Origin of the sequence: Leptospira bourretii, from assembly GCF_004770145.1 — a bacterium.
Taxonomy (GTDB): domain Bacteria; phylum Spirochaetota; class Leptospiria; order Leptospirales; family Leptospiraceae; genus Leptospira_A; species Leptospira_A bourretii.
Map to the genome: position 1 here is coordinate 173015 of NZ_RQFW01000016.1, position 57671 is coordinate 230685.

Annotated in this window: 54 protein-coding genes and 1 tRNA gene (2 of these 55 running past the window's edge); 34 read left to right on the forward strand and 21 right to left on the reverse strand. The window is 38.6% G+C overall.

Features of this window, described 5'->3' with window-relative positions:
* The 4 genes in view from EHQ47_RS11105 to EHQ47_RS11120 are tightly spaced (at most 5 nt apart) and all read left to right on the forward strand, a layout consistent with a single transcriptional unit that may run on beyond the window.
* A protein-coding gene (locus EHQ47_RS11105; RefSeq protein ID WP_135748997.1) for a proton-conducting transporter transmembrane domain-containing protein crosses the window boundary here: on the forward strand, positions 1-783 show its 3' portion. The gene continues 435 nt to the left of window position 1, outside the view; only the last 783 of its 1218 coding nucleotides appear in the window; its start codon lies off the left edge, out of view; its stop codon occupies positions 781-783.
* Positions 771-2201, forward strand: a complete 1431-nt coding sequence (locus EHQ47_RS11110; protein ID WP_135777197.1) for a hydrogenase large subunit — start codon at positions 771-773, stop codon at positions 2199-2201. The genes EHQ47_RS11105 and EHQ47_RS11110 overlap by 13 nt, the downstream gene beginning before the upstream one ends.
* Positions 2198-3016, forward strand: coding sequence for an NADH-quinone oxidoreductase subunit B family protein (locus EHQ47_RS11115; protein ID WP_135777198.1), 819 nt, complete (start codon positions 2198-2200; stop codon positions 3014-3016). The genes EHQ47_RS11110 and EHQ47_RS11115 overlap by 4 nt, the downstream gene beginning before the upstream one ends.
* Before the next feature lie 5 nt (positions 3017-3021).
* Positions 3022-4254 carry an adenylate/guanylate cyclase domain-containing protein gene (locus EHQ47_RS11120; RefSeq protein WP_135748994.1) on the forward strand — a complete coding sequence of 411 codons (1233 nt, stop codon included), beginning with the start codon at positions 3022-3024 and terminating at the stop codon, positions 4252-4254.
* 32 nt (positions 4255-4286) lie between these two features.
* On the opposite strand, the gene EHQ47_RS11125 is transcribed toward EHQ47_RS11120, so the two are convergent.
* From EHQ47_RS11125 to EHQ47_RS11135, 3 genes are all read right to left on the reverse strand, one after another.
* On the reverse strand, positions 4287-5129 hold the full coding sequence (locus EHQ47_RS11125) for an HDOD domain-containing protein (protein WP_135748993.1): 843 nt from the start codon (positions 5127-5129) through the stop codon (positions 4287-4289).
* 62 nt (positions 5130-5191) lie between these two features.
* A complete protein-coding gene (locus EHQ47_RS11130; protein WP_208727433.1) occupies positions 5192-6313 on the reverse strand; it encodes a SpoIID/LytB domain-containing protein in 1122 nt (373 codons plus the stop codon).
* Positions 6314-6369: 56 nt separating this feature from the next.
* A complete protein-coding gene (locus EHQ47_RS11135; RefSeq protein WP_135777241.1) occupies positions 6370-7689 on the reverse strand; it encodes a class I SAM-dependent RNA methyltransferase in 1320 nt (439 codons plus the stop codon).
* Between the two features lie 46 nt (positions 7690-7735).
* Here EHQ47_RS11135 and EHQ47_RS11140 point away from each other — a divergent pair, with 46 nt between their 5' ends.
* Positions 7736-9790 (forward strand): adenylate/guanylate cyclase domain-containing protein, encoded by a 2055-nt coding sequence (locus tag EHQ47_RS11140; protein WP_135777199.1) that lies wholly within the window; start codon positions 7736-7738, stop codon positions 9788-9790.
* A gap of 8 nt (positions 9791-9798) precedes the next feature.
* Here EHQ47_RS11140 and EHQ47_RS11145 read toward each other — a convergent pair whose 3' ends face one another.
* Genes EHQ47_RS11145 through EHQ47_RS11155 form a run of 3 tightly spaced genes read right to left on the reverse strand, consistent with a single transcriptional unit; the run spans position 9799 to position 12283 of the window.
* Positions 9799-10515 (reverse strand): DNA alkylation repair protein, encoded by a 717-nt coding sequence (locus tag EHQ47_RS11145; protein WP_135748990.1) that lies wholly within the window; start codon positions 10513-10515, stop codon positions 9799-9801.
* Positions 10512-10796, reverse strand: coding sequence for an ATP-dependent Clp protease adaptor ClpS (locus tag EHQ47_RS11150; protein WP_135694920.1), 285 nt, complete (start codon positions 10794-10796; stop codon positions 10512-10514). The genes EHQ47_RS11145 and EHQ47_RS11150 overlap by 4 nt, the downstream gene beginning before the upstream one ends.
* Positions 10793-12283, reverse strand: a complete 1491-nt coding sequence (locus EHQ47_RS11155) for a deoxyribodipyrimidine photolyase (RefSeq protein WP_208727428.1) — start codon at positions 12281-12283, stop codon at positions 10793-10795. The genes EHQ47_RS11150 and EHQ47_RS11155 overlap by 4 nt, the downstream gene beginning before the upstream one ends.
* A gap of 295 nt (positions 12284-12578) precedes the next feature.
* On the opposite strand from EHQ47_RS11155, the gene EHQ47_RS11165 reads away from it, so the two are divergent.
* Both EHQ47_RS11165 and EHQ47_RS11170 read left to right on the forward strand, forming a co-directional pair.
* Positions 12579-13967 carry an ammonium transporter gene (locus EHQ47_RS11165; protein ID WP_135748988.1) on the forward strand — a complete coding sequence of 463 codons (1389 nt, stop codon included), beginning with the start codon at positions 12579-12581 and terminating at the stop codon, positions 13965-13967.
* Positions 13968-13987: 20 nt separating this feature from the next.
* Positions 13988-14332 (forward strand): P-II family nitrogen regulator, encoded by a 345-nt coding sequence (locus EHQ47_RS11170; RefSeq protein WP_004786287.1) that lies wholly within the window; start codon positions 13988-13990, stop codon positions 14330-14332.
* Between the two features lie 68 nt (positions 14333-14400).
* On the opposite strand, the gene EHQ47_RS11175 is transcribed toward EHQ47_RS11170, so the two are convergent.
* The 3 genes from EHQ47_RS11175 to EHQ47_RS11185 are packed head-to-tail and all read right to left on the reverse strand — an operon-like array spanning position 14401 to position 20804.
* Positions 14401-17706 (reverse strand): GH36-type glycosyl hydrolase domain-containing protein, encoded by a 3306-nt coding sequence (locus EHQ47_RS11175; RefSeq protein WP_244290322.1) that lies wholly within the window; start codon positions 17704-17706, stop codon positions 14401-14403.
* Positions 17703-19406, reverse strand: coding sequence for an ABC transporter ATP-binding protein/permease (locus EHQ47_RS11180; protein WP_135748987.1), 1704 nt, complete (start codon positions 19404-19406; stop codon positions 17703-17705). The genes EHQ47_RS11175 and EHQ47_RS11180 overlap by 4 nt, the downstream gene beginning before the upstream one ends.
* A 48-nt stretch (positions 19407-19454) precedes the next feature.
* Positions 19455-20804 (reverse strand): adenylate/guanylate cyclase domain-containing protein, encoded by a 1350-nt coding sequence (locus tag EHQ47_RS11185; RefSeq protein WP_135748986.1) that lies wholly within the window; start codon positions 20802-20804, stop codon positions 19455-19457.
* Positions 20805-20960: 156 nt separating this feature from the next.
* Between EHQ47_RS11185 and EHQ47_RS11190 the strand changes: the two genes are divergently transcribed.
* The 20 genes from EHQ47_RS11190 to EHQ47_RS11285 all read left to right on the forward strand — a co-directional run bounded on the left by EHQ47_RS11190 (position 20961) and on the right by EHQ47_RS11285 (position 38490).
* Entirely contained in the window at positions 20961-21851 is an 891-nt protein-coding gene (locus tag EHQ47_RS11190) for an alpha/beta fold hydrolase (protein WP_135777201.1), read from the forward strand.
* A complete protein-coding gene (locus EHQ47_RS11195) occupies positions 21836-22429 on the forward strand; it encodes a TetR/AcrR family transcriptional regulator (protein ID WP_135777202.1) in 594 nt (197 codons plus the stop codon). The genes EHQ47_RS11190 and EHQ47_RS11195 overlap by 16 nt, the downstream gene beginning before the upstream one ends.
* A 49-nt stretch (positions 22430-22478) precedes the next feature.
* Positions 22479-24392, forward strand: a complete 1914-nt coding sequence (thrS, locus tag EHQ47_RS11200) for a threonine--tRNA ligase (RefSeq protein WP_135748983.1) — start codon at positions 22479-22481, stop codon at positions 24390-24392.
* Between the two features lie 48 nt (positions 24393-24440).
* On the forward strand, positions 24441-25322 hold the full coding sequence (locus EHQ47_RS11205; RefSeq protein ID WP_135748982.1) for a hypothetical protein: 882 nt from the start codon (positions 24441-24443) through the stop codon (positions 25320-25322).
* A gap of 90 nt (positions 25323-25412) precedes the next feature.
* Entirely contained in the window at positions 25413-25976 is a 564-nt protein-coding gene (gene infC / locus EHQ47_RS11210) for a translation initiation factor IF-3 (protein WP_135574438.1), read from the forward strand.
* 8 nt (positions 25977-25984) lie between these two features.
* Positions 25985-26185, forward strand: a complete 201-nt coding sequence (gene rpmI, locus EHQ47_RS11215) for a 50S ribosomal protein L35 (protein WP_002988170.1) — start codon at positions 25985-25987, stop codon at positions 26183-26185.
* A gap of 3 nt (positions 26186-26188) precedes the next feature.
* On the forward strand, positions 26189-26542 hold the full coding sequence (rplT, locus tag EHQ47_RS11220) for a 50S ribosomal protein L20 (RefSeq protein WP_002975326.1): 354 nt from the start codon (positions 26189-26191) through the stop codon (positions 26540-26542).
* 57 nt (positions 26543-26599) lie between these two features.
* Positions 26600-27238: a hypothetical protein gene (locus EHQ47_RS11225; protein ID WP_135748981.1), complete on the forward strand. Its 639-nt coding sequence runs from the start codon at positions 26600-26602 to the stop codon at positions 27236-27238.
* Between the two features lie 5 nt (positions 27239-27243).
* The gene (locus EHQ47_RS11230; RefSeq protein WP_004785025.1) at positions 27244-27561 is read left to right on the forward strand and encodes a cell division protein ZapA; all 318 of its coding nucleotides are present in this window, start codon (positions 27244-27246) and stop codon (positions 27559-27561) included.
* A complete protein-coding gene (locus EHQ47_RS11235) occupies positions 27558-28142 on the forward strand; it encodes a 5-formyltetrahydrofolate cyclo-ligase (protein ID WP_135748980.1) in 585 nt (194 codons plus the stop codon). The genes EHQ47_RS11230 and EHQ47_RS11235 overlap by 4 nt, the downstream gene beginning before the upstream one ends.
* 36 nt (positions 28143-28178) lie before the next feature.
* The gene (locus EHQ47_RS11240) at positions 28179-28682 is read left to right on the forward strand and encodes a chemotaxis protein CheW (RefSeq protein ID WP_135694931.1); all 504 of its coding nucleotides are present in this window, start codon (positions 28179-28181) and stop codon (positions 28680-28682) included.
* A gap of 18 nt (positions 28683-28700) precedes the next feature.
* A complete protein-coding gene (locus EHQ47_RS11245) occupies positions 28701-31898 on the forward strand; it encodes a chemotaxis protein CheW (RefSeq protein ID WP_135777203.1) in 3198 nt (1065 codons plus the stop codon).
* Positions 31895-32962: a protein-glutamate methylesterase/protein-glutamine glutaminase gene (locus tag EHQ47_RS11250; protein WP_135694933.1), complete on the forward strand. Its 1068-nt coding sequence runs from the start codon at positions 31895-31897 to the stop codon at positions 32960-32962. Before EHQ47_RS11245 ends, EHQ47_RS11250 begins: the two co-directional genes overlap by 4 nt.
* 1 nt (position 32963) lies before the next feature.
* Positions 32964-33326 carry a response regulator gene (locus tag EHQ47_RS11255; protein WP_002975323.1) on the forward strand — a complete coding sequence of 121 codons (363 nt, stop codon included), beginning with the start codon at positions 32964-32966 and terminating at the stop codon, positions 33324-33326.
* 3 nt (positions 33327-33329) lie between these two features.
* The gene (locus EHQ47_RS11260; RefSeq protein ID WP_004784474.1) at positions 33330-34073 is read left to right on the forward strand and encodes a segregation and condensation protein A; all 744 of its coding nucleotides are present in this window, start codon (positions 33330-33332) and stop codon (positions 34071-34073) included.
* A 6-nt stretch (positions 34074-34079) separates the two neighbouring features.
* Positions 34080-34709 carry an SMC-Scp complex subunit ScpB gene (scpB, locus tag EHQ47_RS11265; RefSeq protein ID WP_135748978.1) on the forward strand — a complete coding sequence of 210 codons (630 nt, stop codon included), beginning with the start codon at positions 34080-34082 and terminating at the stop codon, positions 34707-34709.
* Entirely contained in the window at positions 34710-35801 is a 1092-nt protein-coding gene (gene pheA / locus EHQ47_RS11270; RefSeq protein WP_135777204.1) for a prephenate dehydratase, read from the forward strand. It begins immediately after the preceding gene.
* Positions 35798-36691 carry a prephenate dehydrogenase gene (locus EHQ47_RS11275; RefSeq protein WP_135777205.1) on the forward strand — a complete coding sequence of 298 codons (894 nt, stop codon included), beginning with the start codon at positions 35798-35800 and terminating at the stop codon, positions 36689-36691. The genes pheA and EHQ47_RS11275 overlap by 4 nt, the downstream gene beginning before the upstream one ends.
* On the forward strand, positions 36688-37845 hold the full coding sequence (locus EHQ47_RS11280; RefSeq protein WP_135777206.1) for a DUF1343 domain-containing protein: 1158 nt from the start codon (positions 36688-36690) through the stop codon (positions 37843-37845). The genes EHQ47_RS11275 and EHQ47_RS11280 overlap by 4 nt, the downstream gene beginning before the upstream one ends.
* A gap of 54 nt (positions 37846-37899) precedes the next feature.
* On the forward strand, positions 37900-38490 hold the full coding sequence (locus tag EHQ47_RS11285) for a LemA family protein (RefSeq protein ID WP_135748974.1): 591 nt from the start codon (positions 37900-37902) through the stop codon (positions 38488-38490).
* Between the two features lie 41 nt (positions 38491-38531).
* Here the strand turns inward: EHQ47_RS11285 and EHQ47_RS11290 are convergent, their stop codons facing one another.
* The 7 genes from EHQ47_RS11290 to EHQ47_RS11320 form a co-directional block, all read right to left on the reverse strand.
* Positions 38532-39962, reverse strand: coding sequence for an MBOAT family O-acyltransferase (locus tag EHQ47_RS11290; protein WP_135748973.1), 1431 nt, complete (start codon positions 39960-39962; stop codon positions 38532-38534).
* A gap of 1 nt (position 39963) precedes the next feature.
* A complete protein-coding gene (locus EHQ47_RS11295; protein ID WP_135777207.1) occupies positions 39964-41202 on the reverse strand; it encodes an LA_2490 family SGNH/GDSL-type esterase in 1239 nt (412 codons plus the stop codon).
* 42 nt (positions 41203-41244) lie between these two features.
* Positions 41245-42195, reverse strand: coding sequence for an LA_2486 family SGNH/GDSL-type esterase (locus EHQ47_RS11300; protein WP_208727434.1), 951 nt, complete (start codon positions 42193-42195; stop codon positions 41245-41247).
* Positions 42179-42859, reverse strand: coding sequence for a DUF6989 domain-containing protein (locus EHQ47_RS11305; protein WP_135748971.1), 681 nt, complete (start codon positions 42857-42859; stop codon positions 42179-42181). Before EHQ47_RS11305 ends, EHQ47_RS11300 begins: the two co-directional genes overlap by 17 nt.
* Positions 42860-42954: 95 nt before the next feature.
* Positions 42955-43031: transfer RNA gene (locus EHQ47_RS11310), tRNA-Val, on the reverse strand.
* Between the two features lie 14 nt (positions 43032-43045).
* Positions 43046-44329: a UvrD-helicase domain-containing protein gene (locus EHQ47_RS11315; RefSeq protein ID WP_135748970.1), complete on the reverse strand. Its 1284-nt coding sequence runs from the start codon at positions 44327-44329 to the stop codon at positions 43046-43048.
* Between the two features lie 46 nt (positions 44330-44375).
* A complete protein-coding gene (locus EHQ47_RS11320; RefSeq protein ID WP_004786595.1) occupies positions 44376-45035 on the reverse strand; it encodes a class I SAM-dependent methyltransferase in 660 nt (219 codons plus the stop codon).
* An 80-nt stretch (positions 45036-45115) separates the two neighbouring features.
* Between EHQ47_RS11320 and EHQ47_RS11325 the strand changes: the two genes are divergently transcribed.
* Positions 45116-46801 carry a tetratricopeptide repeat protein gene (locus tag EHQ47_RS11325; RefSeq protein WP_135750076.1) on the forward strand — a complete coding sequence of 562 codons (1686 nt, stop codon included), beginning with the start codon at positions 45116-45118 and terminating at the stop codon, positions 46799-46801.
* On the forward strand, positions 46798-47967 hold the full coding sequence (locus EHQ47_RS11330) for a tetratricopeptide repeat protein (protein WP_135746672.1): 1170 nt from the start codon (positions 46798-46800) through the stop codon (positions 47965-47967). The genes EHQ47_RS11325 and EHQ47_RS11330 overlap by 4 nt, the downstream gene beginning before the upstream one ends.
* Here the strand turns inward: EHQ47_RS11330 and EHQ47_RS11335 are convergent.
* Positions 47964-48938 carry an alkaline phosphatase family protein gene (locus EHQ47_RS11335; RefSeq protein ID WP_135746671.1) on the reverse strand — a complete coding sequence of 325 codons (975 nt, stop codon included), beginning with the start codon at positions 48936-48938 and terminating at the stop codon, positions 47964-47966. The genes EHQ47_RS11330 and EHQ47_RS11335 overlap by 4 nt on opposite strands.
* Before the next feature lie 50 nt (positions 48939-48988).
* Between EHQ47_RS11335 and EHQ47_RS11340 the strand changes: the two genes are divergently transcribed.
* The 4 genes from EHQ47_RS11340 to EHQ47_RS11355 are packed head-to-tail and all read left to right on the forward strand — an operon-like array spanning position 48989 to position 52917.
* Positions 48989-51760, forward strand: a complete 2772-nt coding sequence (locus tag EHQ47_RS11340; protein WP_135777208.1) for a hypothetical protein — start codon at positions 48989-48991, stop codon at positions 51758-51760.
* On the forward strand, positions 51732-52340 hold the full coding sequence (locus EHQ47_RS11345) for a tetratricopeptide repeat protein (RefSeq protein ID WP_004784637.1): 609 nt from the start codon (positions 51732-51734) through the stop codon (positions 52338-52340). The genes EHQ47_RS11340 and EHQ47_RS11345 overlap by 29 nt, the downstream gene beginning before the upstream one ends.
* Complete coding sequence (locus EHQ47_RS11350) at positions 52340-52531, forward strand: CopG family transcriptional regulator (protein ID WP_135694949.1); 192 nt, start codon at positions 52340-52342, stop codon at positions 52529-52531. The genes EHQ47_RS11345 and EHQ47_RS11350 overlap by 1 nt, the downstream gene beginning before the upstream one ends.
* Complete coding sequence (locus EHQ47_RS11355) at positions 52528-52917, forward strand: hypothetical protein (RefSeq protein WP_135777209.1); 390 nt, start codon at positions 52528-52530, stop codon at positions 52915-52917. The genes EHQ47_RS11350 and EHQ47_RS11355 overlap by 4 nt, the downstream gene beginning before the upstream one ends.
* On the opposite strand, the gene EHQ47_RS11360 is transcribed toward EHQ47_RS11355, so the two are convergent.
* From EHQ47_RS11360 to serC, 4 genes are all read right to left on the reverse strand, one after another.
* Complete coding sequence (locus tag EHQ47_RS11360) at positions 52879-54450, reverse strand: concanavalin A-like lectin/glucanase (RefSeq protein WP_135777210.1); 1572 nt, start codon at positions 54448-54450, stop codon at positions 52879-52881. The two genes, EHQ47_RS11355 and EHQ47_RS11360, sit on opposite strands and share 39 nt — an antisense overlap.
* An 89-nt stretch (positions 54451-54539) precedes the next feature.
* Complete coding sequence (rpiB, locus tag EHQ47_RS11365) at positions 54540-54977, reverse strand: ribose 5-phosphate isomerase B (RefSeq protein WP_002975248.1); 438 nt, start codon at positions 54975-54977, stop codon at positions 54540-54542.
* Positions 54974-55633 carry a hypothetical protein gene (locus EHQ47_RS11370; protein ID WP_135777211.1) on the reverse strand — a complete coding sequence of 220 codons (660 nt, stop codon included), beginning with the start codon at positions 55631-55633 and terminating at the stop codon, positions 54974-54976. Before EHQ47_RS11370 ends, rpiB begins: the two co-directional genes overlap by 4 nt.
* Positions 55626-56723 carry a 3-phosphoserine/phosphohydroxythreonine transaminase gene (gene serC / locus EHQ47_RS11375; RefSeq protein WP_135777212.1) on the reverse strand — a complete coding sequence of 366 codons (1098 nt, stop codon included), beginning with the start codon at positions 56721-56723 and terminating at the stop codon, positions 55626-55628. Before serC ends, EHQ47_RS11370 begins: the two co-directional genes overlap by 8 nt.
* Positions 56724-56847: 124 nt before the next feature.
* On the opposite strand from serC, the gene EHQ47_RS11380 reads away from it, so the two are divergent.
* Positions 56848-57671: the 5' end (the start) of a P83/100 family protein gene (locus tag EHQ47_RS11380; RefSeq protein ID WP_135777213.1), read on the forward strand. It continues 853 nt past the right edge of the window; 824 of the gene's 1677 nt are visible here — the first part of the coding sequence; its start codon is at positions 56848-56850; the stop codon falls past the right edge of the window.

The following is a 57671-nucleotide window of genomic DNA, read 5'->3' on the forward strand; positions in this document are numbered from 1 at the left end:
GGAAAGTTAGGACTTGTTCCAAATCATTTTTGGGTTGGAGATACTTATGCTGAGAGTCCAAGTCAAATTTCTTCATTGATTGCATCGTTTGTTCCGGTAAGTGTAGTTCTTGCTGTTCGACCTCTTATTCAATTGGAGCGTGAGATCAATCCGCATATGATCAATGCGGCCAATGGCTTTCTTTTTATTGGGATTTTAACAATTCTTTACTCTACGTTAATATTATTTTCTCGCGAGGACATTCGTAGAATTTCAGCAAAGGTTGCCTTGTTTCATACGGGTATGTTGACTTTGTTTTTATGGTTAGATGTATCTGATGATGTTTTCTATTTTCTGTTAACAACTACAGTGTTAGTGAAACTTCTGGTTTTTCTCTCTATGGGGATTTTACGAATGGATGCTGGGAAAAGAAATATTTCGCAGATATTGGAAAAATCTTCTTTGAGTCATAAAGCTTTATATATGTATTTACTAGCTTTACTCGTTGCTTTTGTTTTTCCACTATCACCCGTTTTTGTTTTGGATTTAAAAGTCATTGAAATAGCCATCAAACAAAAGATGTTTTTTTTGTTTTTGTTTCCTATTATGGGGGCTGTCTTTTTCTTTATTGCACTCAACAAAGTACTACCTTTGGTTCGATTGCCTAACCGGAATTTTGAATCAAGTGTATATGGAATACTCCAAACTAGATTAGTATTCTTTTGGTTTAGTTTTTTATTCACCGTAGTGATTGGAACATACGGTTTAACATACTTGATGGCAGAGCATATATGGAAAAGATAACAGGCCTTACTAATTTTAATGGTGTTTACCACCAATTTATCATTCGCGACCAAAAGTTGATTCGAGAAGAAGTAGGATCTAAAAAAAGTAATATCGATTTTTTACTAGATCCTCAGTATCCAGTTTGGCTTGTTCGACATACATTCGGCCAAGATATGGGTGCAGAAGATTATTCTGAGTTAAAAGAAGAAGACTATTTATCAGAGAATAGAGGTAAAAATCTTTCTTTACACCAAAAAACAGGTATCGTTAGAGATTTATCTTACCACGGACTCTCTGTTCCTTTTCATGAAGGAACATATTCTCATGCAGTGGGACCCATTCACGCAGGAATCATCGAACCTGGTCATTTTAGGTTTGTTGTGGAAGGTGAAGTCATTCGCCACTTAACCATCCGATTGGGTTTTCAACACCGTGCCATTCGTGAGAAAATTAACGGAAAATCTATGGCAGAGGTGATGCCCTTTTCCGAAACTATTTCTGGTGATACTAGCGTTGGTTATGCGAAAGCATTTGCGCAAATTTATGAAGAGATGTATGGAATCTCCGTTTCCAAAAGTGTATCTTTGTTTAGATCTTTTCTGATTGAACTGGAACGTATTGCAGTTCATATCGGAGACTTGGGTGGAATCTCTGAAGATATTGGATATTATCCTTTGTATGGAGTATGTGTGACGGATCGTGGGGCTGCTCTTGGTCTTATGGAAACTTGGACTGGAAATCGATTTGGAAAAGCGGCCATTCGGCCAGGTAAGGTTCGTGTCAATCGACGTATTACCGCAAAACAAGCAAAAGATGCTTTTTTTAATTTAAAGAAGGTATATTTTAAAAAAGTTCGTCCACAAATTTTGAGAGCTTTGTCTGTTTCTACGTTGAAAGAACGGATGCAGGGTTGTGGTTTTATTTCTGAATTGGATGTGCAAAAACATGGTTTTTTGGGAATGGTGGCGCGAATGGCGGGAGTAGGTGACGATTTAAGAATCAATGATCCTGATTATCCTGGTTGGACAGCCTTACCTTTACAGGAGGAACACCACCATTATAATGGAGATGTTTGGGCTCGAATGTACATTCGTTATTCGGAGATCGAACAATCGTTAGGTTGGATGGAGTCGCATTTGGATGAAATTGATTGGGAATCTTTATGGTCTGACAATGATTTTGCGAATTTAAACTCAATTGAAAAAAATGGGAAAGCCAAGGCAGGAATTTATACTGCCGCTGTTGAAGCCTGGCGTGGACCACTTCTTGTTTCTTTGGATATGGATTCTGAAGGTTTGATCAAAAACTCTTATATCCGGGATCCTTCCGTTCTCAATTGGCATGCCTTGGAGTTGGCAGTTCGAGGAGAACAGGTCGGTGATTTCCCATTAAACAACAAATCATTTAATCTTAGTTATGTTGGGTTTGATTTATGAATTTTCTATATGAACTAAAAAGTTTTATTTTCCCAAAGAATGTATTAAATTTTAATACAGCTTCTCCTGTCCATCCTGCAAGCAGAGGAATTCCTGTTCCTACTAAAAAGATGCAAGAGGGTTCTGGAAATTTATCTGAATCGGCAAAAGTGTGTCCGACAAAAGCAATCCGCATAGTATCAGATTCGGAAGTCCAATTTGACTATGGTAAATGTTTGCAATGTGGACTTTGTACAGAACGTTCGGAAGGAAAACTACGCGATTCAGGTTTTATTTATACGTTTGCCTTAAATCGTGAGGAATTGAAAGTCACTTACCTTTCCGGCCGAATGAAAAAAGTAAGTGACTTACCTTTTCCACTGACTGCAAATCAAAAACAATTTCAGAACTTAACCAAGAAACGAGGTTTCCTCTATCGTGAAGTGGCAGCAGCTGGAAACAATACGGTTGAGTCAGAGCTAAATGCTTCTTTCAATTCAGTTTTTGATTCGGAAAGAGAAGGGGTTCGTTGTGTGGCAAGTCCCAAACATGCCGATGCCATTGTGTTTTCTGGCCCAGTTGGTCAGAAAATGGCAGCACCTTTGGAAACTGCTTGGGAGGTAATGGCAGAACCTAAAGCACTCATCGCTTGCGGAACAGAAGCAGTGAGCGGTGGTTTGTACCCAATGGGTAAGTTACCGAAAGAACCGGATCTCTATATTTCAGGAGATCCCCCTAGACCAGACGTCATTTTGCAAGGTTTTCGTCTTTTAATGGGAAGATTTTCCTTCCAGTTTCAAGAGGCGCTTCACAAAATTTTAGAGAATGAAAAATAAGGTGCGTGGATTTAGAAAAAGAAGAAATCGTTCGTGTCCTGGTCCTAGAACCTCAAAAGAAATCGTATGATACCATCTCCCAACTGCTCAGTGAGTGGTTTGGAGATTACATCGAGTTAACTTGGCGATCCGTTTTCGAAAATGGGGCTCAGGAAATCAAAAAAGCTCAGTATGATCTATTAATTACTGAAATCCAATTCCCTGAATTAGAAGATTCACCCGAATCAATATTAGAAATGATTATGGATTTAGCCGGTCCATCTGAACTTCCCGTTGTTGTGTTTACCAAAGCAGAGGGAAAACAACTCCCAATCCAAGCCTTTCAATTAGGAATTAATGAATACTTCGGCAAACGACGGTTAAAGAAGAATATTTTAGAACATAGATTCCGCAATTTGTTTAGAGAAATATATCGCAAAAAAGTTGTCTCGATTCAAATGGATGATAGTTTAAAAAGATTTCAAAATCTTTATGGGATGAACCAAACAGAGATTCAAGATTTGAATACGATGGTCAAAAAATTTAAGAAGGAACTGGAAAAAGAATACGAAGAGAAATTAAATTTAGAAACCGAAAAAAAGAAAATGCAAAATGTTTTCGGTATGTATGTAGATCCCGTTATTGTTGAAAGTTTGATGAACAATACACTCTCTCTTGATCAAAAAGGAAAAGAACAGGAAGTTTCTGTATTGTTTTCGGATATTCGTGGTTATACGACACTTTCGGAAAAAATGAAACCTGAGCAGGTCATTTCTTTTTTAAATGAATACTTTACTGCTATGACAGAAGTGATCCTTGGTTACGGCGGAATGATCGATAAATATATTGGAGATTCTATCATGTGTTTGTTTGGTGCTCCAGTGTTTCAAGAAGACCATAGACAAAATGCTTTAGATTGTGCTGTGGAAATGGTGCAAGTGTTTGAACTATGGCAGCCCAAATGGGAACAAATTTATGGTTTTGTTCCACAGATTGGAATCGGCCTTGCATCAGGTAAGGCAATTGTTGGAAACGTTGGTTCTTTTCAAAAACTCTCGTATACTGCGGTTGGAGATACAGTCAACATGGCAAGTCGATTGGAATCAATTGCGAAACCAATGGAAGTTTATGTTTCTGAGGGGTTGTATAATTTTTTACCAGAGGAATATGCCAATAAATATAAATACGAAGAATTAGAGCCTGTAAAAATTAAAGGAAAGGAAGGTTTACACCGAATCCTCAGTGTAAAACCTATTTAACTTAATACAAAGATTAGAAAACTTTATCGAATCTAAAGAGTACTACAGAACTGGTATAATTCGTTTGATTTTAGTTTTTGATCTTTTGTAGTTAAAAATTCTTTTTTATCTTCAATCTCTAAACCAAGAGTTAATTTGTAATCTTCGAATTTTTCTTCCATACCAGGTTCTTGTTTTCCGTGTCCTGTGGCTTTTGCAATCACACCTGCAAATCCAATGATTTGACCAAGAACTGTTTGTTCTGCAACTGGTTTAGATAAATCTTCTATTGATGAAATAATAATATTTGGCATTTTCCATACTTTGGCTGCAGCACTTCCTATTTCATAAGAATCTACACCAAAAGTTTTTTTCTCTAAGGAAATTAAACTTACATCTGAAGTTTGGAATTCAGTGAGAACTTCCACATATTTTTTTCGGTCAATGGCATTGAGTACGATTCGTCCGAGATCTTGCATAAGACCACATGTGATGGCAAGTTCCGCTTCTTTTTTTAATTTTTTTTCTTCACAAAGAATTTGTGCGAAGATTCCTTTTGCAACGGAATGATCCCAAACTTCGTCTCGGAATTTTTTATAATTTCCTTGGCTAAAAAGCGAGTCGGTCATTGACATCGCCACCATACTGCGTACTGTTTTGAATCCCAAACGAGTGATGACCTGTTTCATATTCGCAACGGGGTTGCCTCTGGAGAAAAAAGGTGAGTTCGCCAGTTTCAAAAGTCTTGCTACAAGCACTTGGTCAGACTGGACTTTTTTCTCCAACTCCCCAAAGGAAAGTTCATTGTCATCATCTAGGGAAAGTACGGAAAGTAAGACTGGCGGTACAATCGTCAGGTCTTTGATTTGGGAAAGATATTCTTCAACAGTTGCCATTCGGTTAGGGACCTAAAGTCAGATTCTAGAATCATTGGACTAAGGAAACTAAAAACTCCCAACTATCTAGCAACTATTCTTGCGAATTCGATTCCTTTGAAATAATGTTGTAGGATTTCCCTGTGGTTGAATTGACTTTTTGCCATAGCAAAACTTCCCCATTGGGACATTCCCACGCCATGACCGGAACCAAGGCCTTTTACGAAATAATCTCCAGAGTCCTCCTTGCGGATCCCAAATCGTGTGGACTTCAATTTAGTGGCACCTAGTTTTTTTCGAAACTCAATTGCTTTGATTTTTTTGGATCCGGAAGTTCCAATAATTTCCATTTCATTCACACGGGAAGAGGGGAAACGGCTTGTCACGAGGATGTCTTGGATTTCTCCAACACCTAAGTCTCGTAAGTTGGTATTGATAAAGTCAGTTTTCCATTTTTCTTCCCAAGAGTATTGTTCTCCATCTTTGTCATATTCAGAAGGAACAGGTTTTAAGTATTCGACAGGACTTCCCCAAACATTGACGGGATCTTCTGTATACCCACCAGCATTCGAATGGAAAAAACTTTGGATGGGTTGTCCTTTGTGAATTAAAATTAATCCTTCTGTTTCAAAAACTGCCTCAGTTGTATTTCTATGTTCTTTATTTTTCCCTTTGTACACTTGTGTATTGGTAGAAGTATCTACATCAAACTCTTGTTTTTTTCGGTTCAACATTTCTCTTACAACATAAGTCCTTGCACAAACCGCTTGTGCTTTCAGGGCTTCTTTGGGCCAAGAGGCACTCACTTCAGAAGGAACAACAGACAAAAGATACAATTCGATCGGCACTAAATTAATAATAAAAACTTTTCCTTCGATTGGTTTGAGTAAAATAGAACCTCTGTAACTGACTCCTTTGTATTCAATCCATTCTGAATTACTTTGGATTGAGATTGGTGCTTTGATCGCAGTCGGATTCAATGATAAAAAGTCATAAGCCTTTTTTATTGTTAGGTCATTGGCATCGCGAACAATGATTTCACCTGAAGATTTGAATACTTCTTCGTCTGTCGCATAACCGAGAAAAACGCGAACTGGTTTGGATTTAAAATTTGGTTCTTCAGGTGACCAATTGGTAACCATTACACTCGCACAACCGATTTGCCCTATAATGGCCAGACAAAGAATGATCATCGATTTTTGAATCTTCATAGTACCCTCCCTTCTAGTTTCGGAAAAATTCTAAAATTGGTGAAGGGAATTTATTTGGGTTTTCTTTGAAAGAAAAGCACTGATTCTGTATGAGGAGTGTGCGGGTAGGGGTCTATGATAATTCCATCCACAAAATCATATTGGGGAAGAAAAATGGACACATCTTCTTTTTGTGAATAAGGATTACAAGAGACATAGAAGACATACTCCGGTCCAAAATCTCGTATCCACTGGTTTACTAATTTTCCGGCACCCGCTCTAGGTGGATCTAAAATCAAAGTTGCGTTATCCCTTTCTTTTAATGGTTCAATTGACATAAACAAATTTGCAATTTGAAAAGAATGAGATTTGTTCGGATATGTTCTTTGGAAGGTTTGGGAAGCAATTTCAATTGAAGACTCGGTGAGTTCATAACCATCTATATGTTCGAATGAGTCACCGTATAACAGAGAAAAGAAGCCATTTCCACAGAATAAATCGATTAAATTTTTTCCAGTTTTTGGTAAACGTTCTTTAATAAACGAAAGGATCGGTAAAAAACCTTTGGGATTGGGTTGGAAAAAAGAATCAAAAGGGATTTCAAATGATTTGCCAAGGACAGATTCAATAAAGGTTGATTTTCCACGTAAAATTTCTGGACGACCAAAGGCTGAAACTTCTGATTTCGGTCGGTTATAACAAAAAAGCAAAGATTCTTGTGTTAGGGAATTCAAACAAAGTTTACGAAAATTTTCCATAGAAGGATGTGATTCATAACCATCAGTAAAGGTAAAAATCAAAATTCCATCATTTGTGTTTTGGGCTTTTCTGATCGTGAGATATTTTAATCCACCTTCTTCTGATCTTCGGTCCCAAATGATTTCTGGCATTTGATTGAGTACAGATTGTACGTCTTTTAGGGCCTGGTTTGCCCAGTTGGATTGGATGGAACAAGATGTAATTGGCACAACTTTTCGAAAGTTTCCACGTTGCCTTTGTCCGATGATGGGACCAGGGAATACAGAAAAATCCATTCTGGATCTGTATTCATAAATTTGTTCAGAAGGAATGGATTGGATTGAAATACCTAAGTCTTTTTGGAATCCATCAATGATGGGTGAAAATTTTAAGTTTAATTGTTCTTTGTAGTCGATATGTTGGCCCGTACATCCTCCGCACTCTCCAAACACATTACATTTCACTAAATTCCAGTCGTGATTTCGGATGGTTTCATTGATCCTCAAAGATCTTTGTCTTGGTCTTCGTTTGACATACTCTACAATTAATTCATCTCCAGGGTAGGTAAAAAACACATTCACCTTTTTTCCGTTAGGTGCAGTGACGATCCCCGAAAAATCGGAATCCAAACTTTCCACAATAACTTTGTCCAATGTTTTATACTTGCCAGTTCCTTTTGATTTTAATATGATTTCCGACATGGTTTTTTCGAAAAGACTCTTTTATTTCCTGCCTAGTATCCTATTTTTTACGGGATTTCTCTCAAACACCACGGCCCAAGTCCTTCTGACCAACCAAATTTTGGACCTTAGGTCAGAGACTTCTTTTGGTCAAACAGTTCACAAGTGGAGTTTTAAACCGGGAGACTCTCCTCTCGTTTCAGGAGAAAAAGAAGATGATTTATATTTAGATGAAGAAAATGGACAGACTAAAGCATTACGTTTTGCTCATGCCCAACCTCTTTTGGAAGAATCTGTGCGAAATGGTTGGATCTCTGGGTTTCAAATCCAAACAGCCTGGGATAAAGTAAGAGACGGAGATGGAGAATTGTATTTCCCTGACTTTGCTCAATTCCAAAGTACTTACCAAGGATATGCTTGGTATCGAACAGAAATTCAGATTTCAGAAGAGGACATTCGGTCAAAATTTAAATCCAGAAATTTAACAGTTCGTTTGGGTCAAATCAGCCAAGCAGATGCAGTGTATTGGAATGGAAAGTTTATCGGAGGAACTGGCCTCCACTTAGATACAGAAGTTGGAACAGCATTAGAAGATAAGTCCCTTTACACCGATAAAATTCGGTTTTACCAGATTCCCATAGACCAACTCAAAACAGATGAACCCAATGTTCTTGCAGTTCGTGTGTATGCAAAATATCCTTTAAGCCCTGGTTTATCACATGATAAGTTTTATATTTCATCTGTAAAATATGCGGAAAGAGCAGAGTATTGGAACGATTTCAAAAAGATATTTGTGATCGTATTGACCATGTTACTTGGAAGTTTTTATTTATACTGGCAGTTTTTGTTCAGAAACGAAGACGACGCTACTATTTATTTTGCGTTAGGTTCTATTTTTATGGCATTGAATACTTTGTTCCAAAGCCAAATTATTTATTCGATTGTGGGCGATGGATTTTGGATCAAAAAAATAGAATATTTTGCTTGGATAGGACTTGTACATTTACTGTTTAACTTTATCGTTCGGTTTGCCCACGTAAGATTCGGTTGGATTGCTGTCACCAATCGCTACATTGATATCGCTGGAGTTCTGTCAATGGTAGTGGCTCTATTTTCTCCGAATTTGTTTTTTCTTTCGGAGTTTTTTATCTATTGGAGTTTTGTGACTATATTACTTGGTGTTTCCTTGTTTTATATCATTTTCCTTGGAAGAAAAGTCCCTTCTATGGGGACAGTTTCACTCGGATTTTTAGCCTTCATCACTCTAATACTCAATGATATCTTTGTTGAAATGCAATGGGAATGGTATCCTAGTCATACGTATTTAAAGGATTATGCTTTTGCAGCTTTTTCTGTGTCGGTTGCTCTTTCGATTGTAAAGAACATGATTGATTCTAGAAGACTAGTTGAAAAACAAAGAGAAGAAAAAGATAGGCTCTCTCGGTATTTTTCGCCTGCGGTCATGGAAACCATCGTTGCCGATAATATCAAGTTAGGTGGCGAGGAGAGAGACATTGCTACTTTGTTTTCTGATATCGTAGGTTTTACCACTTTTGCAGAAAAAAATCCTCCCGGTGTAGTTTTACAAAATTTAAACACAATCTTTGAATCCTTGTCTGATTTGATATTTCATTATTCAGCCACTTTGGATAAGTTCATTGGAGATGCTATTATGGCATTTTGGGGTGCGCCTAAACAAACAGAATTAGATGCATACCATGCAATTGCTTGTGCTGTTGATATGCAAAAAAAAATGGAAGAAATCAATCGTGACTTAGGGCTTCCTCCTGGAACTTTCCGGTTGCGGATTGGGGTCAATTATGGAGAGGCTATTGTAGGGAATATTGGTTCTGTGAAAAGAATGGATTACACTGTTATTGGTGACGCAGTGAATACTGCTGCCAGATTAGAAAGCCATGGGATTCCAGGAAAGGTGGCAGTTTCTGAAGCCGCTTATTTGGCTGCTGGTGGGAGTGAATACATTGAATATGAAGATATCAAAGAACTCTCCCTCAAAGGAAAGTCGGAGCCGGTCAAAGTGTACTTTGTGACAAAAGTAAAACCCAGAACATAAATCAAAAATTACTTAATGGATAACCAGAATTTTCTTTCAGATTCTGGAAATTTTTCGATTGCATAACGTAGCATCGTTCTTGGCATCTTTGCTGCGTTAGATTGTAAAAAACGGTTTAGGATTTTTTTGTCTCTGTTCCCAACCTCACGTAACATCCATCCGGTGGCTTTGTGGATCAGATCATGTTTGTGTGTTAAATAAGATTCACAATATCGTAACGTATCGTTAAAGTCATTTTTTCGAATAAAGTAAAATGTGCTTAAAATTGAAATTCGATTTTTCCATAGATCCTTAGAGGTATGGAGTTTATTTAGGACATCTCTTTGCCTTTGAAATAAGAAGGCACCGAGGATTTTGTCGGCACTTGAATCGACTAGATCCCAATTGTTGATTGAACTTATATGTTTGAGATAAAAATCAAAAATCTCTTTTTGTTTTTTTTCAGTGATATCCTTGGACTCAAATTTCAGAACTAAAATAAATAGAGTTGTTAATCTTACTTCGTGAAATGGGGAAGTGATGAGTGATTTGAGAGCAGGGATATCGATTTCTTTATAATATTTTTTTGCTACCTTTCTTTGGATGGGAACAGTGACTCCTAAAAACTTGTCACCTTCACCATATTCGCCTGGTCCAGTTTTAAAGAACTTAGGAAAAAATTCTGCCTTTTCTTTGTTTCCTTCTTTTTTTAGATCAGATAGAATCTGCTCTTGTATTTGCTTCATACACCTAAAATCACAGTTAAATTGGCACTTGTCATATTCTCTGCAACGGTTTCACATTCTTCCATACTACCTTGAAAACAAACTGCTTTCCCATTGGTATGTGCTTCCATGGCAATTTTTTTTGCTTCCTTTTTTGTTTTGAAACAAAGTTTCATCAAACAATCTTCTACATATGAAAATTCATGGATGGAGTCGTTAAAAAGAATGACAAAGTAAAAGTAAATAGAATCAAAATTGGTTTTTGTTTCTTCAAATGTAGTCGGTAGGTTCTCTTCTGTCATGGAAAAAGTGAGTCGGAGTTCCCGCTCAGTTCACCAATATACTCCAAATAGGATTTCATTTTAAACTTCTTTTTTGTGGAATCGGAAGACATAAACCGAACATTTCCAAATACATTTCGTTCAGGAAACCATGGTCTATCAAATAATCCAAAACACCATAAAATCCCTGTATAAGAATTTGGATTTCTTCCATCGTATGCATATTTGTTATTCAAATGTTCTAAAATTTGAAAAGCTTCTTCGTAGGATTTGGTCCATTCGATTACCTTTTTCCCCCATAACATGCGCATATAGTTATGCATCCTTCCTGTTTTGACAAGTTCTGTTTGGGCTGCATTCCAAAGTTCATCGTGTGTTTTGGCAAATTCAAATTGTTCTAGGGAATAAAGATAGTCTCTCGTATCTGATTTGTGTTTTTTGAAATTAGTTTTAACCCAATCCGGCAGATGATCTAAATTTATATTTTGAGGTTTGGATTTCCAAAAAAATAAATATCCAATATCTCTCCAAGTAATGAGTTCATCTAAGAAATGATTGGCGGAAGTTGATTCAGAATAAAAATGTTCCCGATCTCCCGGTTTTTTGTGACTCATGCGTTCTGGATTCCATTTTCCTTTTGAGGAAGTATCTAAGACAGCATAGAAGATTTCTTCGATTCCAATATGTCCAAAATGTAGGTAAGGAGAAAGGCCACTTGTGGCAGTTAAGTCAGGGGGATTTGGATTGGATCTACCTGTCTCATATTCTGTTATTTTTTTTGAAATAAATGTTTTTAAAATCTTAAGTGCTTCATTACGACCACCTTTCACATCTTTGGCGGGGATTACATTGTCTTTAAAACCAAAGGCATCCAAAAATGGTTTCAATTCTTTTGGTAATCCAAATCCATTCGGTGGTTTTGAATTTTGGTGAAGGCCTTTTAAATCTTCTTTTTTCCAATTTGGTTTTGCCCTTTCTGGAATTCCTTTTAAAAATTCTTTATGAATCCAAATGCGTAGAATCCTTGCAGCACTGGCTTCTTTTTCAAATCGAGAGAATGGAATGAGTGAATTACTATCCACAGCAAAAAGAGCGCAGTTGATTTTTCCGGCCAATTTATTCGTTTGTTCGGGAATGATGAAACAAGGGAAGTCATCAGTAACAATTGCCGCAGCATTTTTGGATAATTCTTTTAAAATACCACGGGCGGGATTTGTTTTAGATTCAACAAAAGGCCAATAATTGATGCCTAACTCGTCTGCTCTTGTTTGGTTATCATACATCCCTTCCATAATGAATTTATGGATCCTCTCGGAAGACCATGGATAGTCGGAACGTAATCCTTCATACACAATCAGTTCTTTGTTTTGTTCCTCTGCGAGACGGACAGCAAAAGAAAACGCATGGTTCGAATCAAACCGGCGGTAGGCCTGCATCCAATAGAGGATGTACTTTCCATGGTTCTGAATGGGGTTGGCATTACAGAGACGGATTCGTTCCTGATTCACCTTTATTAGAGGGGGAAAAAGGTAATTCGGTTACTTTTTTTCCTAAGTGGACTAAAGCCAAAGTCGAGTAGATTTGTATAATAAAAATACGATATGTTTTATATTTAATCACATTGTCTTTTGTTTGGGATTCCTCCCATATCAGATTCTTGCGAATTGTCTTAAGAATTTAGACAAAATGGAGGGTTTTTAGGCATGAATTGTTTTTTTTCCGGTCTCTGGTCCCTGGAATTCAATTTGGGTACCAATCTTGCACTGTTACTAAGCAAATAACATGGAAAGGAAACATGGTAATATGAAACAGTATTTCAAATCAATCGCCTTCCTGCTCCTGGTTGTTCCGATGTTCCTTTTTGCAGATGAAGCTGCAACCGTCGCGAACCCGGCGCAAGAAACCGCAAACGCAATCCAAACTTTGACAGTTGGTTTAGACACCTTATGGGTGCTAGTCGCTGGTATGTTGGTATTCTTTATGAATGCCGGTTTTGCTCTCGTTGAATCGGGTTTTGCTCAATCAAAAAACACCGTAAACATTCTCGCAAAAAACTTTATCGTTTTTGCAGCTGCAACGTTCTCTTATTGGGCAATTGGTTGGGGTTTGATGTTTGGTGACGGATCTCCCTTTATGGCAACGGAAGGTCTTTTTTTCTTAGGTGGAGCTGATAATTCTCCCGCCATTGGTGATGCTTACCAAGGTGTGTATTCCTCTATGAATTGGACTGGTGTTCCTCTTCTTGCAAAGTTTTTCTTTCAGTTGGTTTTTGCAGCAACGGCAGCAACCATTGTTTCTGGAGCAGTAGCAGAACGAATTAAATTTCATTCTTTTCTTATCTTCTCTTTTATCCTTGTAGCAGTTATGTATCCATTCACAGGTCACTGGGTATGGGGTGGTGGATGGATTTCCGCACTCGGTTTCCATGACTTTGCTGGTTCTACCGTAGTACACTCCGTAGGTGGTTGGGCAGCTCTTGCTGGTGCCATCGTTCTTGGGGCAAGAAAAGGAAAATTTTTGCCAGATGGTAGAATTAAACCAATCCTTGGTCATAACATGACATCTGCAGCACTTGGAACTCTTATCCTTTGGCTCGGTTGGTTTGGATTTAACCCTGGTTCTACTATGGGAGTAGGTGACGGAAGTGTAATGTCACATGTTATTGTGACTACTAACATTTCCGCAGCACTCGGTGCACTTGCCTCCACTGTGACTGCTTGGATCATTTTGAAAAAACCTGACCTTGGTATGATTCTTAACGGAACTCTTGCTGGTCTTGTGGGAATCACTGCTCCCTGTGCGATCGTAAGTCCTACATCTGCCGCTATCATTGGAGCGGTGTCCGGGATTTTAGTAGTATTGTCTGTTCTTTTCTTCGACAAAATCAAAATTGATGACCCTGTTGGTGCAACATCTGTTCACTTAGTTTGTGGTATCTGGGGAACACTAGCTGTAGCAATTTTCGGATACGAAGGCGCGCCTGCTGGAGTAGAAGTTCCTTCTATCTTAACACAAATTTACGGAATCTTAGCAATCGGTGGATTCACTTTTGTTGTCTCTTTCGTATTGTGGTATGTGTTGAAACTCGCTGGTGGAATCCGAGTGGGTGAAGAAGAAGAACTCAGTGGTTTGGATCTTGGGGAACATGGAGCGGAAGCTTACCCTGATTTCAATATCCGAGCACGTGGTTAAGGGAATAGGAGTATAACATTATGAAAATGATCATTGCAATCATCCAACCACATAAGTTGGAAGAAGTTAAAGCAGAATTAACTAAAAACGAAATCTATCGTCTAACAGTGTCTGACGTTCAAGGTTACGGACAACAAAAAGGGAAAACAGAAGTTTTTCGTGGTCACGAATATACTGTAAACTTACTTAGAAAAGTTCGTTTAGAAATCGCGGTTAATGATGAATTCGTAAAACCAACTGTTGATGCAATTTTGAAAGCAGCAAAAAGTGGGGATGGAAAAATCGGTGACGGAAAGATTTTTATCTCTCCTCTCGAAGAAGTCATTCGAATCAGAACTGGCGAAAAAGGAAAAAGCGCCATTTAAAAACTTCCTTTCCTCAAAGGAAAAATCGGAAAACGTGTGGGGAAAAATCCCTACACGTTTTTTCTTTTTTATCGTAGTGTCAAAATCAAATGATTGTGATCATTTTTTAAATTTAATTCAAAATCTCGGAACTTTACTCGAATGCCACCTCTGCGGTAGTGGTTTTCTTTTCTCTGGAATGGGACGGGTTTTCCATTCATTTCGACTGATTCCATACTCGCATTTTCTGATTCTACATGGTAAATGATTTTTAAATCTTTTTCTAAAAATCGAACATCCCATTCAAACCCATCTAAACCTTTTGGAAGGATAGGATCTATTTCTAGGGCGTCGAAAAAAACACGAATCCCAAACAAACATTCATATACTAGTTTGATATAAATTCCTGGACCGCTAGAATAAACACGCCATCCGCCTTCCAAAGGGATTTTGCCCGCTAACAAATCTTTATACTTTTCTTTTGCTTCATACCGATCAAAAAACAAACCATCGGAGCTCGAATAATAACAGTTTGATTGTCTATGGTTACTTGTTGGAACTTTCTTTTGGATTCCAATGGGGTTCACTAAGTTTAAGTTGTAAAAAAAATCTTCGGACTTACCCATATACGCCAATGCTTCACAATAACGTAAATGGGCGTGAGTGTACATAAGTCCAATTTCCCTTCCAAAGTAACTGGCTGTTTCTGCTCTTTTGAATTCAAGGTTAATTCCATCTGAATAAAGAATGGGTGCATCGAATAAACGAACTCCATCTGGACCAGTTAGGAATTTTTTAATGAGTGTTAAATGAAACTCTGCCTCTTTGGAATCCAACACTTCCGCTAATATTCCATAAATCATGGGAAGGATACTATATCGGATTCCGGTTTTTGTATCACTCGGGTGTAAAAAAAATTTTTGGGAATTTATATCATCAAAGTATCGTAAACCGGTAAGGGTTTCCTCCGCCATACAATGTTCTTTGATATTTTGTTTGATGGTCTCTAGTTCTTTTTGGTAAAATTCCACTTTATGTTTATCATCGGTTTGCTTGTAAATTCGGACCAGTGCCTGATAGGTAAGCGATTGTAATTCGGCAGTCCAAGTGCTGACTGCATGAGTTCGGAATTTTTCTTTCACTGGTTGTAAGGAATCATTCCAATCCCCATTTCCATAGATAGGAAGGTTTGTGTTTGCCACCAAACGTTTATTTATGAGAGAAATCGTTTTCTCTACCGCATCCAAAATCTTTTTGGGTTCTTTTCTATGAATTCCATTGGTTTTAAGATCAAGGAAGGAAAGATCACCCGTTCGTTCTAAGTAGGTTGAGAGAGCAAGAATGGGCCAATAGACAATGTCTCCATGTGAATCGCTAGCTCGAATCGTTTTGTCACGAGGATAGAGCATAAACCATTGCGGCCAATCACCATCCTCATTTTGTTCTTCAAATACAGTAAGAAGTAGTGTTCTACAAGATTCGAAATCACCCGTGGTAAGTAAATATTCAAAAGCACCTTGGCATACATCTCTCGTTCCCCATCCTCCTCCCGAATACTGTTCGAGTCCTCTTGGATTTAAATAGTGAATGTGTGCATTTTGTTCGAACCAAGGAAGGATTTCTTTGATTTGGTGGAAAACTTCTAATTCCTGGTTTTTAATTTTTCCGATTGGAAGATTCTTTGTATGGGAAAAAACATATGTTAGGTTATCTTTTTTGTTTTTTGGTGTGAGAGAAGGCGTCAAATTTCCTTGGATCGAAAACTGAAGGTTTGATTTTACTTGTATCTGTGCTGTGAGATAGGATTGACCTCTAGATTTCCCATCCAAAAATAAAAGTGAATCATCGGAAACTTTCCATTGACTGAGGTCTTCTCCACAGATTCGGAATCCTTTTCCTTCCAATCTTTGGAATAGGGGAGAATTTGGATTTGGTTGTATATAGATATTGGTTTTATTTTTTGTGATCACAGGCGGGAGTTCTAAAGTTCCGTTATCTCCATCAAGGGCAATGTGAAACGATAAAAGAATCTGTTTCACCTGTGTAGTGTTTGTTGCCATTTGAATTAAAAATTGATGCTCGTTTGTGGCCTCTACCTGGATACGTAAAACTTCTTTTCCTAATAAGTAGATCCACTCCATCTGGCTAGGTTCCATTATCACGAAGGAAGGTGAGTCCAAAAGGGCAAACCCAGAATCCTCTTCTATAAAAATACGAAATCCATAAGAATGGAAAAAGTTTAGATAACTATGGTTACGTGATAGGTATTGGTTGATGCTCGTATGACCTTCTGTAAGTTGGGATAAAAAAATCCCATTAAAATAGCAAGTTCCTGTGAGCGAAGATTCCTCGGGAACTTTGGGAATCCCTGTCCTTAGAATTTGCCCATGAGGTCTGAGACAAAGGGCCTCTTTTTCTTTTGAGACTACATGGGTGGATTTATCTGTAAAAAAAGAAAGAATCTTGCCCGAGGTAGAAAATTCCACTTCTCTCCATTCGTTTGGAAATAGGGCTTTTAAATCAGATTCTGTGGCAGTTTCACCTTTGATTCGTTTTGCGGTAGAAAAAAGACTTTGCGAACTTTGGAAATTTTCAGTTCCCCAATTTGGACTCTCGTTCCAGCCCATTCGAATCTTTTGAATTAGGGTTTGAACTTCAGGAAAGGATATTAGGGTTTTTAGGTCAGCGAATAGGTAACCATAAAAACATGTTTCTTCTGACTCTCCAGGAAGTAATCGGGTTTTTTGTCTTTCAAGACCAATGATCGAATGTTCACCTTGTCTTCGTTTTGCGGGAAGTTTTTTTCTTAAGCCATCTGGATATAAGTCCAATCCATCAGTAACAAAAGATGAAATGGGACTAGTGCTAAACAAAAAAGTGGCTGGGTTTTTTCCTGCTACGGGTTCGTTTTGCCTAGAAAGAATGCCATAACCATATTCCTTTGTGTCGATCGGTTCATGGTGGATGTAATGGCAAACAAAGAATTCGTTTAATCTAGATGCACCATAATCGCAAATTCCTATATCTTGTACATAAACCAAATCATAGTCCAATGTTTCCTTATTATTGTTTGTAATTTGTATTTTGTATCGCCAAACAGGGAGATTTGGATGGAGTTCCAAAGACAAGTTGTAATCCATTCCATGAATTTTTCCTTGGGAAAGATAAAAAGAATCAATAATTTGAAATTGGGAATTTGTATTGGATCCAAGGAGGGGATATAAAACCAATCCGTCATTTGTATGGATTCGTAAAAAAATATTATTTATGTTCGGCTCCATTTCATTTCCAAGATAAAGATTCACAAACAAATCTTCAAAACGAATGGAATGTATATTACCGTTGGATAAAAATTGAAAATTTAGTTCTGATTGGTTTTTGATGGATTGTTTCAATGTTTTTCTGCTCTTGTGGTTGAACTTAAGGTCCATTTCCCAAAATGAGAAATGTCCAGGTGATGGTCATATTCCAAAACGGTTTCTTCATCCTTTGCAATTACAACAGTTGTCACTCCCAGTTTGTGAAAGAGTTTCAAAATTTTTGAAATTTCAAATTTCCCAAGGCTTGATCCTGGACGATCCAAAATCAAAAACTTTGGTTGGGCAAAAAGAACACGGATGACTGCAATTTTATACTTTTCAGCTAACGATAGTTCCTCGTTCCATTCCTTTAAGGTTCTTAGACCACCGAAACGACGCACCAAAGTTTCAAGTCCCATTTTTTTAAGTTCAACAAGAATTTCCGAATCGGATACGTCGAGGTTTCTGTATGCAGGAACAATCACATTGCGGAGTCTACCAGGTGGCAAATATGGTTGTTCTGGTAAAAAAAGAATTTCTTCTAAATTTGGTTTTTTGATTTTACCTTCACTGTGATTACTGATCCCAGCAATGGATCTGAATAAACTCAGTTTCACTGTTTCATCTGGGGAAGTCAAAAGCCAACGTTCTCTTCTTTGGATCTTTAAGTCTAAACTATCTACCAATAGTTTGGTTCGGTCATTGGAATATAAGGTAAAGTGTTCAAAATTAATTTCATCAGAACTATAGTTTGTTTCTCGTTTTTGTTTTTCATCGGCTTCTGAGTATAACATTGCTGTTTCCAGTGAATTCAATCGTTTGACCACAGCAGAAAAAGCAGAGATGGATTGGAATTGTGTCACAATCAAAGAAAAAGCATTGAGTAAAGTAGTAAATGCAAGGGCCGCTTGGGTGATGACTCCAAATTCAATTTCTCCTCTCATATAACTGGGAGCGATGATGAGCATGGGTATGATTTGAATGAAGTAGTTATAATTGTTTGTAAAAAAACTAAGTCGCAAATTTACCGAAATGAGTTTACGAAAATTATTCACTAATTTGCGAAGTCTTGATTTTAATCGAACGGACATCCTTGCTTCTCTATGAGTGACTGCAATGGACTCTGCATGTTGGCGGATATGCAAAAGATCGGCCCTATAACTTGCTTCCATATCCAATTGATCGTAGTTAAGACGAATGAGCGATTTTCCTAGAAAGATGGTGGATATCGTTCCAGAAAAAGCATACCCAACTGCTACCAAAAACAAAATAGGGTTAATGCTCCAAAGAACTCCAGAAAAGGAAATTGCAGAGAACACTCCACCGATAAAAAGTAAGGTGAAAGAAATCGTTGTGGTGGTGAATGCTTTGACATCATCGGTAATCCTTTGGTCCGGGTTTTCAATGCCAGGGCCGCCAATGATTTTTTGGAATGTTCTTTCTGTTAAATAATTCTCAGTGAATTTCCAGGTAAGTTGTTCTCGCCACAAGATACCAAGTCTTTCCTCTGCATATCGATTGATGGAACCGATTCCTGAAGATATAATAAAAACAATCGCATAAAGAATAGCATTTGTATAAAAGGCAGTTACGTTTTTTTGTTCAATGGACGATATAAAATCACGACCCACATAACTGTTGATCACATTGAAAACATTGAATGAAATGACAAGGATTAAGAGGGTGATTGCATAGCGGATAGCAGCTGGGCCTTGTTTGGAATTGATGAGCTGCCGTATTTTATCTGTTAATCGAGTCCAGTTTTGAGAGTTTTTTCTTTTTTTATCTAAAGGCATTACTTAGATCATATAAAACAGAATCTTTTGGTAAATGCAAGGAGGTTTTTACGATTCAATTGTTTCGATGGTGAGATCCATTGTGACTTGATTCCAGATTGATTCTAAATCGGCATTCCATTCTGAAGGAAGATTTTCGCGAATGGAAGAAATAAGGATTGGTACTAGTTTCGGAAATTCTTTTTTAGAGATACCAATGGACTCATAAATGTTTGTTAGTTTGGATATTTCTTTTTTTAAAGAATTTCGATTTCCTAATTTTTCAATAATCGACTCAATTACCGATAAAAACTCAGAAGAATGAACAGGGAATTCTTCTGAGTTTAAATGAAGATGTAAGTTTTCTTCGACAAAACTTTTTAGTTTTTCTGTATAGGCTTCTATCCAATGTGGATTGTGTTCTAAAACATGATCAAATGATTTTTGGATGCGGAGGATCGAATCCGAAACTTTAAAACCAATCACCGAATAGGCTGCCATTTTTTCTGACTTACCTCGAAGTTTTGTGATGATCTTTTTATTCACAGAAAGAGAAGGGCCGATTAAATGATAAATTTCATCGGAGACTAAAAAGTTTGTATTTGTTTTTTTGTTTAGTGCTTCCAAACGACTTGCCACATTCACAGTATCCCCAAGCACTGTTTGGCTTTTGTACTCGGAGTGGCCGATGTCTCCGTAAATGACATTTCCTGCATGGAGTCCAATGCGAATGTCAAAGGTAAAATTAAACCTATCTTTCATTTCTAAATTGAATTTTTTCAATTGATCAAACATACGAAGGCAAGCACGGATTGCGGAATGAATGGTTTCTTGTTTTGCTTTTTTGAAACTTTCTTCGTTTTTTATAGCCTCTTCTTTGTTTCCAATCTGGAAAAAAGCTAAAATTCCATCTCCAATGAATTTATCAATTTCTCCTCCATTGTTGAGGATTGGTTCACTCATTTCCTGAAAGAAACGGTTTAGAACAAAAACAACATCATAAGGCAAACTAGATTCGGTAAAAGCTGTAAATCCTTTGATATCAAGAAAAAGAATCACCGCATAACATTCTTCTCCTGTTTTGGAAGATTTGGATTCGCTTGTAACCGTTTTTAAATCTTTATTATCTTTTATGATCCTACGCAGCGTAACATCTCCAAACACTTCCGTTTGGCAGGCAAGCCTGATCTCAGAGGGCCAACCTTTTCTATCTGCGAGAGTTTGTTCTCTATCGTTTCGAGAACTAAGATACTGAAGTCCATCTGTCACAAAAACACGGCAAGTTGTACATTTGGCATTTCCTCCGCAAAGATGGTAGAGGGGATATTCATGTTTTAGGGCAGTTTCCAGGATAGTGGCTCCCGGTTTGTTTGTTTTTAGGGGAAAATTCTCTTTGTCTTCGAAGGTAACAATGGACATGGATCACCAATCTTTTTCGGGTTATTGAATCATCTTGCGGTCAAAAAGGAAGGGCAAGTCGGAAAACACTTCGATTTTAGAAAAAAAAATCTATATTTTGAGTCATCTTGATAAAAACTAATTGCATTAGTTAAATAAACTAATAGTATTAGTTTTATGAAAACTAACTACCACAAAATGATTTTATTTTTCCCATTTTTTTTCCCTTACTTTCTTTGGGGAAAAGATCTAACACCGGAGCTTACGACAAAAACTTTTTATTTTCAGACAAATGAAGGCCAAGTTGCTTACACAAAAGAAGGTAAGGGCAAACTCAATATAATTTTACTTCCAGGGATTGGGGACAGGAAGGAAAGTTATATCGACCTTGCGAAGATTCTTGCCAAAGAGAATTCTGTGTATCGTTTTGATTTACGAGGACTTGGAGAATCGGATTCCAGTTTTTCTTCCTATGGACCTAAAGAAACAGCAGAAGATATTTTGGCATTTATCCGGGAGAAGGATTTACGAGATGTCTATATCATTGCAAATTCGATGACCGCAGCATCGGCTGTGTACATTCGTTCGAAAGAAAAAACTAGGGTTTTGGGTTTGGCTCTTTCTGGCCCTTTCGTTCGAGATAAAGAACCAATCTCTTTCGGAATGAAGGCCCTCATCCATCTTGCCTTCCGCGGACCTTGGGGACCTAGTGCCTGGGTTTCTTTTTACGAAACTTTATTTCCAGTCCATCCTCCCCAAGATCTGAAAGAAAGATCTGAAACATTAAAAATGAATCTAAAAGAAGAAGGTCGTATGGCAGCTGTTAGATCCATGTTACTTGCCCCCAAAACGGAATGTGAGGAAAACTTACCACAGGCATCAGGCAATGTCCTTGTGGTGATGGGTTCAAAAGATCCCGATTTTGATTTCCCCAAAGAAGAAGCCGAATGGATCGCCAATACTTTGGATGGATCAGTCAAAATTTATGAAGACGTTGGTCATTATCCTTTTGTGGAAGAACCTTCTCGATTTGCATCCGATGTAAAACTGTTATGGCAAAAAAAATAAAACACAAACCAGGTAGACCCAAAAAAGGCCAAACACAAATCACAAGAGAATTTGTTTTGGATTCAGCCTGGAACTTGGTGATGGACCAGGGACTTTCGGAATTTCGTCTGGTAGGACTTGCCGAAAATTTAGGAATCCGTACGCCCTCACTTTACAACCACATCCGCGATTTAGAAGATCTGCGTAGGGAAATGAAAAGAAGATCCTTGCAAATATTAGGTGATAGGCTTTCCCTGAAGTCCAAAACTTCGGGCGGTGGATCCGAACGAATTTCCGAATTTTTAAATACTTACAGAGGTTTTGCGAAGACTCACCCCCATGTTTACCCCTTAACCATTGAATCGACAGAGTCCGACCCAGAATTAAAACCCTTGGGCGACCGGATTTTGGAAATTTGTATGGAAGTCTTTCGGTTCCAATCCTTGGATGAAACCGCAGTCCATAGGATTCGAATTTTACGTTCTCTCTTACACGGGTTTATTGTTTTAGAAGAAGCCGGTGGGTTTGGCCGGAAAGAATCCATCGAGGATAGTTTTAAGAAAATAACAGAATCATTGGAATCTGGTAGACTCTGGTAAAACTTTACTTTTCGGGAGAATGTGTCTGCGAAAACCTGGGTAAAGAATTATGGCAGCACTTACAATCACACTACCAGATGGAAGTTCCAAGGAACTAGAATCGGGTAAATCCTTTTCTGATTTCATCCAAGCCCAACTGCCTTTCTTGAAAGAGAAAGCTTTAGCCGTTGTTTTGTCCGATGGTCGCACAGTTGACCTTTCCTATATCCCTACGACGAACACTACAGTAAAGTTTCTCACCTTTGATGACACAGAAGGAAAAGAAGTTTTCCACCATTCTTCTGCCCACTTACTCGGTATGGCTGTCCAAAGGCTTTGGCCAGAGGCTCGCCTGACTGTTGGTCCAGTGATTGAAAATGGTCCTGGATTTTTCTTTTATGATATTGATTTTGGAACCATCATTTTAACCCCTGAGGACCTTCCAAAAATCGAAGCAGAAATGGCAAAGATAGTCAAAGAAGATCTCGTTGTCAAACGTTGGGAACTTTCCAAAGAAGAAGCCATTGAAAAATTTAAAAAAGAAAACGAACCTTATAAAGTAGAACTCATCCAAGGATTCGATTCCGCATCTGTTTCGTTATACGGACAAGGGGAATGGTATGACCTTTGTCGGGGACCTCACGTGGCCCGTACTGGTCAACTCAAAGCTTTCAAACTCACTGCCATTTCTGGTGCGTATTGGAAAGGGGACTCCAAAAACAAACAGCTCACTCGTATTTATGGTGTGTCTTTTCCCACCAAAAAACAGTTAGACGAATATATCTTCCTCATCGAAGAAGCTAAAAAAAGAGACCATAGAAAACTGGGAAAAGAATTGGATCTTTTTAGTTTCCAAGACGAAGCTCCTGGATTTCCTTTTTGGCATCCAAAGGGAACTGTTCTTTGGAACACTCTTGCTTCTTACATTCGGGAAGAATGTTTTAGACGTGGGTACCAAGAGATTAAAACTCCTGCGATTTTAAATTCCTCTCTTTGGAAAAAGTCAGGCCACTGGGATAATTTTAAAGAGAACATGTATTTCACAGACATCGATGAAAGTGAATTTGCAGTAAAACCCATGAACTGTCCTGGGTGTTGTTTGATTTACAAATACCATATGCACTCGTACAGAGAACTTCCTCTTCGGTTTATGGAACTTGGGAATGTACATCGCCATGAAATGTCGGGAGTTCTTCATGGACTTTTTCGTGTAAGGGCCTTCACACAAGACGATGCGCATATCTATGCACCACTCGAAAAAGTAGAATCAGAAGTCGAAGACATCATTGACTTTACATTTGATGTGTATAAAAAATTTGGATTTACTGAATTCAAAACTTTTATTGCGACAAGGCCAGAAAAGTCACAAGGAAGTGATGAAGATTGGAATCTCGCCACACAAGCATTACACGATGCATTGAAGAAAAAAGGAATCGAATACGGAATCAAAGAAGGTGACGGCGCTTTTTACGGTCCTAAAATCGAATTCAATATTAAAGATTCACTTGGAAGGTTATGGCAATGCGGAACCGTACAAATTGACTTTTCTATGCCGAGTCGTTTTGAACTCGACTTCACTGCATCGGATGGAAAAAAACATGCACCAGTGATGATCCACAGAGCCATCTACGGATCTTTGGAAAGGTTCATTGGAATCCTCATCGAACACTTCGAAGGGAAATTCCCACTTTGGTTAAATCCGACACAACTTCGTGTCTTAACTGTGGCAGAAGTACACAATGATTATGCAAAAGAAGTATATCAAGATTTGGTAATGCAAGGTTTCCGTGTCGAGATCGACCTTCGTAATGAAAAGATTGGAAGTAAAATTAGGGATTCCATCCTAAAACGAAGCAGTTACACTTTGATTTTAGGTGATAAAGAAAAAGAATCAGGTTCTATCTCCTTCCGAAAGATGGGAGAAGAGAAAACAGAAACAGTTTCTCGAGATGGATTTTTATCTTTATTGAAGGGTGATCTTTAAATAAAGAAATTTCTTGACTAACACTTGGGGGGATCTACACTCCCTCCAGTGCCACAAAAGCTAATCATCACCAAACAAATCGACCCGGTCATTTACGATTTGGATCTTCCCATCCATCCACCGTATGATGCCCGTGATGCGTTCGATGCCATACCCATGCAGCTCCTTCCCTTTGCGGATGGCCTAACTGTGGGTTGGAAGGTGAGTCCTATGCAGTTTGTCGATGGGCTTGGTCGTGATTTAAAGTTAGATTGTCCAAGCATTGTCATCACCGGGGGACAAAACCTAGGGGATACTCCTGTAGTGCTCTATGTTGTTGCGGCTTTTTACGATAAAGAAAATCGCCTGCTTTCCTGCCAGACAAGCGAACATATTGTCCAACCTTGGGAAAGTTACGATATCCCAGGACTTTGGAGTCGATTTCCATTTCCCATCACCGAAATTGCCAGAGCCTCTGTGGGGATTACCTCCTACGGTTGGGAAGAATCCAGGCCAGAAGAAACCCAGATCCTTTCCAAAAAGAAACCAAAACCCGAAACCAAATACGAATGGAAACGGGATGGGGGAGTGGTTGGATCTTATAGTTTCCAAAAATGGAACCCAGGTGCTGGGGATCTCCTTCTTGCCACAGAACCTCTCTCGAAAGAAAACCGTGTCCGGATCCGTTTGGAGCGCCGAAAAAGCGAAGGGCTTAGTTACTTGGCTCTCGTCCAGTCCCAGTCACCAAAACATTCTGTCAAAACCCACGATCATTTGATCCAATATGCCATTTATACGGAAGAAGGCCGACTTTGCCATGGCGGGTCTTGTATGGGAATGGGAAATCACGGGGATTTGGTCTCTCTGGTTCCCATTTTGCCAGAGTTATTAGAGTCTCCCTCCTTGTATTTAGAACTGGTAGTCTGGGAAGGTCCTTCCGGCACGCTTTAACTCCTTTCCGGACGCAATTCCCAAAGAAATGTACTTGCGTGCCTCGTTTTTCATCCGAAATTGGAAATTGAAAGAAATTTCGGAGACTGAATGCAGAAACGGCCCAACCCTAGAGGGAACCCAAACCAAGATAAATTCGCCCACATCAGAATTAACGAACAAATTACCAATGTAGCATCGATCCGACTCGTCTCTGACGAAGGGTCTGACATCGTTACTCTGGAAGAAGCTCTGAAAAGAGCTAAGGAAGCTAACCTTGATTTGGTGGAAGTCTCGGGAGACCAAGATGTTCACGTCTGTAAGTTGATCGATTTTGGAAAATACAAATTCGAACTTCTTAAAAAAACGAAAGAAGCGAAAAAGAAACAACACGTTGTCACGGTGAAAGAAATTAAAATCCGCCCGCGGATTGATAACCATGACTTCGAGATTAAGAAGCGTCATGCTTTAGAATTCTTGCAAAAGGGTGATAAAGTAAAAGTGACTCTTCGATTCCGAGGCAGAGAGATGGTTCACTCTGAAATTGGAATGAATATTGTTAACCGGTTTGTCGAGGACCTAAAAGAGCATGCCTCTCCCGAAAAAATGCCGGTACACGACGGAAAGACGATAGTGGTCGTGATGAACCCAATTAGTGAGAAACCTAAAGGATAAAAACAACTATGTATAAGCTGAAGACAAATAGGGCAGCAGCCAAACGTTTTAAGTTTACCAAGTCTGGTAAAATTAAACGCGGTTGTGCGTTCCGACGACATATCTTAGAGAAAAAATCTCCTAAGATGAAACACCAAAGCCGTGGAATGCACCTCATCCACGAAACCGATTATAACCGTGTAGAAAAACTTCTACCTTACGGAGGTTAAACGATGCCACGCGCAGTCAACGGAACCATCCATAAGAATCGTAGAAAAAAAGTTCTCGCTAAAGCAAAAGGTTTTAGAGGCGGACGTTCTAAACTTTTCAGAACAGCAAAATCTGCTGTGATGAAAGCTGGTCAATGGGCATACCGTGACCGTAGAAAGAAAAAGTCCGAATTCCGTAAACTTTGGATTACGAGAATCAATGCTGCAGTAAGAGAAAATGGAATGTCTTATTCAAAATTCATCCATGCACTCAAAACACACGGAATCAACTTAGATCGTAAAACTTTGGCTGACCTTGCTTACAACCACAAAGAAGTATTCAACGCCATCGTAGAAAAAACCAAAGTCGCTAAGTAAATTAGTGCTTGATTGGAATAGAATGGCTCGGCTATTCTATTCCATCGGATTGTTATCATGTTAAAAATCGAAACCATTGAAGAGCTAGAAAGTAAAGTTGTTAAGGCTTTGGAGTTAATCCAAGACCTGAGAACGGAAAATGCACGCCTGGAGACGGAAAACGAATCCCTCCGTGCGGAAAACGACCAAATGAAGCTCGCAATGGAGGAGAAGGAACGTGAACTAAAAACACTTCGTTCCCAACTCCAAGAAGCAAATGATGAGTTAAACCAACTCCGCGAAAGGGAAGGACTTTTGGAATCCAAAGTCCACCAACTCCTTGGTCGTTTGGACGGACTTCCTACCACAGGAAGTTCGGCTCCCAAATCACAACCAAACACAGATTCTAGTCCTGTAGAACCGGTGGTTGCAGCAGGATCTGCGGCAATTCCTAGTCTCGTGACAGACGAAGATGATGAAATCATTTTACTTGATGAAGACGAATCAGAATTCCAAACAGAAGATGTTTTGGAAAAACCCCCTGCTTCTGCGTCCTTTGAAAAAGAAGAACTCGTTGTCGAATCAGAGGAAGAAGTTCCTACCGTAGAAATCGATGAAGATGATGACATCATCATTGACGACGATGACGAAGCGATCAGTGTGTTTGATGCTGACGACGACGATGATTTTTTAATTATCGAAGACGATCCTAAATAAATTTTATGGCAGAGTCTGCCCCAAAGTCACAGAAAATCACCAAACAGATCTTTGGTGAAACTTATACCATTGTAGGTGAGGCTTCCTCGGGGTATATATCTGAGGTGGCTGATTACGTAGAATCTCGTTTGAATGATTTGTCGAAGGCTCTTCCTGCGGCATCCAAAACAAAATTAGCAGTGCTTTGTGCTCTCAATTTAGCAGATGAACTATTTCAAATGAGAGATGTCTCCGCAAAGGCAAAAGAAAATCCCGAACTAGAAGAACGAACAAAGAAGATCATTTCTCTATTAGAAGAGGGGATCATTGGGGATCATTTTTGAATCCAATTTCTAAAGAAGATGCTAGGAACATTCTAAAAAAAAACCTTCCGAACCTTCCGGAACGGGAAGACCATGAAGCGGCCATCTTAAAACGATTGTACCCGCTTTTGCAAGGTAAATCAAAAATCATCACATATGCACCAGACCTTCGGTACGAAGTGGACGTACTTCCAATCATCGAGTCCTGTCCTCTCCCGAGGCCCACAGGGTTTATCGAAGCCAGACATTCTGCCAAATGGTTCTTTCCTCGGATGGATGCAGAAAAAAAACTACGGTTCCTTCGTCCCTATTCCTTTGAAAAGAATGCAATGGGACTTTTTGAGCCTATTGGAGATGAGGAGATCTCCGTAGAGGATGCCGATTTGATTCTTGTGCCAGCCCTTGGATTCAATGAAAAAGGATACCGGTTGGGACGAGGAGGTGGGTATTATGATCGCATTTTAAATTCAGAATCTCTCCAAAAGAAAACAGTAGGACTTAGTTTTTCTAAACTTTTTCCCGTCCCATTTGTTGCAGAGAATCACGATTTAAAAATAGGAAAAATGATTACGGAAACTCAGATTCATTCGTTTTTAGATTGAATCCGTGAAGGATTCTGACACGATTCCAGGTAGCATATGGACCAAGAAACATTACTCACATCCCTGGCGGAAAAAACCAAAATGGAACAAGAGTCCGATCTGGGAGACTTGGAACAGTTCCTTACGTTTACCATTGATAAAGAATTTTTCGGAATTCGTTTACTCTTGGTACATGAAATTTTAAAACCAGTTTTAATCACTCGGATTCCCAATGTAGATGATTACATTTTAGGTGTGATCAACCTCCGCGGAGAGATCATTCCCATTGTGGATTTGAAAAAAAGATTCCATGGCGCCGATTCTGAAATTTTTCCAATTTCAAGAATCATCGTCATCATGTTAGATGAAAAAAGAATCGGTGTCCTCGTTGATGAGGTCAAACAAGTTGTCAAAATCCAAAAAGATTTTATCAGTTATACAACGGATGACTTGTCGTTAAACTATAGTAAGATGGTTGAGTCGGTATCTAGATACGAAGACCATTTGATTTTGAATTTGGATTTGGAACAAATTGTTGATTTTGTTTCATCCGCAAAGTAACGAGAAAGGGATACGACATTGGCTGGAATTTTAGGCGAATACACAGAAGTTTTCCTGGAAGAATCTGAGGACCAAATTGAGGAATTAAATTCCAATTTGGTAAAACTCGAAAAAGACCATGAAAACCCAGAAATCATCAATGACATCTTTCGTGCGGCACACTCTTTAAAAAGTTCTTCTGCCTTTGTCGGTTTATACAATTTATCCGACTTAGCCCATACGATGGAAAACCTTCTCCAAAAAATTCGAGAAGGTAGTTTAGAAATCAACGTTAAACTTGTTAATTTACTTTTTGAATGTTTTGATTTGATCAAACAAGTCATCGAAGGTGTTGCTAACGGTGTAAAGGTGGAAACACCTTTTACAGACATGATTAAAAAACTTCAGGACTATGAAGCCTCACCAACTCAATCTGGTTCCGGTACTACCAAATCCAGTGAGACCAAAACATCGAAAGAAAGTGCTTTATCATCGATCACCTTAAATGAGGAAGAAATTTCTGAAATCCGTCAGTCCCTAAAAGAGGACAATGATTTAACTGCATTTTCTGTTCAGTTAAAATTAAAAGACGAAACACCAATGCAAAATTTGAGACTTCTTTTGATTTTGCAATCGGTGAAACAATCAGGTGTCATCATTAAATGTAATCCGTCAGAAGATGCATTGGACAATGGCCAAGGAAGTTTTGCACTTTCCTTTGTCACTGTCACCAGACTGAACAGGCAGGAATTACATGTTCAGTGTAACATCGATATGGTGGATACACTTTCTGTGGAAGAAATTAAACTTCCCGAAACAGAAATGGAAGCTCTTGAAAAAAAGACGGACGCCTCTAATATTTCATCCACAAACACAATGTCCACACATTCTGATTCAGAAGAAAAACAGGTAACAAAAGGATCTGCTAACTTTGAAAAGGCGGTCACAGATTCTAAAGTTGTGATGAGAACCATTAAGGTATCTTCTGACAAACTAGACCAGCTCATGAATAACGTGGGGGAACTTGTTATTACCAATTCTGGATTCCAAAAAATCTATGATGATTTAGTGGCGCAATTCGGTGAAGATTCATTATTCAATGAACTCAAAGGGAAAATAGACCAAATCAACCGAATTTCCAAAGACCTACAAACCGGAATTATGAATATCCGAATGGTTCCGATTGGATCTGTATTCAACAGGTTCACAAGACTCATTCGCGATCTTTCTTTGGAAACAGGAAAACAAGTAAACCTTGTACTTCGTGGCGAAAACACAGAACTCGATAAAAAAGTAATCGATGCCATTGGAGAACCACTCATCCACCTCATTCGTAATTCAGTCGATCACGGAATTGAGTCTCCTTCTGAAAGACGAGCGGCCGGCAAACCCGAAGAAGGAACTGTGGAGCTAAATGCCTACCAAGGTGGATCCAATATCCTTGTCGAAATCCGGGATGATGGAAAAGGATTAAACAAAGATAAGATTCTAAAAAAAGCCATCGAACGTGGACTTGTAAACGATACCGATGCACAGAATCTTTCTGAGTCCGATATCTTTCAGTTTATCTTTGCGCCTGGTTTTTCTACGGCTGATAAAATCTCTGATATTTCTGGTCGTGGTGTGGGGATGAACGTAGTCAATAAACTCATTGAAGAGTTTAAAGGTAAAATTCTCATCCATTCCGAAGAAGGGAAGGGATCTTCCTTCACCTTATCTTTCCCACAAGCACTTGCCATCATTCCATCTATCCTTGTGATTATGGAAGAAGAAGTCTATGCTTTCCCCCTTTCCGAAGTTTCCGAAACCATCAAGGTCAACTTGGACCAAATCACTACTTTGGAAGGTCACGAAATCATCAACTTACGAGGGGAAGTTCTCCCCATCTATCGTTTGAATCGTATCCTTGGCCTTGCTGATAAACAAGATATGGTGGAAGTTCCTGTAGTCATCGTGAATTACAAAACCAGAAAACTTGGTTTTATGGTCGATGATTTGATTGGAAAACATGAAACAGTCATCAAGTCTCTCGGTAAAAACTTCAAAGACATCCAAGGTCTAACAGGTGCCACCATTATGGGAGATGGAACCATTATCCTTGTTTTGGACATCCCTGGTCTTGTGGAAATTGCCGCAGATAAAGTGGACTGGTCTGACAAGTTGGTTGCTGGTGAGATGATGAAGAGGGCCTCTACCATTCGTTCTTTGGAGATGTCTGATTCTGAGTTTATGTTCAAATCCAATCACCCAACAAACCGCTATAATGCGAAGTTGATTGAATTACGTGCCAAAGACAAATCACGAGTTAAAAAAGATAAACATAAAATAGAAAAACACGTGATTGTGCCGAAAGAAGAAGTGTTTGCGGAAGAACCTGTTACCAATCTGAAAATCACGACTGAGGTGATCAAAACAGAAACAGAAGTGAATGGAGATTCTGGTGAATCTTCTAAATCGGCAACAGCAACACTTGTGATCGATCACAAAACGGACGAAATCCATCGTTTGGCTGATGTTGCAAAAATAGAAAATGTTAAGTTAACCGAAAGAGAACAAGCCGCAGAAATCATCAAAGGATTTGTGGAACAAAAAGAAGAACGTTTGAACCAAGTGGCTGCTTTGAACTCCGAAGCGATTAATGAGATCATGTCTTCCAAAGATATCAAAAAGCTGGAAAATATTGTGAATACTGGTATGATGAATGCCGGCGTCGTACTCTCTCAGTTAGTTGGTAAAGAAGTAGAACTTTTTATTCCGGAAATCAAACTGACCGATAGAGAAGGGTTGGCGAAAGAATTCCGATATTCTATGGATCAGTTTTTTGGAATGAAAATTCGTATGACAGGGGATCTCAACGGAAACCTTCTTATGATGTTTTCTGAAGAAAATGGATCGGAGATTGCAAAAGAGTTGCTTGGGTCAGAAGATGCCAAGTATGCCGAGGGTAGCCTTCATAAACTATCTGAGGATATGGTTTCTGTTTTATCAGAAATCTCCAATATCGTTTGTTCCAGCGTCATGAACTCTCTTTCGAATAAACTGAAAAAAGAAATTTTACCTTCAGTTCCAGAGATGATCACCGGAAGTTTTATGGATGTGATCGACATCGTAAAACCGGAACGAACAAAATTTTTGTCCATGCATACGGAATTTAATCACCAAGGTAGCAACCTAATCGGTGTTTTGGTATTCTTACCAGATTTTGATGAGCTGGTAGATTTGATTCATAAATCATGAATAAAAAACCAACCGTTGCCATCATTGACGACTCACTCCTCGTGAGGAATATCCTGAGTGATGCTCTCACCAAAAAGGATGAAGTGCAGGTAATTGCCACAGGCAAAACCGGGATGGACTGCATTGATTTGGCAGGGAAGCTAAAACCTGATTTTATCGTCTTGGACATTGAAATGCCGATCATGGATGGGCTTACGGCATTGGCCGAAATTAAAAAATTAAAACTGCCAAGTCATGTGATTATGCTTTCGGTGCTGACCCAACATGGGGCAGATGCCACATTTAAGGCATTGGAACTGGGAGCCGTTGATTTCATTCCAAAGCCTTCTAGTGGAAATCAGTTTTCTCCAGAGGATATTGCTGCGGTATTGTCCGCAAAAATCAAAGGGTTTTCTGATTCAAAGCAGCCGAGCATCGAAGTTCTCCTAAGGCCTGAGAGAACCGAACGCCAATTAAATAAAAGTTTTCAAAAACCGATCAAAGTAGACGCTATCGGAATTGGGACCTCCACGGGAGGACCAAAAGCATTGCAAACTGTCTTTGCTGGGATTCCGGAAGATTTTGCAAAACCAATCTTTGTGGTGCAACATATGCCAGCGGGGTTTACCAAGGCATTTGCAGATAGATTGAATTCCTTGTCGAAGATACAAGTGAAAGAAGCAGAGCAGGGTGACTTAGTTCAGTCTGGAACTGCTTACATTGCTCCTGGTGATTATCAAATGACTGTGATCACAAAAGGAAAGGATCATTTTATTGAACTGCACCACACAGGTCAGGTCAATGGGCATAGACCTTCGATTGAAGTATTGTTTGATAGTTTGGTGGAAGCTTACGGTGGGGACCATCTTTTATCCATGATCATGACTGGTATGGGAAAAGACGGATCACAAGCCATCACCAACATTCACGCCAAAGGTGGTATCACTCTGGCGCAGAATGAAGCAACATCCGTAGTGTACGGAATGAACCGTGTTGCGGTAGAACTGGGTGGGATTGATTTTGTTCTTCCAGTGGATGAATTGGTACCAAAGATGATTGAATTATTAAAGTCGAGAGGGAATTAACATGGCAAGAATTTTGGTTGTAGATGATGCAAAATTCATGAGAACGCTCGTAAAAGATGCGTTAGTTGGTGCGGGTCACGAGATCGTAGGTGAAGCTGAGAACGGTAATATTGCGGTAGAACAATACAAAAACCTCAAACCGGACTTAGTAACTATGGACATTACCATGCGTGAAAAAGACGGAATCGAAGCAACAAAGGAAATCATTAAATTTGATGCATCCGCTAAAATCATTATGGTAACGGCCCTTGGTCAGGAAGATTTACTGGCAAAAGCAATCAAGATGGGTGTGAAGGATTTTGTTGTGAAACCTTTCCCTCCTGAAAGATTGCAACAAGCTGCAGCAAAAGCACTAGGTTTATAAATCGTGTCCCAAACCCCGGAGTTTATCGTCCGGTGGCAAAACCAGGACGGAGGACTGACAGAAGGACCTTTAACGGTTTTATGGTCTCTGATTGATAGTTATAAGGTTGATATTTTTGAAGTCTCCCTTTCGCGTATCACATCCGATTTCATTCAATTTTTGAGAACCAGTCAGTCCTTATCGATTGAACTCACTTCTGAGTTCGCCGTCATGGCATCTCATTTGGTGTATCTAAAATCCAAAGCCTTATTGCCGGATCCTGGTTTTGAGGAAGAGGATTATGACCCGCCTCTACCCAAAGAACTCGTAGATAAATTACTCGAACACAAAAAGTTTCAAATGGCTGGGCAACGTCTGGCGGAACTGGACAGGTTGACCGCCGGAATGTTTACCCGGGAAACCAATCAGGTTTTGGATGAAACCGAAGTATGGTTGGATGTAAGCCTTGTGGATTTGATTTCTGCTTTCAATTCGATTTTGGAGCAAGAGAGTTCCAATGAAATTGAGGACCTAGTCCCCATCTATGAAGGGGTAAGCCAATACTCCGTAGAGGACAAAATGGCCTATTTACAGGGCCTTTTAGAAAAAACCGGGGAAATCCACTTTATGGATTTGTTTGAAACAGAAAAACCGGAAAAAAAAGAAATCGTCGCTGCCTTCCTTGCTGTATTAGAAGTTGTTAAAATCCGAGTTTGCAAAGTCCTCCAACATGCAGTTTTCGGAGAAATCAAAATAGTCAAGGTTTAGATTCATTTGGAAGAAAGAGCTTATACTAAGGGCCTTCTTGAGGCGCTTCTTTTTTTATCTTCAGATCCAATCAAATTGTCTGCACTTGCCAAGTCTGCTGGGATCGAAAAAACAGAAGCCCGGGAACTCCTCGACGAACTGATCTTAGACTACCAAGAAAAAGAAGGTGGTTTTTTACTGAGAGAAATCGCCGGTGGATACCAATTCATCACCAACCAAAAATATAGCGAAATCTTAGCGCATATCTTTAAAGATAAAAAAAGAGAAACCCTCTCTCGCGGAACCTTAGACACTCTTGCCATCATTGCTTACAAACAACCCGTCACACTGACAGAACTAGATGAAATTCGAGGAGTATCTTCTCGCGCTATGGTAGCAAGTCTTATGTCAAAAAAACTGGTGAAAGCAGTCGGTCAAAAGGAAGTTCCGGGAAGACCAACATTATATGGAACCACCAACGAATTCTTGTTACACTTTGGTTTAAGCAAACTCACAGACCTTCCAACTCCAGTCGAAGTGAAGGAACTCAAATTTGAAGAATTCACACCAGAATCCATAATAGTGACTGATGAAACAGAAATGAATCCTGATTTTGATACAAGCACTCTACCGGATGAATTACAAGAAGGGTCTTAAATGAGTAGTGCAGAAGAAGAACTAAAAAAACTCCGTGCTGGAATTGATTCGTTAGACACAGAAATCATAGCTCTCATTCAAAAACGTGCAGGTTTCGCACAGGAGATTGGTCGTGTTAAAAAAGAATCTGGTGGACCAATTTATCGCCCGGATCGTGAAAAAGATGTATATGAAAAAGTTACCAAACTATCAGGTGGACCACTTCCTTCTTCTGTGATTCGTGCAATTTACCGAGAGATGATGTCTGGAACCATCGCCTTAGAACACCCGTTAAAGATTGGTTTTTTAGGTCCTGAAGGAAGTTTTTCTCATTCTGCAATGCGTTCTAAATTTGGAAGTTCCATTGATGCGGTTCCTCAAACTTCAATTCCAGATGTGTTTCGAATGGTAGAGGAAGGTAAGTTGGATTATGGAGTGGTGCCTGTGGAAAATTCCACAGAAGGCCAAGTCAGTTCCACCTTGGATATGTTTTTGGAAACTGATCTTTTCGTGTATTCCGAGTTATACCAAAGAATCTCGTTTTCACTGCTTGGTTTTGAAACAGACCTTTCTCTTGTGAAAAAAATCTATGGAATTCGAATCGGAAACGAACAGTGCCGCAATTGGATTTCTGCGAATCTTCCAAATGCAGAAGTTGTGGATACTTCTTCTACTGCGATGGCGGCAAAGTTAGTATCCGAAAGAAAAGACGGCCTTGCGATTGCATCCAAAATAGCCGGTGAAATTTATAATTTAAACGTGATTGCAGAAGGGATTGAAGATTATTCAGGAAACACCACTCGGTTTCTTGTGATCGGCAAAACAGAATCCCCTAAAACAAAAGAAGATAAAACTTCCATTGTGTTTTCTATTCCGAACCAAACGGGTTCTTTGTTTGCTATTTTAAAAACTTTCAATGATGCTTCGATCAATTTAACAAAAATTGAATCAAGGCCATTAAAACGAAACTTGTGGGAATACCATTTTTTCGTCGATTTTATTGGTCACAGAGAAGATCCAAAAATTGCAGAACTTCTTGAAAAAGTAAAATCACAATGTACTTTGTTTAAACTTTTGGGCTCCTATCCAACAGCCGGATCTTTTCCTACATGAACCTATCGAGAGTTTTGGTTTATGGAATGGGCCTTATGGGTGGATCCCTTGCCCTCGCGATTCGTAAGAAATTTCCAAATACAGAAATTTCAGCTGTGGTTCGTTCCGAAAAAAGTAAATCTACAATTTTTTCGAAACAACTGGCAGATTTTGTATTTTTGCAGAATGAATTCCAAACGCCAAATTGGTCTAACTACGATTTGGTGGTATTTAGTACTCCTGTTGAGTCTATTTTAAAAATCATCCAGACTCTTCCTAAATCCGGAAATACAATCTTTATCGATTTAGGATCTACCAAAGAAACCATTGTTTCTGCAGTGGAATCGTATTTTGGGGATATAACTCACAATTATATTTCTACCCATCCTATGTGTGGATCTGAACAAGCGGGCCCAGATGCGGCGGTTCCAGATTTATATGTGGATAAACTTTGTATTTTAACTTCTCCAAAATCAACATCTAACACTAGTTTGGAATGGGTTCGGTCGTTTTGGGAAAAAATTGGTTCCTGGACTTTGGAAATGGACTCCCAATCACATGATGAAACTTTGGCTTATCTTTCTCATCTTCCTCATGTCATCTCTACCTTACTTGTCAATGTGGCTGGATCCAATCCTACAACTAAAAAAGAAATCTTAGAATCTTCTAAACCCATTACGGGTGGTGGGTTTCGGGATATGTCAAGGATTGCTGGTTCCAACCCGGATATGTGGATTTCTATCTTCAAAGAAAATCAAAGATTTCTACTAAAATCAATTGATGATTTGATTCAACAATTATCGGAGTTTCGAAATCTCTTTGGATCTGATGGTTCTTTTGATGAATCACAAATTCGAAAAATTTGGGAATTGGCAATAGCAAACAAAGATGAAATCCGAAAAACAAAATGAAGTTTTTAAAAAAAATAAATAAGTTAAGCGGCTGTAAGGCGGCCATTCTCACCAACCAAAGTGCTTTTGGTCATCTTGGAAAATACCATTTTCAAACTTATTCAGAAATTTTTGATTTAAAAACAATATTTTTGCCAGAACACGGACTCTTCGCTGAGTTACAAGACCAGGTCAGTGGGGATGAACTCAAATATCTTTTTGGAGATATGCAGATTGTGAATCTGTATGGAAAGGAAGAATCAAGTTTAGTTCCACCAAAAGAAAGTTTAACCAATGTAGATGTGATCATCATTGATATAAAAGATGTTGGTTCGAGGTATTATACTTTTTTAACAACAGCCTATTATATTTTATGTGAAGTTTCGCGTATAAAACGGGAAACAGGAAAGGCTCCTCTTTTTTTAGTGATCGATTCTCCAAACCCCATTGGAACTAGAGTCGAAGGAACACCACTGCAAAAAGAATTCGAATCTTTTGTTGGTGTCACCTCGGTTTTGCATAGGCATGGGCTCACTCCAGGTGGATTATTAACTTATTATAATGAAACCTTTCAGTTAAAAGTGGATGTGATTGTTGTACCTGTCGGAGTATTTCATCCAAAATCAGTATCAAGTTTTGAATGGGTTCCTCCTTCGCCAAATATCCCAACACAGAGCACTTGTTTGGTGTATCCGGGAATGTGTCTTTTGGAAGGAACTAATGTATCGGAAGGCAGAGGGACAACCAAACCTTTCGAAACTTTTGGAGCTCCCTATTTAGTTGGTAAAGCGAAAGAAGAATTAGACAAGCGGATGTTCTCTCACCAACCAGGAAAATTTATTTTACGTAACTTACGATTTTTACCAACATTTCATAAGTATGTTGGTTCCATTTGTGAAGGTTACCAACTTATGGTATTAAAACCAAAACAGTTTCATTCCTTATATTTTGTATTATACTTTTTGAAACAATTGTTGGAACTCTTCCCAAAAGAATTTGAATATTTAAAAGGAGTTTACGAATTTCGTTCGGACCGCCCGGCGATTGAGCTGCTTTGCGGCGATTCAACTTTATTAGACTATTTATACGGAAAACGAACAGATTCTGAACTTGAAATGTATTTAAAAGAATCAGAAAGTCGTTGGACGAAACTGATAAAACCCTTTCGGTATTAAATTTTTTAACAAAATGGTGTTGCAGACCGACTAAAGGTTAGGTATACAATCACCATGACAAGAATGTTTCGAACCATTTTTCTAATTTCCCTTATGGCAACAGTTCTCACCAACTGCGGTTATAACCGTATCCAAGAGTTGGATGAAGAAGTGACTGCTTCTTGGGCAGAAGTTCTCAACCAATACAAAAGAAGATCGGACTTAGTTCCTAATTTGGTTTCTGCCGTTAAAGGATTTGCCAACCAAGAAAAAGACATCATGAAAGGAATTGCCGATGCAAGAGCAAAAATTGGTTCTATCCAAGCAACTCCTGAACTTGTAAACAATCCAGAAAGTTTAAAACAATTCGACCAAGCGCAAGGACAATTGGGTTCAGCTTTGTCTAGACTTTTGATGATTCAAGAAAATTATCCTCAACTCAAATCGGACCAACACTTTTCGGATTTAATGGCGCAGTTAGAAGGAACAGAAAATAGAATCACTGTTGCAAGAAACAGATTCATCAAAGCAACCAAAGATTACAATGTGTACATTCGTCAATTCCCTGCAGTACTTACTGCGAAAGCTTTTGGTTATGATGCAAAAGCAACCTTCACAGTGGAAGATCCAAAGGCGATTGAAAATGCACCGAAAGTTGAATTTTGAATTATAAAAGGAAGCCGGTAAGTGATTGCCGGCTTTTTTATTTAGAACTGAAAGTAGAGGAAGGGGCTTGATACTGTTACACTATAGATGATAAAGGAAGTGATATAGAGTAAGATACAAGTTGGAATGAGAAAGTATAAATTGTCTGTGATAAAGGCAAATCTGTCTTCGTTTCTATCTTGGAGGATATCTACTAAAAATAAAAATCCAACTAAGATCACAAGGCTTACACTCATTTGAGGAAACATTCCACTCACACCGGTGAAGGCTCGCTCTAACATAATTTTGGTGATTCCCATTCCTGTGGGAACTTCTGGAGTGGCTTTTGCTCGGAAGAAAAAACAAGACAAAACAAATACACCGACGGGATACAGTGGTTGGATGGAACGTGGTACTCGGTTCCAGGCCTTTTTCATGGTTTCAAATTTGAAAACAAATTTTTCCACCACCATCATAGTGGAATGGAGGGTTCCCCAAAATACAAAAGTCCAATCGGCTCCATGCCAAATTCCAGAAACAAAGGTTGTGATGAAGAGATTTACATAAGCCATAATTTCTCCTCGTCTGTTTCCACCCAGAGTGATGTATACATAGTCACGTAACCAAGAACTAAAGGAAATATGCCAACGCCTCCAAAGTTCAGTCAGTGTGCCTGATAAAAAAGGTCGGTCGAAGTTTTTAGGAATATGAAAACCAAGAATCCTTGCAGTTCCAATGGCAATGTCAGAGTATCCTGAAAAATCGCAATAGATTTGAACGGCAAATAAAAAGGCAGCAATCCACATCGCAATCCAATTGTATTCTGTTGGATTGGCATACATGGGATCGATCACATACGAAACCGGATCAGCGATAAAAGTCTTTTTAAAGATTCCCCAGAAGAGTTGTTTTAGGCCCTGTTTTAGATTTTCTTTAGTAAAGTCTTTGGAATCTAAAAACTGGTGGAGAACATCACTGGCACGTAAGATAGGACCGGCTACAAGTTGTGGAAAAAATGCTAGAAAGAGTCCGAAATGAAAAATGGATTTGGCTCTTTCCACCACACCTCTGTAAACATCGACTGCATAAGATACTGCTTGTAAGGTGAAAAAACTAATCCCCATCGGAAGAAGAATTCCTGACTTTTGTACAAATTCTGGATCACAAGGGGTAAGGGAAAATGTTTGGTTCCATACGGTAATGGAAAAGTCCAAATACTTAAATACAAAAAGTAAACCTAAATTACTCCAGACCGCCACATTCAACCAAAAGAGTTTTTTGGCTTTGGAAGAAGCAAACTCCATATAGTCGACGGCAAGTTTTGTAATGACAAAAGAAAAAACGAGTAAAATTAAAAATGGAATTCGAAAGATTGCGTAGAAATACAAACTAACAATAAATAACCAAAGACCTTGGAATCGTTTTGGAATTAAAAAATAAACAAGGATAACAACGGGTGCAAAGATCAAATAGTGAACTGAATTAAAAAGCATATTATTTGTAATCCTTTAGGGCATCGGCAATTGATTCGGCAGCCCAAAGATTGCCCAGCTTCGTAAGGTGGCCATCTCCCGGTATATAATAATCCTGAATCCCAGCTTTTTTAGTTTGTCCATGTAACGTAAATTCACGATCGCACATTTTGTCCGTATAGGGGAGAATGTCTAAAGTTTTGATCCCTTTTGAATCCAAATATTTTTTAGCCCGGATGGCATAACCTCCAAGTGCGTTAAACTTTCCGAGTTGGCGACAATACACTTCTTCAATTTGCATGGGAAGGATGACGGGTACCAACCGGTAACCTTTTTCTTTCGACAGTTCTATCATCAAATCATAGGCCCTGGTTGTGGTTTCAGGTAAGGGTTCTAGTGAATTTGGATCCACTGGCGAATCAGAACAAATTACATTTAGATTTTGTAGAGGAGTGGGACAAATAAACTCATCTTTTTCTTCACATTTCTTTTGTTTGACGGGAAGAATAAAAGTTTCTCGCAAATACACCAGCGGAGAGGAACTCAAAAGATTTGTATCTGCTGCAATTAAATATTTTGTTTGTGCAAATTTGACTTTCGTTTGTTCATAAGCAAGTTTTAGGGCCTGTAAAAGATAGGAAATTCTTGTAAGTTCAAACTGAATGCGAAAGTTTTTTTTCCAAACAGGATCGTTTTCGTGAAGTGCATCGTTTTCATCATCGGGAAGGATACCTTGGGCTCGTAACTCTTCAGGCATCGTAAAATCATTGGGCGAAATAAAGAACAATACAGTTTTGATATTGTCAATCTTTGTAGACATATCTTTTAGGCGTTTGTAAGAGCCAAGAGATCCATAAGCATCCACACCCAAATTCAAACTTTGGTAACTTAGACCATTCTCTTCCAATCCACCGAGTCTGGAACAAAATGTATCTTCATCGGAAACACCAAATCCCATAACCAAACTATCCCCAAGACAAACAAGTTTTGGTTTTTGGGGGATTGGCTCTTCTATGCCTCGAAGTCCCAGAGAATTGGTTGTGAACTGTCCTTGCCAAAGATCGGCATAGTGACGGACAAAGCGACTTTCGTTTGGTTCTAAGGTGACACCATATTCAGGATGGTAGGCATGCAACAATTTGACATCGCGGTAATAACGTAAAGCAGGCGGATTGGAAATGCGTAAAATCAATTCCAAAGAGAGTAACGCCAACGGGAAAAATAGGACAATGGCTCCCCATCGTTTCCAGTTTTGAATCATATCCCTCTAAAATTTATACATAGGGCAGAGAATCAAGCATTTCTAAGGCAAATTTAAGAAGTCCTTGGCAATCGCATCGGCAAAAAGTTCCGCTAGTGCTGGCCCTGGATGACCATCAAGAGGAATGTACACTTGTTTTTGTTCTTTAAACAAAACTTCTGTTTTTTTTCTTAGATCGATGGTTTTCACTTTTTGTTTGGAAAAGAAATCTTTTGCTACATCGTAATTTGGATCTTTTGTGTCAGGGGTTCCTTCTCTGGACATTCCCCAACTAAAGAGGATGTTTACTTTTTCTTTGGGGATGACTCTGTCTGAAAAAAAATCACCCAAGTGAGAATAAGTAATATGTGATTCAGGATACTTTATCGGAATTCCGTACGAAGTGTACACATTTGCTTTGGGAGAAGGAAGAAGATTTCGATACAGGTAGGAAATTTGAGACAGTTGGTGGTGGATGGGATAAAAAATTCGTTTGAATCCTTTTTTTTCTCGTTCATCATCAATAAAATCGGAAGGATTCCAAATCCAGTAGATTTGGTCGGGAGAATCCTTGGGATCAATCTTCTTTAGTGTTTCTTTCAGAAGTTGTAAAAGACCTCTTGTTCCAATGGCATCCACAGCAACCAATCTTACATCTAAATTATATTTTGATTTTATATAAAAGGCAGGTGTTTCTTTTGTTGGAAGACCATAACCCATCGCCATGGAATCGCCAACTAACCAAAGTTTTGATTTGTTTGGTTCTCTACCAAGAATTCTTTCCCCTCGGGAATTTGTTTGGATGTCCCAAATTTTTCCATCCTTACGTAAAAACTCTGCTTTTACATTGGGGCAAAGGCGGATTTCCGTTAATCCATACAAACAATGAATTTTTTTGTATTCAATTTCTTCTGTTTCTGTTTTGGACCTGTAACGAAAAAACCCCTCTCCTAGAAAAAAAACTAAGAGAGTTCGGATACAAATGATGGATGAAAATTTATAGAATTTTTTCAATGAGAAGGTAAAAGAAAGAAAGGTTTCCAATGTAGAGAATCATTACTAAAAATCCCATTGCAATTTGAAAGATATAAGCAGAATAAGAAAATCCTTGGTAAGCAAGATAAGCAGTAATACCTAAGATCATCTCGGGAACTAACACATAATAGGCTACTTTTCCCCACATCTTCACATTTTGAGGATACCAAGAACCGAGTGCCCACATGGTAGCTTCCGAAGTTCCAAAAATCACTAGAGCCGTGATTCCAACCCAAAGTCCCGTTCCAATGATGGAAACAGACATTTCTTCCAATTTGATTCCCGTATAAACACAAATAAATAAAGGGATGACCCAAAGCCCTGCCATATAACCAGAAACAGTTCCTATTTTCAAAAAACCATCGTCCGGAAACACTAAGATTTGTAAGGCGCTAGAAAGAAACCAATCAGGAAAGACCATAAAAATGGACAAAGGAACTAAAAATTTCCAAATCCGAAAGGGCGTATGCCAGCGAAGTGCCAGAGAGAGGCCAACAAAACTAAGATGGAATAGGAGAGTGAGGGAAGCAAGTTTGACCCCCGAAGGGCTTTGTGACCAATACAAAACGAAAACGGATACAACGCTAAAAATCAAAAAATACAAAGCCAAAAGGAATTCTTCTGCAAGGAACTTGGGTTTCATCGCTTTGCACTGTAAGGAATTTGTAACGGGATGCAAGTCGAAACTTGGTTGGGTAGGGTTAAAAAACGATAACGAACAATTTTCGTTTGTGTTCTTGGTGGGAGATACTGGGTTCGAACCAGTGACCTCTACCATGTCAAGGTAGCGCTCTAACCAACTGAGCTAATCCCCCAAGGTAAAACCACTTCACCAGAGCCGGGCCCACCGTAAAGTACGATTTCGCAATCGGTTCCTGAATGAAAAATCCCCACTCATTTGATCGGCCAGACGATCGGGTTTGGATTTGTCTGGGATGAATAGTATCAAATTGTCTTTTGCTCTTGAAAGTCCAACGTAAAGAATCCTTCGTTCTTCTGCCTCATCAACTTCGTTTCTATTTTCGCTCCAACCAAGGACAAGATCCAGGAGAACAGTTGTGAATTCCAAACCTTTGGCACTATGGATGGTCATCACTTGTGTCGGAGGAACTCCCGATTGGATCCATTCAAATTTTCTGAAATTGCTACGAGTGAGAATGATTGTGTTTGGGTCTTTTTTTTGCCATTGTTTCCAAATCTCCAATGGTCTTTTTTTGGTTTCTCTAATTCGTTCTACTTGGAAGATTCCTTTTTCCTTTCGAAAGGTTTGTACCTGCTTTTGGATTTTGTCTTTATTGTGATGTAAAGGAAGGAGAGATGATTGGATGATACATTCCTTTGAACGGTAGTTAGTGGATAAAAAGTATTGGATCACAGAAGGAAAATGTTTTGGAAAGTCCAAAAAAGGTTTTGGTGTGGCACCGCGAAATCCGTAGATCGCTTGCCAATCGTCACCTACCACAGTGATGGATTGGAAGTTCATTTTTTTTATGATTTGGAGTTGGACTTCGTCAGTGTCTTGGAACTCGTCGATGATCAGTGATGTCCATCTTTCTTTGGCTAAATTTGATGGTTCCGTATCCAAAAATTTTAAAAAGTCAAAAATCAAATCATCAAATTCAAAGTAACGGTTGTTCTCTTTCCAAGATCGAAACTTTGTTAAAAAAGATTGGTATGTGGTTTCAGAAAGTTGGCGAAAATATTTTCCATTGTTTTTGAGAAGGGTGGGAAAAGGAATTCCTCCAATTTCATAACGATATTCATAAAGAATATTCTTTGTGATTTCCCATTTTTTGGAATCGCAGAGTAATTTGTAATCTGACCAATTTTTGGATGAATCGTATTTTTTTAATACATGGTAACAAAACGAATGAAAGGTGGAAATATGGTAATCTTTAGATAAACCTTTTTTTTCACACCTTTCTTTGAATTCGTTTGTTGCTTTTTTGGTAAATGTAACGATGAGAGTGTTTTTTGGGAGAATGGAGTTTTGTTTTTCCCTTTCTTCCAAAAGACCAACCATTGTTGCGGTTTTTCCAGAACCTGCACCAGCAATGACTTGTTTGATTGGAAAATTAGAATGAATGATTTTTTTTTGTTCTTCGCTCCACATAAATGGAGAGAGAAAACAAAAACTTCTTTGGTTCTACTTTTTTAGATCATTGTTTAAAAACTGCACTGTCTTCATCTTCCTCTTCTTTGAGGTCATAATAACCATAAATAAAATTGGAACTTGCTTTCACTTCCATTCCGTAAAAATGTTCGGAGATCCTTCCTGATTTTGTGACTTCTAGTTTGTATTCTTCCGCAAGAAATTTCATTTTATCCATCGATATTTTTTCGTTGATTTTAGGACCAAAGCCAGATTCCGTTTTTGACCAATCGATAATAAAAAGTCTTCCTCCTGCTTTCATGGAACGAATGAGTCCATCCATCGCCAAACCAGGGTTTGGGAATGTGGATAAAGACAATGATGCAAAAATAATTTCGGGGACGGGCACCCATTCCGGTAGAAGGGGATGGTCTGATTGGTCCATATGAAACGGTGTGAGTTGTTCGATTCCTTCCATGAGTTTCCGTCGTAAGACCATATCGATGATCTCTTGTTGGCATTCCGCAGCCCAGATCCAAACATGGGGAAACCATTTTCTAAACTCGTTAAAGTAAAACCCAAGCCCACTCCCAAAGTCAACGAGGTTGTTTAGACCCTTCCAGTTGAAAAAGGCATAAACATCTTCAGGAGGACAAACCTCTCTCCTATGACTTGAAAGTAAGTATTCCTGGTAACTTTGTGAACGGTAGTATTCCGTTTCCGACATAATGACAATTCTTACAGAAAAGCTGGGAAAGTACAAACGAAAAATTCAATTCGCAGGTCTCGACCACCGAAAATCTAAGTATGAAGTTCTCGATTCAATTCTGGGTGGCTCTACTGCTATTCTCTCAATTCCCTGTTTGGGCAGATTCTGGATTTGAGGAGAGCCGTTATCCGACGATTGCCAAAGCAATCCACGCAAGTATCCTTCCCGATAAAAAATCGATTCGTTTGGATTGGGACCCACCCAAACAGGAAGGGGAAATCATCGTGGCTCGTTCTACTGTGATGATCGATAGCCCTGAAAAACTTTATATTGCCGATTCTTTAGGCAGGTACAAAGCATCTGGAGCAAACGCAACTCGTGTTTATTTTGATTATAATTTAAAACCAGGCACTTATTACTATGCAATCGTAATGGTAACAGATGTTCGCCGACGAGAAGTAAAACTTTTTTCAAACCAAAACTATACAGTGATTCCTGTTCATATTGAAGAAGAGAATGGAACACCGGTTGTTGGACAAAATCCCGATTTTCCCGCATTTCCTGCGGAAGCCGGAATCCAATCAATGGTAGGTGGGGTGTCGGGAATTACGGCGAATATTGAAAGAAAATTTGTTCGTTTGAATTGGACACCACCAAACGGTGCAACTGCTGGACGAACGATGTACACAGTATATCGTTCCAATTCACCTTTGACTAGTTTACCTCTGATGCAAAAAGCAGAAAAATTGGCAGAACTCACTCATCCTGTGAATTCATTTTTAGACCAAGATTTGGATAAATCACAAACTCTTTATTACGGAGTCTCAGTAAAACAAGTTGGTGGCGAAGAAACTCTTCCTCTAGAAGATAAAAAATCCACCTTACGTGTGTTTTATATCAAACAGACTGAAAAAAATAATGCTGAGATCATTGTAGAAGAATCCCCTAAAAAACCAAAACAAGAAGTGGCATCCAACGAAACCAGGACCGATCTTGGTGGTGCCATGCATGTTCGGGGTCTTGGATACGAACGTGTAGGTAAAGGTGCCGTGATTAGTTGGCTTAGTCCAGAAGCAGCTGATGAAACAACTGTTTATAGTTTATATGCATCGGTGAAACCTTTGAATCAAGGAACTTCTTCTTTCGGCCAAGGTTCAGTGGTAAAGGTCGCAACTGTTCTACATCCAAAAACTAATTTTTTTATCAAAGAACTAAAAGAAATTGATGAATTGTATTTTGGTGTGACGGCAAAATCAAATGGAATTCCAGAAGATTATAATCTAAAAGAAAACGTATCCTATTTTAAATATAATTTTTCTAAAGATATTTTGCCGCAAGAAGAACCAAATGCGGTGGCTGAGTCTCATCCGAAAAAAGAACCAGAAAAATCAGAAAATTATAAAAATGAACATTCTGTAACTCCAACTGATACATTGCCACCGAGGGAAACTACAGAATCAGTCAATGATTTGCAGGAAGAACCTTCGGCAACGGTGAATTACGATTTAGGACAAACTGATTTAAATCGAATCATCAAAGAAACAGTCATTAGAAAAAAATATGAAACTGCTGTATATCGGTTGGAAGAATATTTAAAATATGAAACCAATGCTTACTTACGAGGAAAGGCTATGTTTTTTCTTGGAGTGAGTGCATTAAAAACAGGTGATACTAAAAAAGCATTAAAATGTTTTTTGAAAAGGGAAACTAAATCCTATTCACCAACTCGAGTGGAATTTTGGACGAATCAAACCCTAAGTCAAGCGGGTAGAGGAAATTTATGAATCGAATCATAGTAACTTTAGCAGGTTTTTTATTCATTGTTGCAGGCCTTTCTACTGCATACTACCAAACAAATATTTCGGCTAAAGAAGACCAATCACAAGTCATTCTGGAAAAAATTGCAGAAGGAGAGGAATATTTAAAACAATCCAATCCACAGAGTAAAGAGCGGGCAATTGCCATTTTTTCTGAGTTAGCTGGGAAAAGAGGATTGGAAAAGTTTGAATTCCAAATTAAATACAACCAAGCAAGAGCCTTAGAGAAAAACTCTGATTTTTATCCTGCCCTTGATATTTACAAAGATCTAAAAAAGAATTCCAATCTGAAAGCTGATGAAAAAGAACGTTTGAGTTACTCACTTGGAAACCTACTTTTGAAAATTGGAAATGAATCAGAAGGAAAAGCTCATTTAGAATCAGTATTACAATCAAGTTCAGATAACAAACTAAGATCTAAATCATTTCTTTCTCTTGGTGATTTTTATTATCGAACAGGGCATTTTGAAACAGCTCGCAAAAACTATACATTAGCTCTTCAAGAAGATCCTAATAATACAGAGTCAAGAATTGGATGGGGAAGAGCCCTTCGCAAACTTGGAAAAGACTGGGCTTCCTTTGACGTATTTGATGAATACATTGAAACTGCTGACCAATTGGCTGGTGCTGATGAAAAAGTAGTCGGGGAATACAAGGACTCAGTATTAAAAGATGCTAAGGATAATTATACAAAAAAACAATACGGAAAGGCGATCGAACTTTTTCAAAAAGTCATTACAGTGAATCCAACTCCTAAAAAAGAAGAGGAAGCATTATACTATATCGCTTTATCCTATGATGCAATGGGAAAACAAATAGAATCTCTGACTTATATTAATAAGGTCTTGAATAACAGCGATTATTCGCTCGATCAAGCAGCATTATATAAAAAAGGAACTATCTATTTCAGACAAGGGAAGTTCGAAAAAGCAGCAGGAATCTTTCAAACGATTGTAGATAAATACCCTAAAAACCAGATTACCGACAAGGCGATTGCATGGAAAAAAGAATCACTCGATCAGTTTACCGACCACAATGATCTTGATGATTCAGATGTATCGTCTGATTCCAATTCATCTAAACCAAGTTCGGTGTCAAATCGACCTGAATCAGGAAATGATTTAGAGTTTTAGTCGGATTCAATTAGAAATTCATTCGTTTTGGTATTGTAAATGGCTTCTTCCATTCCGAAAGTTTTGTAAATTTCCGGAACAATATCAGCAAGCGAATGTATATTTTCTGCGAAGCGGTCAGCATCCTTTCCATATAGGATGGTGGCCGCCGGGTTTTCCGTATGGTTTTTTTGACTTAAGTCTTCCATATTTCCATGATCACTTGAAACGATGAGTAAATCCTTTGTTGGATCTAAACTTTCCAAAATTCCACGAAAAAAATCTTCCAAGTTTTTGATTATATGTTCCGCCTTTTCCCAATCCATTGCATGACCAACTTTATCTGTCAGAAAGTATTCATACAAAGCCAATTGGTAGTGGGCAAATCGAGATAAAGATTTTTTCCCTAGTTCGTATGGATCTCTTCTATTTAGAAGTGGATCACCTGGTTTCAACATATCAATCCCTAGAGTCCCCATAATCTCATGGGTTAGGTCCATGTACAAACCTCTTTCATTTGAAAGGTCATCAAAGTTTTTCAAAGGTCGACCACTTGCCAACTGGACTAAGGTGGAAGCAGAAACTAGTTTGGGTTTTTCCTCTACGTGTTTGAGGTAGGGTGGGGAAAAACAATTTAGAAAATCGCTTAAATGTCCATTTTCATTTAATACTTTGATGAGTGAATATTTAGATATGATTTTGCGAAGGGTGATGGTTGGAAACCCACTCACATGTCGACCAAGGACTTTTGGGCCGGGAATCCCTGTCCAAAGAGCTGTCTGGCCAGTGGCAGATTGGGGGAGGCCAGAGACTCCCATATGCGCATCGGTTTTGATATAATGGATTTGGGAAGGCGAAACAGATAAATCAGCATCTGACTTTGGAATTCCTCCAACAGGTGCTAAAAATCCTTTGGCATAACGGCTGAAGGGGTTGGATTTGGGGTCGTAGTTGGCGATTCCCACTCCGTCCAAAAATACATAAAAAATCATTCCTTTCCTTGGACTGATTGGTTTTTGCCAATGACAACCCGATAATTAGAATGATGAAACGGAATTTCGGAAACCTGTCTATTCTTTTTGGATACTTTGTGGTTTCTCTCCTCGTGACCTCCGTTTTGTTCGGATATTTTGAATGGATTCGTCCCCTTCGGATGAAATCAAATTTGATTTCTGCTTTGGAACGTTTTGATGAAGATCGAACAAAAGAGTATTTGAATACACTCGAGTTCTTTTTTCGCGAATCAACTCTTCCTTACCGAGCCTCCCAAGTCACATCCCGAATCAAAGACACCCTTGGTTTAAAATATGTTCGGTTGTATGATGATTCCCTTCGCCTCATCCATAGTACAAACGAAACAAGTGAAATTTTCCAAGATGAATTGAGACAGGATCCTTCTGGGTTGTCAGAGGGAAAATTGAAAAACCTTTCTAACGGTGATTATGTGTATCGTGATTTGTCCGGGAAGTTTTTTGTTGTGTTTCCGAAAGGTCCACCGCTTCCAAAACAAATTCAAAATGCTAATTTAGAATATGGATATCTATATTGGGCCTTCGATCCCAAATCCCAAAAAATATTATATACAAATGATGAATCCATTTTAACGGGTGATAGAGAAAGTAATCAATTACTTGGATTGTTTTCAGGAAAAGAAGGGCAAACCATCACTTGGCAGTTAGATGGTGAAAATTCTAAACTCATTTTAGAATCCAGGGAAAAGTTTTCTATTTATTTGCTTCGTCAATCAGATTCAGAAGCGGATGAAATACGGTTTGGATGTTTTGTCCTTTTTCTTGTTACCTTTACTGGATTATTTTACATTCGATTTATTTGGATTGTCACTCATTCTCGCAGTTTTCAGTTCAAACGTAGAATTCTTTTACCAGTCATTGTTTATCTAATTTTACTTTTGTTTTATCAAAAGAGTTATGAACTTTTTCCTGATTATCGTTATTACAAACCATGGACCAAACATAGATTGGCTCAATTTGAAGAGACATTATCTGTCCTTGAAAAAAATCTTCTTCGTGAAGGGCTTGGAGAAGGTGGGGGACTTGGAGAAACAGAAAGAATCGTTTCTGAACTGTACCTTTGGAAAAAAGATTCAAATGAAAACAAAACAATTCAAAATCGTTTTGGAACTGAGATTTTCAGTTTATTCGAACGCATCCAAAATCATCCTATTACAATTTTATTCGAATCTGATTTTGACTTAGTATATTTAATTCCCAAACGAAACAATGAAACGGGTTCCATTTCCATTCTTGTGGCGGTGTTAGATTCTAATCTTTTACAGGCGAAAAAAGAAAAAGACCGGGATGAGTTTTATTTTCCATTAGTTTCTGCTAAACTATCGGATAACAAAAGTAAGGAACAAGTCCTTTTTAATCCTCGTATCTGGAAAGGAGAGGATACTTCTAATTTTGTTCATTTGGATTCGAAAAAACAATCAGTTGGTTTTTTACATCATAAGTTTCATTCTTATTATACTTCTAAAGAACATGGGAAACCTGGATTTTTATCTGGATTATCTGTTTATCGTTATTCTTCCTTCCCACCGTATTTGTTAAGTTTTGGATATTTATTCGTTGGACCTTGGATTTTCTTTGTGTTGTGGGCTTCCATAAAACGCAAATGGGAACATCGTAATATGTTAGGGGAATCCCTTTGGGTGAGTGATGAATCACCAAATCTAGAAATAGAGATAAAAAAATCTGTCTCTCCTAAAGAAGGAATTGAAACTAAAATGGAACCCGTTATAAACAATCCTAGTCCTGTGAAAAAAACGAGTTTTAAAATTTTACCCCCGGCCACTTGGAGAAGAGTCGCCATTCTCGATGCAGTACAAAAAAAACGAGAAACTATTTTTAATCCTGAATTAGAAAAGTTAGTTCAATCCGTTACCAAAAAAGCAGAACCAAAAGAAACTAAGGCCAGTTCGCCGGAAAATTTCTTCACAATGATCCCGGAAGAAAAACGTGTAGAATATGGTTTGCTTGATAAAATATACAGAGAAAATGAAATTTCTTATGACGGAATTATTGGTTATACTAAAAACTTTATTTCACGGCTTGGTTCACCTCGATTTTCTTATTTGTTTTTAAATGATTCTTTAGGTTCCTTTCACAATCAAATTTCATCCGGACTTGACTATAACACTCGCTCTAACTTAATTTTTTTACACCATGATCCTTATTTGCCTTTTGATGAATCTGGATTTGCTATTTTGGATGTTGACGATACAGTAAGGCTTGATCGATTTATCGCAAAAAAGTTTTCTTGGGAAATCCTTTTGCAAACAGAAGCAATCATTGCTTTTCATATGGAATCACTTGGTTTCCCGGGTATTTTTTTGGTTCTGTTGAACAAGGAAGAAAGGGCCAAATTTTTAGAATCTCATAAACGAATGATTCAAGAAAAACTTCGCCAAGTGATCCCCGCCCTCCATGTCCTTGTGGAAAAAGAAGAACGAAAACCTGAGTTTTTAAAAGACAGTTTGTCTTGGATGATTCGTTCTTTTATGCAAGCTACCTTCGGCGGAAAAAGATCCACATCTGTACTCAGAATCCAATGGCCAGAATACCATCCGTCACCAGAATGGGAACGTTCAAAACGACATTTTGTGGATTCGATCCAAGGGTATTTGGAAAGTAAAGATCGATTGATTGAAACATCACCCAATTCTATGTTGATTGTAACGGCAAAAGATTTGTATCTTTCTGTGATCCAAAAATTACAGGAACTTCCATTTCGCCATGAAATCAAATCGATGAAATTTCCTGATGATGGACAAAACTTCTACTTATACTTTTAAATTTGTTTGTATCTTATTTTTATCCACCCAAATGGTCTGGGCCGGCGGAAGCAAAAAAAAAGAAGAAACAACTGCTCTAAGAAAACAAATTTATAACTTACACAAAGTAGATGATGAAACAACCTCCATTCCTTATTTAGAAAGGTATTTGGATTTAAGCCAAAACGAGCTGTATTTTAAATTACTTTATGCAAAAGCACTATTGTATAGAAACGATTTGTCTGTGCCGAGACCGGATGAACCGGCAGAAGATCGAATCAATAAAGCAAAACTCATTCAAAAAAACTATAACCTTTCCTCTAAACTTTTCCAAGAAAATGTTTTACATCTGGAAAAAGTGAGGCCTAGGGATCCAAACCTTGGTCGGTGGTATTATCTTTGGGCTTTTAGTGAATGGTTTTCAGATAACAAAGAAAAGTCGATTAAACTATTTCAAAAGGCAGTGAAGTTGGACTACCGTTTGACCGAATCATATTATAATATTGCATCTCTGTACGAATCTCTTGGTCAGTGGCAGGATGCCAGTTTGTATTGGCGTAAGTTTGAGAAGGCCGAAAAAGAATTGGAAGAAGAAGATTAATGGCAAAAATTGATAAACGATTTCAGATCCTACTTTCCGAAGATGAACAAATTTTATTAAAAAATGAAGCTTCCAGAAGAGGGATTTCCCAGGGAGAACTCATTCGGATGGCTTTAAAAAATGAAATTATCCAAAAATCGGAACTTGTGAGAAGAAAGGCACTTGTCGCCTTAACGGAGTTACTGGATTGAAGGTTTATCTTACTTCTTCTTTGTTGTTAACACTGTTACGTTCTTCTCGTAAATTAAAGATTCAAAAACTTTTGTTAGAAGCACTCGATTCTCACCAAAGATTCTTTACATCTTCTTTTTCGATCCACTTATTGTTGCAAGGATTAGAGGATATTGATGTTATAAAGAAAAAACAGATCCTTGGTTTTTTAGAAGATCTAACGGATACTATTTTCGAATTAGATACCGAAAGTCTTAGAACTCAAATTTTAATGTCCGAAACCTGTGATCTTGAGATGGCAATTGCATTAAAAGAGGGGATGGAAGAAGTATTTGTGGATTTAGAAAGGGAGGTAACCTCCCTGCCTTTACTTGTTGTTCGAAACTTCTTTGGGGAAACTAAATGAAACCGGAGGAGAAAGTTGACTTTTTTGGTCTTTTGAGTCCCATTCATTCAGATAACGATTGTAAGCTGAAATTCTGAAATAATAGGTAAGTCCTGGTTGGAAAAGAAGTCCTCGTTTTTCCCTTCTTGAATGATCTACTTGGTCGGCGAGAGGCCTAAATTCATCAGTTCCCAATTCACCCTCTGGAACATAAATATTATTTACGAGAGTTTCTTCACTAATACAAAAACGTTTGTTTCTAAAACTACTTTCATCTTCATTCCCATCAATTTTATTAAAGTTCCCAACTTTGTCTTTTTTGACAAAAACGGAACCGAGCATTCGTGTGGGGGTGAGTCCGTAATGGATGATATAACCGCCACCACTTTGGACTTCTTTTTCATGATTGGAATTCCATAAAAAACAAATTGGATCCCCTGTGTTTGGATTTGATTCCAATCGAAATCTGGTGGGAACATCGGGAGGAGTTTGTTCTGTATATTCAAAGGAGAGGGATTGGACATTAGGAACTGATTTTCCCAACGGGTCTGGCCTAAACCATAACTTCCATTGGTAATATTTGAATTTGATTTTTGGGAGTCCTTTGTCCAGAGATCCAATCCTTGTCCAAGAAGGATCCATTTTAGAATCCAAAAACTTTTGGTTCGAACCACGGAAGTAAAGTTCTAACATTGTGTCTTTGGGTTGTTCGATATTCCAATGAACGCGAGTTAAACTCGAATTACTATATTTTGTTTCTAAAACAGGAGAGATAGCACTGTTACCTTCCATAAAACCAATTTTGGTTTCATCATCATAACGAACTGATTCAAACTTAGTGTATTCTACTTCCGGTTCTCCTTTGTGGATATGAAACCCATCCAAATTTCCATAAAATGATTTTCCAAGGACTAGTGGAGTGGAATCGTTTTCAGGAAAACCAAAACCTAATGTGTCCGCTTGGCTGTTTTCATATTCAGCAGTTTCTATCCCATTTTGGTACATGATGTATTTGTGATTCAATGTATCAAAATATAGAGAGATCACTTCCCAAGTTTTCCGTTTGAGTTTCACTGGTGATTCCAAAACAAAACTTGCAGTTCTACCATCTGATTTTTGGAGTAGGTTGTTGACTTGTAATATTGGTTTACTTTCGTCTAACTCGAGTGAGATGCCGTATTTTTTTCCTTTTACATAAACAGTTCGGTCCAAAATGACAGAACCCGCACCTTGTTCACCCAACCGAACAGGAATGGAAATGGTAAAAGGATCGGGATGGGTTCCAAAAAGAGAATTCCCGGAAACGGAAAGATGGATTTGGTTTCTGCGACCAGAAAAGTATGCGGATCTTTTCCCAAAAAAATAAGTTTGGTCGTCGGTTAAATAGGAAGAGGAAACAACTGAGATGGATTTGGAATGAAAAGGATACCCGGCTTCCGTGATTTGTGGTTCTTTCACATCACCTTCAAAGTCGAAAAAAAGTTCTCCGTGTTTGGGAGTATTTTCTTTGGGTTTAAGAAAGTTCTTTTTGCCTGGTTCCGAATTCTGAACCACACCGTTTTTTTTCCAAAGGCTAAGGTTCAGGATTTCTTGTTTTGGGACTTCCCATCCAAATATGGGTAGGCCCCAAACAAGGAATAAGATTACGACTGTTCTTCGATCAGTCCCAATCGTTTTTGGTGCCGTCCACCTTCGAATTCTGTTTCTATCCATTTTTTTACGATTCTCTGCGCTAAATCTGTTCCGAGAACCCTTCCCCCTAAAACGAGTACATTGGCGTTGTTATGGCGTTTGGACATCTCCGCCGTAAACTCATCATGGCAAAGGGCCGCTCGAATGCCTTTGAAACGGTTGGCGGCAATGGATGCTCCAATGCCTGTTCCGCAAAGGGCGATGAGTCTAGGAACTTCACCGGAAAGAACCTTTCGGCAGGCATCTCCAATGATGGTAGGGTAGTCGACGGACTCTTCGCTCTTAGTACCGTAATCGACAATTTCGTAAGTTTCCTCGAGACTTTTCCTAAGGAATTCTTTGAGGGCAAAACCTCCATGGTCAGAAGCAATTCCAATTTTTTCTTTCATTCTGCTTTCTCCTTTCTATGTTTTAGGGCATCGGTGTATGATTTTAGTGATTCCAAAGAAAGAGAGAGTAAAAACTTATCTCGTTCTCTGAGTAAACTTCCATAGTATCCTGTGAATAAATCTATATAACGTTCATGTTTATTTTTAGGATTTTTTTCTGATAAATATTCTATGGATAGATTTGTGATTTCTTTTTTGATTTCCAAATGGGACTCAAACCATTGTTTGGCGAGTGTTACTTCTCCAGGAGTGAGTGGGTATGGACGACTATCAGAGAGAAGGATTCTCCACTCATAAGAAAAAAAACTTTCTTCCTTTTCGTTACCAGCAAGTAGTGAGGATTGGAAATACTCACCTAAATCCTTTGTCTCTGGGTCATCCGCAGGAAGGGTTTTGGACACCTGGTCTCGAAAACATTCTAACGAGGCCACACGGTGCTCTGCTGATTCTTTTGCATATTCTCCCATTTTGATACGGTCCAAATTGATGATATTTGGACTAATCGCACCAGGTGGGATTTCTTTTTTTAACGGAACATAACAATCTTTTGCAACTTCCCAACCCAAGTTCCCTTCGGGAATCCAAAGGGAATGGGCAGAAATCGATCCAGCGAAAATGAATAAAAGAATTGGAAAGGGTCTTACAAAATTACCCATGGGTTCTTTCAAATTCTTTGATAAAGGAAATCAGGGCATCAACTCCTTCTTCAGGCATTGCATTATAAATACTTGCCCGAAAACCACCAGCTTCCCGATATCCTTTGAGTCCAGCAAACCCTTGTTCTTCGGCAAGAGTTAAAAATTTAGAATCTAAAGAATCGTTATAGCTACGAAACACAACATTCATAACGGAACGAAACTCTTCTGGAACTGGGGCATAAAAAAGGTTGGATGCATCGATGGCATCATACAATTTTTTTGCTTTCCTTTCGTTTGTGGTTTCCATCGCCGCAAGGCCACCATTCCGTTTTAAGTATTTAAATACAAGTCCTGCAATGTAGATGGAATAAGTAGGAGGTGTATTGTACAAAGACCCATTTTTTTCCATGAGTGCAAAGTTCATTAGGTTCGGAATCGGGTGATCAAATGTTGGTAATTTTTCTTTGTCGTAAATGACAAGTGTGAGTCCAGAAGGCCCGATGTTTTTTTGTGCTCCCGCAAAGATGACAGAAAAATCTTCTATAGGAAGTTTTCGACTAAGAAGTTCACTTGTCATGTCAGCAAAAAGCGGAGCCTTTTTTAATTTAGGAAAAGTTTTATAACGAGTTCCATAAATGGTATTGTTGGAAGTGATATAAACATATTTGGCTCCCTCATTCACGATCTCATCAGCGATGGTGGGAAGTTCCATATATTTGGATTCAGCCCCATTAAAAATAGATTTTACATTCGGGTAAAATTTCTTTGCTTCTTCAAAGGCTTTTTTGGCCCAAACCCCTGTGAGCGCAAAATCAGCAGAGTCTCCCGCTTTTAAATAATTAAAAGGAATGGCGGAAAATTGTAAAGTAGCACCGCCGGGGAAATAAACCACCGCATAACGAGAAGGTAGGTCTAGTAATTCCCTGAGGTCACTGAGAGATTCGTCCAAAATATTTTGGAAAACATTTCCCCTGTGGCTCATTTCCATAACAGACATTCCAGTTCCTTGGTAATTTAGGAACTCACTTTGCGCTTCCTCCATGACTTCTGTGGGCAACATGGCAGGGCCGGCATTAAAATTGAAGACTCTGTGCGTAAATGTAGGCATTCTCCCACAGAATTTTGAAGATCCACCCCCCGGTAAATAGATTTTTATTCTAAAACTTGCTTTGCAGAATCACAAAGGTTGTTATTCTTGTGGGCATCTTTACCCCAAATTTCGTGAGGAAACAATGAGAATTTCTCGTTCCATCATCATCTGTCTAACTTTCGTCAGTCTTTCACTGACAGCCCAAACCAAAGCCCCCCTCGGCGAGTCCGAAATTAAGGGTTCCAAAAAAATCGAATTCATCAACCGTTCCTTACGTAAGGCCTCGGACGAAATCATCCAAGAAAACACCGAAATTGGTCGTAAACTTGCGGAAACCTTGGTAAAAGAAAATACGGCCACAGTGGATGGGGTCAAAATCCAAAGAGTGCTGCCTGGTGCTGATGGAAAATTGGGAGCCGATATCCTCACTCTTTCCGAATCACAAAGTTTTGACCATGTGAATTCGATTGCTCGGATCATTGCCTCCTATGTGGAAAAATCTTTCCAATACAAGGTGGGGAATGCGGAGACTTTGGCTCAGTACATCCTTTATTACAATGCAACCCATAGAAAAGACTCTAAGTTTTTTACAAAAAAATATACCGAAGGGGTGATCGCTGCCACTTCTCCAGACAAACTAGGGATCGATACTGTTTATAAAAACTGGCCAGGTAAAACACAAATCATCATTCCGATTGAAGGGAATATCTTAAAAGATAGTGGAAAGGATCTCACAACGGATGAGTTAGAAAAAGACGTCAATAAAATGGTGAAGGACAAAGAAAAAGATCCTGCCACCAAACAGAAGATGGAAGACGAAGCCAAAAAAATGGACAAGTTGCAAACCGATAAAATCAAAGAAGAAAAAAAGGTTTTGCAAGATAAAAAACAAGAAGTAGCAAACGAACAAAAAGACCTCCAAGACAAAAAAGATGCATTGAAGAAAAAGGAACAAGAAACAGTTGC

Coding starts and splice junctions, on each gene's coding strand:
- serC (WP_135777212.1), bottom strand. CDS start 56,723: ATGCCTACATTTACGCACAGAGTCTTCAATTTTAATGCCGGCCCTGCC.
- EHQ47_RS11345 (WP_004784637.1), top strand. CDS start 51,732: ATGGACAAAACTTCTACTTATACTTTTAAATTTGTTTGTATCTTATTT.
- EHQ47_RS11110 (WP_135777197.1), top strand. CDS start 771: ATGGAAAAGATAACAGGCCTTACTAATTTTAATGGTGTTTACCACCAA.
- EHQ47_RS11370 (WP_135777211.1), bottom strand. CDS start 55,633: ATGGGTAATTTTGTAAGACCCTTTCCAATTCTTTTATTCATTTTCGCT.
- EHQ47_RS11145 (WP_135748990.1), bottom strand. CDS start 10,515: ATGAAGCAAATACAAGAGCAGATTCTATCTGATCTAAAAAAAGAAGGA.
- rplT (WP_002975326.1), top strand. CDS start 26,189: ATGCCACGCGCAGTCAACGGAACCATCCATAAGAATCGTAGAAAAAAA.
- EHQ47_RS11195 (WP_135777202.1), top strand. CDS start 21,836: ATGGCAAAAAAAATAAAACACAAACCAGGTAGACCCAAAAAAGGCCAA.
- EHQ47_RS11225 (WP_135748981.1), top strand. CDS start 26,600: ATGTTAAAAATCGAAACCATTGAAGAGCTAGAAAGTAAAGTTGTTAAG.
- EHQ47_RS11150 (WP_135694920.1), bottom strand. CDS start 10,796: ATGACAGAAGAGAACCTACCGACTACATTTGAAGAAACAAAAACCAAT.
- EHQ47_RS11330 (WP_135746672.1), top strand. CDS start 46,798: ATGAATCGAATCATAGTAACTTTAGCAGGTTTTTTATTCATTGTTGCA.
- EHQ47_RS11140 (WP_135777199.1), top strand. CDS start 7,736: ATGGTTTTTTCGAAAAGACTCTTTTATTTCCTGCCTAGTATCCTATTT.
- EHQ47_RS11335 (WP_135746671.1), bottom strand. CDS start 48,938: ATGATTTTTTATGTATTTTTGGACGGAGTGGGAATCGCCAACTACGAC.
- rpmI (WP_002988170.1), top strand. CDS start 25,985: ATGTATAAGCTGAAGACAAATAGGGCAGCAGCCAAACGTTTTAAGTTT.
- EHQ47_RS11315 (WP_135748970.1), bottom strand. CDS start 44,329: ATGTGGAGCGAAGAACAAAAAAAAATCATTCATTCTAATTTTCCAATC.
- EHQ47_RS11250 (WP_135694933.1), top strand. CDS start 31,895: ATGAATAAAAAACCAACCGTTGCCATCATTGACGACTCACTCCTCGTG.
- pheA (WP_135777204.1), top strand. CDS start 34,710: ATGAGTAGTGCAGAAGAAGAACTAAAAAAACTCCGTGCTGGAATTGAT.
- EHQ47_RS11275 (WP_135777205.1), top strand. CDS start 35,798: ATGAACCTATCGAGAGTTTTGGTTTATGGAATGGGCCTTATGGGTGGA.
- thrS (WP_135748983.1), top strand. CDS start 22,479: ATGGCAGCACTTACAATCACACTACCAGATGGAAGTTCCAAGGAACTA.
- EHQ47_RS11190 (WP_135777201.1), top strand. CDS start 20,961: ATGAAAACTAACTACCACAAAATGATTTTATTTTTCCCATTTTTTTTC.
- EHQ47_RS11115 (WP_135777198.1), top strand. CDS start 2,198: ATGAATTTTCTATATGAACTAAAAAGTTTTATTTTCCCAAAGAATGTA.
- EHQ47_RS11165 (WP_135748988.1), top strand. CDS start 12,579: ATGAAACAGTATTTCAAATCAATCGCCTTCCTGCTCCTGGTTGTTCCG.
- EHQ47_RS11320 (WP_004786595.1), bottom strand. CDS start 45,035: ATGTCGGAAACGGAATACTACCGTTCACAAAGTTACCAGGAATACTTA.
- EHQ47_RS11125 (WP_135748993.1), bottom strand. CDS start 5,129: ATGGCAACTGTTGAAGAATATCTTTCCCAAATCAAAGACCTGACGATT.
- EHQ47_RS11170 (WP_004786287.1), top strand. CDS start 13,988: ATGAAAATGATCATTGCAATCATCCAACCACATAAGTTGGAAGAAGTT.
- EHQ47_RS11240 (WP_135694931.1), top strand. CDS start 28,179: ATGGACCAAGAAACATTACTCACATCCCTGGCGGAAAAAACCAAAATG.
- EHQ47_RS11185 (WP_135748986.1), bottom strand. CDS start 20,804: ATGTCCATTGTTACCTTCGAAGACAAAGAGAATTTTCCCCTAAAAACA.
- EHQ47_RS11340 (WP_135777208.1), top strand. CDS start 48,989: ATGATGAAACGGAATTTCGGAAACCTGTCTATTCTTTTTGGATACTTT.
- EHQ47_RS11290 (WP_135748973.1), bottom strand. CDS start 39,962: ATGCTTTTTAATTCAGTTCACTATTTGATCTTTGCACCCGTTGTTATC.
- rpiB (WP_002975248.1), bottom strand. CDS start 54,977: ATGAAAGAAAAAATTGGAATTGCTTCTGACCATGGAGGTTTTGCCCTC.
- EHQ47_RS11255 (WP_002975323.1), top strand. CDS start 32,964: ATGGCAAGAATTTTGGTTGTAGATGATGCAAAATTCATGAGAACGCTC.
- EHQ47_RS11350 (WP_135694949.1), top strand. CDS start 52,340: ATGGCAAAAATTGATAAACGATTTCAGATCCTACTTTCCGAAGATGAA.
- EHQ47_RS11325 (WP_135750076.1), top strand. CDS start 45,116: ATGAAGTTCTCGATTCAATTCTGGGTGGCTCTACTGCTATTCTCTCAA.
- infC (WP_135574438.1), top strand. CDS start 25,413: ATGCAGAAACGGCCCAACCCTAGAGGGAACCCAAACCAAGATAAATTC.
- EHQ47_RS11230 (WP_004785025.1), top strand. CDS start 27,244: ATGGCAGAGTCTGCCCCAAAGTCACAGAAAATCACCAAACAGATCTTT.
- EHQ47_RS11285 (WP_135748974.1), top strand. CDS start 37,900: ATGACAAGAATGTTTCGAACCATTTTTCTAATTTCCCTTATGGCAACA.
- EHQ47_RS11280 (WP_135777206.1), top strand. CDS start 36,688: ATGAAGTTTTTAAAAAAAATAAATAAGTTAAGCGGCTGTAAGGCGGCC.
- EHQ47_RS11295 (WP_135777207.1), bottom strand. CDS start 41,202: ATGATTCAAAACTGGAAACGATGGGGAGCCATTGTCCTATTTTTCCCG.
- EHQ47_RS11305 (WP_135748971.1), bottom strand. CDS start 42,859: ATGAAACCCAAGTTCCTTGCAGAAGAATTCCTTTTGGCTTTGTATTTT.
- EHQ47_RS11180 (WP_135748987.1), bottom strand. CDS start 19,406: ATGCCTTTAGATAAAAAAAGAAAAAACTCTCAAAACTGGACTCGATTA.